This is a genomic window from Legionella hackeliae, assembly GCF_000953655.1.
Lineage (GTDB): Bacteria > Pseudomonadota > Gammaproteobacteria > Legionellales > Legionellaceae > Tatlockia > Tatlockia hackeliae.
Genome location: NZ_LN681225.1, coordinates 3,388,872 through 3,440,975, shown reverse-complemented (window position 1 = coordinate 3,440,975; position 52,104 = coordinate 3,388,872). Strand labels below are relative to the sequence as shown.

Genomic DNA, 52,104 nt, shown 5'->3' with positions numbered 1-52,104 from the left:
TCTACAGTAAGGTCTTAAATATTTCATTACCTGGAATTAAATCTGGCAATTGTCAGTTATTTCCATTTTCCCAGTCTTTTCTTCCGGTTTATCCGGAGAGTTACTAAAAAAAGAATTTCCATTACCACAAACCTTTGTCCATTCTCTCTGCTCATTTGAGGAAACCGATGAACCAGGGTGTAACTCTTTGGCGGCCCATTTTGCTTTTTCCATACTGCTTTTTCCATTCTGTAAAATAGGCATTAATTCAAAAAGTAATTGAATTGTCATTTTAGCGTTTTTCACTTCCTTGTAGTCATTTTGTTGGTAGATGTGATTTTGATTGTCAATGAGCGGATTACCGTGTTCTAAATAATTACGGTATTCTCTCCAATGTGGATAATCTTTTACAATCAACGGACAAGACGCAAACTCAGGATAAGTATGCAAGGTTTCTAAATGCTGCAATGCTTGGCCTAAATTATATTCAATGGCATCGTTTAATTGTGGATCGGCAACGAAACGGCTCGACAACGTTCCTCTACCTTTCTGCACATGGTATTTATCCCAATCGTTCAGTGTTTTAAACGGTAGAGAGGGAATTAGGTATCCTACTTCAATTAAAAATTGTTCAATGTTTTGTAATGCCTCAATGGCTGCTTCCACGCGTTTCAAAGGATTTAATAAATGCTCTTTTTTAACAGGTTCTTGTAAATATTTTGCCAGTTTCCTGAAACCTTGAAGTCCTTTGAATTTAGCTTCCTTTTCAGCTTCCTTGCTCTCGCTAGCAGCTTTTTCATCCAACCGTTTCTTTTCTCGATCAGCCAAAGTCAGCGCGGGTTTCTCAGTAGCTTTATCCAGGGTGGTAATTAATTCTTTATAACTTTTATCACCCATAACTTTTTTGGGGAAACATTTTAAAATTTCTCCTCTCTCTTTTTTGGAGATTGTTTGAATATATCCTTGAAAGATTTTAGTGCACATATCGACAATTGCAGGAGGCGCATTATACAAAATTAATGTATCTATAAAATCTTTTTCTTCCCGTGACAATTTCTGTTCTATTGGCTTAACCACTTCTTGTTTCGAGTTGTTATTATTTTCCTGCGCCGGATGGGTGAGGTCGTGCTTTAAAATTTGTTGCCAGTAAGCGTTAACATCATAAGGATATGATCCAATACATTGTTGTCTTAAGGTTAATAAAACTATCAGTCTTTCTGATAATTCAATCATGTCTTTATCGAATATCTGTTGCAACCACTCCTTATCTTGCAAAAACTGACTAAGTCTGTGTTTTAAATCTTTTTCATCTTGATGAGTAATTGAGTCTCGAATAGTAATAAATGCACGCCAGTCGGTAGTTGGGTCCAAATCCATTAAAAGTTTGGAGAAATGTTTACCCGTCATCAACTCGCCTAGCATCTGCAATCGACGCAACCCAGCATGAAGAGGCATGTTTTTGGAAATAGTGAACATCACAGGTTGAAATAATTTTACTTTAAGCGCACCAGATTCTGTTGTAATCGGTAACTTAATTCGGGCATGACTGCTGTTAACCAGATTAATCAATTTAATAAGACTTAAAAGATCATTACAATAACTGACAAGGAACTTGGTGACAGGTAACTTTACATGAGGTAAATCCTCTGGCTTTCCTGGCTTAATTTGAGTCAATAGCACTTCTTTGAAAAAATCTCTTAACGCAGGCAAGTCCCTTTCGATAATACTTTGAGCCGCAAGAGCGATTATTTCCTGTGTATCACTGACCTCACCTAGAAATTGAAGGATACCTGAAAAGAAAGGAGCTAATTTTTCCCGAGAAATAAGTGAGAAAGGTATCCGAGCTTCTTTATGTTCCGATGGCTCAATCATCAACCCGCCTAAATGTTCGAAAGTAAGCCAACTAAATCCAGGTGTATCGAATGATTTGGCAAATTTTATTCTTAGTTCAGGTGACAAATTTTGTATTAGCTCACACATTTTTGTTAATAGAATACGATTTTGTTCATCTCGTTTATCGAGTATTAATTGACGAGCTAAACTTGATAATTTTTTAGTTTTTGTAAGTCTGGAGTCAAAAGTCTGATGATTGATGAGAAAGTCAATCACTTTGAGAATAAAGGATATTCTTTGGATATCATTTTGTAATTCCCCTTGGTTCTTTCTTATGAGCGCTTGATAGGTCTCTAAAAACTCAGGATGGTAATCATTTTCAAAAGTTCGCACTGTTTTGTTATTTTTTAGTGCCATGTCATACATGGCTTTTTCATCAACAAAACCAGAGGCAACAAGAAGGCAATACAAATTAATGTTGGATTTATCAACTGCAACTCTTAACAAACTGACTGGATATAATCCTGTATTGATACCAAGTCCTTCAACCCAAAGAAGTAATATTTTAATCAGCTTTAAGGTTTCATGGGACTCAAGATCACACTCGCAACAGGCTCGATAAAGCGCCTTAGAAAAATCATGATTTTTTAGCAAAGACAAAATATCTTGACCGCATTTTATCTTGTCGAATGATACTTTCTTTATTTCTGAAAAAAAATCTTCATACATGGGGTTCTACCTTTTAAATAAAATAAAAAAAAGGTGGTAGCTTATAGAGCAAACATTAAGGGGATATTAATTAAGACTGTCTTTAAAGGATGTACATAATCACAGTGGACTACAAACATTTACTTTTGTAATTGGGTCTAAGTCGATAATTTGTGGAAAACCCTGAATTTAAAGATGAAAAAACAGGAGATAAAAAAAAATTTATTCTTATTGGTTAAACTTATTCAAGCGATATTCTTAGGCAATTAACGGGAAATGCCACAGGATAAAACACAATTAACAAAATGAAAAATAATGATTTTTTAAATATATCCACAGTATTTCCGGCTCTAATAATAAAAAACAAATTTTTAAACTTTGTTTTATAATTATTACGCGCGCAGTTTTATCAAGGCGACTTGGCTCCTCAACGTTTGACAGCCGGTGTAAAGTTTTCTATCATTGCCAACCTTAAAAATTTAATTAACAACAGGTTCATCATGAAACGCACATTCCAACCCAGTAATTTAAAACGCAAACGCGATCATGGTTTTCGTCAACGTATGTCAACTCGCGGTGGCCGATTAGTGTTAAAACGTCGTCGTGCTAAAGGACGCAAACGTTTATCTGCTTAAGTGAGTTGTTTTGATAGAACACGGCGATTACTTAAAAAAAGTGATTACGATTACGTGTTTGCTCAAGCAAAGAAAGTGGTAACCTCAGAGTTCATTATTTTATATCGGAACAATTCTCTGGGGTATGCCAGGCTGGGGTTAGCATTATCAAAAAAAATGATCCCAAAAGCGCATGATCGAAATCGCTTAAAACGCTTGTTGCGTGAAACGTTCCGTGTGAAACAATTGCCCGCTATTGATGTGGTTGTTTTAGCAAGACCAGGCGTAGCAAAAGTGGAAAATACAACAGTAAATACCAAATTAGGTAAAACATGGGACAAATTAATCGCTTTATCCGCAACTTGATTTGCTTGCCTATAGTGTTGTATCAAGTATTGTTGCGTCCTGTCATGAAACCTTGTTGTCGATATTACCCTAGTTGCTCCCAGTATGCCCTTATCGCTATTAAGCATTTTGGTATTTTGAAAGGAGGATGGTTGACTTGTCGTCGATTATTACGCTGTCATCCTTGGGCTGCTGGAGGTTATGACCCTGTACTACCTAACGAAGAGAAACCCTGATGGATATACGACGTGTAGTTCTGTATGCAGCCCTGGCGCTGGTTGTTTACTCCCTGTGGATGAATTGGCAAAAAGATTATCCACCTGCCCCAACTAAAATTTCCACCGACGCAACTCCGGTACCTACGAAGAGTGATAGTTTACTGCCTACAATGCAAGATAACTCAGCAGCAAAACCTCAAACCTCAGCAACAAGTAGTGACGTAACCAATAAAACAACATCTGAAGCAATTCAGGTAAAAACAGATGTTTTGAACTTACGTATAGGCTTGGCACAGGGTGATATCATTACCGCTCAGCTATTGGATTACCCGGTTAGCATTGAGGAAAAAGATAAACCAATAACTATCTTGCAAGATCAAGCTAATCAACGTTATGTAGCAAACAGCAGCTTATTTGTAACAACAGGACAAGAAGTAAAAAATATTCACTTCGATTTCTCAAGTGCTCAGCAAAAATACACCCTGTCAGAAGGAGAAAATACGCTTACGGTTACTTTAGATGGTAAAACTACAGATGGTCTAAATGTAAAAAAACAATTTATATTTACCCGTGGCAGCTACCTTATTGAGGTTAAATACCTGATTGATAATCAGGGTACAACCCCTTGGCAAGGTTATATGAATACCCAATTGCTACGTACTTCTCCACAAGAAGATAAATCCAGCATATTCCATGTTGGGTCTTATACTGGCGCTTCTTATTCTAATCCGGGTCAACATCGCTACCAAAAAGTTACGTTCCCCAATATGGCAAAAAGTAATTTAGATGTGAATGCCAAAGGTGGATGGATAGCCATGCAACAACATTATTTCTTAAGTGCATGGATTCCGAATTCTGATAGTAAGAACATGTTTTATACCCGTGCTGTAAATGATGATTATACTATCGGTGCCGTAACACAACCTATTACTGTCGATGCTGGCGCTCAGAAGGAAGTCGGCTCTAAACTCTATGTGGGACCTGAGATTACGAGTCAGCTGAAAGCTATTGCTCCAGGACTGGATTTAACAGTTGATTATGGTTGGTTATGGTTCCTATCCTCGATATTGTTTTCTGTAATGAAGGCAATTTACTCGTTTGTTGGGAATTGGGGATGGTCCATTGTTTTAGTGACAGTTCTTATCAAACTGGCTTTTTATCGCTTATCTGCCAGTAGCTACAAGTCCATGGCTGGTATGCGTAAACTACAACCAAAGCTTCAGGCCCTACGTGAGCGTTATGGGGATGACAAAGCTAAAATGAGCCAGGCCACCATGGAGTTATACCGCCAGGAAAAGGTAAATCCTTTAGGTGGTTGCTTGCCAATTATTATTCAAATCCCTGTTTTCATCGCTCTTTATTGGGTATTGCTTGAAAGTGTTGAATTACGACAAGCACCCTTTATTTTCTGGATAAAAGATTTGGCTGCTGCTGATCCTTACCATGTGTTACCCATTATCATGGGAGGAACTATGCTAATTCAGCAAAAACTGAACCCTGCACCTCCAGATCCGATGCAGGCTAAACTAATGATGTTTTTGCCGATACTCTTTACGGCTTTATTCTGGAATTTCCCGGCAGGTTTGGTGCTATACTGGATAGTGAATAATACCTTGTCGATTCTTCAACAATGGTATATCACTCGTAAATACAGTGATGATAAACCTAAACAAACTTTTATACCTGCAAAATAAATGCATAGTGATACTATCGTAGCGATCGCTACTCCATCGGGACGAGGTGGAGTTGGGATCGCTCGTCTTTCTGGGCCGCTTTCTTATTCTATCGCTTTAATTCTAAGCGGTAATAAATCAATAACACCCCGTGTAGCCAATTATTGTACCTTTAAAAATCATAATGATGAGATCATCGATTCAGGTTTACTAATTTATTTCAAAGCGCCACATTCGTTCACTGGTGAAGATGTGGTTGAGTTTCAGGTTCACGGTTCACCGTTAGTATTGGACAACCTGCTTAGAGAATGTGTAATTGCTGGGGCCAGACTAGCTCGTCCTGGAGAATTTTCGGAGCGTGCTTTTTTAAATGATAAAATGGATTTAACACAAGCAGAGGCTATTGCCGATTTGATTCAGGCAAGTTCTCAAACCGCTGCCCGCTTGGCGATTCGTTCGTTGCAAGGTGATTTCTCTAATAAAATTCATGCATTAAATGAGCAAATTATTCATTTACGGCTATTCGTTGAAGCGGCAATAGATTTTCCAGAAGAGGAGATAGATTTTCTGAATGATGGCAAAGTGGCAACTATGCTGTCGTCAATTTTAGAAAACCTGGCGGCAATTCGTGCGAGTGCGTCTCAAGGTGCTATTCTTCGAGAAGGATTGGCTATTGTCATTGCCGGTCGACCTAATGCCGGAAAATCTACTCTCATTAATTGTTTGGCAGGAAGGGATGTTGCCATCGTTACCGATATTGCCGGGACAACTCGAGATGTTATGCGGGAAAATATTTTACTCGAAGATATTCCTCTCCACCTCGTTGATACGGCAGGTCTTAGAGAAAGTGATGATCTGGTTGAGCGTGAAGGGATTAAACGCGCATGGCAAGAGGTTAGTCGTGCTGATTGTGTTGTCATGGTGATTGATATTAAGCAAAAGGAAGCAAGCCTGGATTTAAGCGATGAGATTCGCCAGGCATTACCAGAAGGTGTCCCCGTGATTCAGGTAATTAACAAAATTGATTCCCTTGGGCAATCTCCCAAAAAGGATGCACATACCATTTATTTATCGGCAAAAACTGGCGAGGGGGTTGAGCTACTCAAAGAAAAAATCAAAGAAGTCGTTGGCTATCAACCTACCGAAGGACAATTCTTGGCAAGACGTCGCCATCTACAAGCGCTTGATAATGCAAAAGAATTATTACTCGCTGGACAAAATCAATTATCCAGTCATAGAGCCGGTGAACTGTTAGCTGAGGATTTAAGGTTAGCTCATCAGGTACTTTGTGAAATTACTGGTGAATTCACCTCGGATGATCTGTTAGGTAGAATTTTTTCCAGCTTTTGTATTGGTAAATAAGACGTGATTACCCTAAACGCCAGTGTGTCGTGGCTTATTCATGGCTTTTATGGCCCCGTGGACGTAGACTTTAAGATGACATGGCAAGTCGATTTTAAAATAAAATGTTAACACCCTGTTCCAAAAGGCGTGGTGGTTTTAGTCTCTTCTTTATATTCCTGTTCGGATTGCAAGTCTGAGTTGGGCAATTCCTGGGGAGTCTCTTCTACGTTAACAAACTCATCAGCAACGTCATCTGCATTTCGTGTTAATTCACCTTTTTTGGGTGGTGTCACCATAGAAACTCCTTTTGCCTTAAACAAGCGTACTACATTGCTATCACTCAGTATTTTCTCATTAGCAAATTCATCCACTTCATCCTGTACAGTAGTAGGCTTAACAGAGGAAGATGCTTTTGCTGTAGCATTATCTTTTGTATCCGAATTAAACGTTTCTTTAATAGCTTGAAAAGTTGTTATTGGCGACGTTATTGTACGTAACGCTAAATAAGCCCCCTTGAATAAACCTTGCATTCCATTAGCCAGAAGCATTAATCCGCTGCGAAGATATTGAGTGAATAAATTAGTAGGAGCCCAATTTATAAGGCTGTTTTTTAAAAAATTAGCAGTTTCTGAGAGCGCATTGAAGGTAAACTCAACAGGACGTCTTAGCAGATTAATCAGGGGTTGGACAATAAATCGCAGACTTACGAAATAAATTATTTTCTGAGAAGTTTTTCCTTCCGCGGGCCAACCAAGAAAATAATGTTGAAATTTTAGCGCCTTTCTCTGCGCGTCGCTTTGAAGCGGCATCACTGTATCTTGCCAGGCTTTTTTTATAAAACTGGTGAAACTACTATTCACCTTGTCAGGAGAAATAGCGATAAGACGTTGTGCGGCTTCATTCACAGGATTTTTTGTCTTATTGAGTAGACTGTTTCGAGTAATAGGGTTGCCTTCTTCAATTAATTTTTTACAGGCAAGTATATTTGCCACATTATGGTAGCCACAGGATACCCCATCAAAAAAAGATTGTGTGCCCAAAGCATGATGAAAAGCCTTCGCTCCTGCTAGCGGAAGCGTTGTTTTAGGAAAGGGGTTTAATGCGCGTAACAATCCTAAAACTAATGTCCAAGGTCCTCCTTTTCCAGAAAAAAAACGTTGGGCATTACTTGCTTTAGGGTCATAAAGGTTAATTGTTTGGTGATCGGCACTAACATGCGCAGTGATAATATGTTGTTCAGTAGCTCCCTGTCCCGTTAAGCCAAGCAGTAACTGTTTTCCTGGAAAATGATTTTTTAAATGAGGTAATAACTCTTCAAAATTATTGGCAGCAAGAGGAGAGGTTATAATAATTAAATCAGTCTCGGGATGAGTATGGAATTTAAAGGGGTTGCTCGGTACACCCTCACCAAACTGATTAGAGGTAACGATATTAATTCCGTCCAAATATTGAGCAAACAAATCCTCCGTTTCATAATTATTAAGAACCTTATACCCAGGCATGGGATACTCCACATAACACTTATAGTTTTATTGTAATGGTTGCAGATTAACAAAAGATTAATTTGTACAAAATTTAATAAAAAAATTGAAGCAAGCTAACGAGGCAAGAAAGCAGTGATTATTTTAATAATTGTTCTGAACAAAGCAAAGTGCAAGAAATAAATACAAAAAACTCTTGTTTGCCTAGGTGGAGAGTGGTAAGTTTACATTTTTATCGCTCTGCGCAATTTTTTTTGATGGATTAAATTATGGCTGAATCGGCTTACAAAAAGCATTATGAGGTGTTTTTAACAGATAAATATGAAAAACTAGCTTTATTTGCACCCAAAGCCGAAAATGGATCTCCTCTAGCGCAAATCCCCCCCCAAAAAAAGCAAGAATTACTTGAATTAGCTGAGCAAGAAGCAAAGAAACATGATTATGGATTTTTAGCCACCAATAAGCTGTTAATTGAGCAAGAGTTTAGTCAGCAATTTGCAACGCTTAAACACCGTGGACTGGATAGTAATGAGTTTCATTTTTATTGTTACTACTGTTGCACGATGTTAAAACTCTATTATGAAATTTATGAACAAGAAGCCAAAGTAAAGGATTATAACGAATTACTCGCTGAGCTGAATACATTCTGTTTGGACGGAAAAATTCCTAAAGCAGCAATTAATTTAGATGGATTTTTCACAAAAATAGGTAAACAAATTGCGGCGGATTTGACTGAATTAATTAATACTCCTAAAAAGCTGTCAAAAATAAGAGATAAGGTAGCCCTCTCTAATTTAAATCGAATTTATTGGTATTTTTGCCGGACAACGATTAAAAATACATTAATCCTTGCCAGAGATCTAAAATGGCTGGAAAAATTAGGCAATGTGTTAGGCAAAGAAGTCAATGTTGATGATATTGTTCATACGCTGGAAACTCCCAACGGTGTTTTACGCTTTTTAAGTGTAGGTTTTTTTGCTGTGCGTTTTATAATGAATGCAGGAATGTTGCTAAAACATGTCTTAAAGCCTTCCCCAAAAGAAAAGCAATTGGATTGGACCAAGCGTTTTACCAATGAAATGTATAAGCGTCATGCCACATTTTTAAATGATATTGTTTGGGGTACTGTGAATTGCTTAACAAATTACAATGAAGCTTTTGGCATTTCTGCACCCGTTGCTGGTTGGGTTGTTGCTGGGTTTATGTTTTTTGACGTTTGTCTGATTTTATGGCGGCGTCACTTGGAGGAAAAGGAGTACCTTACTAAACGATCCCAATATGTGAATGAGTTGGAAGATCTAACTAGCCGGTTACTAGGGGAACTTAGCTTAGATGAACGGAAAAAACTAGACCTCCATTATATTGTCACTAAAGAACAGTTAGATCGGCTTGAATTAAGCTGGAAAGCGACCAGTGCTACTTATTTATTTAATGCAACGGCGGCCTTTCTCTTGATGGCTGGTTTTTCTGCATCCATGTTGTTTACACCGGCTGTTGCTGTTCTTGGTTGTTATATGCTTTGTACCTTTGCAGTGGCCATGTATTTATCAGATGGCGCCTATAAAGAATATAAAGAAAAAAGTCTTTGGCTTGAGCATGCACAACTTCTCAATAAAGGTGAAATGGCAGCGTATAAAGAATATAAAACAGCACGAGTTGATTTTATTTTAACCCTGGCTAAAAATGCCATTATGCCAACCTTGTTTATTACAACCCTTGCAATTTGCTGGCAGGCTGCACTGGTGTTAGCTATAGCTTATGTGGGCACTGAGATTTATCGTTCTTATAGCAAACATACCGAGGAGCAAAAGAAGGTTGCGGAACAAGAATATCCAGCTCTGACTCCTTGCTAAATTTTTGTAGCGAAATATTGTTACACAGTAAATTACTTTAATTTGCTGTGTAGGCCGAGTATGCTATACCACTATAATCCATCACCAAGATCATGATGAATAGTGATGTCGATGCAATTGTTATTGGCGGGGGACCTGCCGGAGCAACTACCGCCTTATTATTGGCCCGTTTTGGTTGGTCAGTAGCTCTTATCGAGAAAAAAAGTTTTCCGCGTACCAAAGTATGTGGAGAATTCATTTCTGCAACCAGCTTTCCCTTATTATCTGAATTGGGTCTTAGTGAATTCTATCTTCAGCATGCAGGTCCCTCTGTTACACGAGTTGGCTGGTTTGGTGCCGAAAAAATGTTAATGACAACCATGCCACCGGTTGAACATTCAGACAGTAAATGGGGTAGAGCGCTAGGTCGAGAACAATTGGACACAGCTCTCCTTCTTCAAGCTATTAAGGCTGGAGTGCATGTTTGGCAACCTTGGACAGCACAGACAATCATTGATAAAAAAGACTCTTTTACTTGCATACTCGAAACAAAAGAAAAATGTACGGAGCTCTCTGCGCGTACAGTAATTATTGCACAAGGATCGTGGGAAAAACCTGTTATAAGAATGCGGGAAACAGCCCATAAAAATTCCGATTTATTGGCATTTAAAACACATTTTCAGGCAACTACCCTAGACCAGGATTTAATGTCACTCCTTTCTTTTCCGGGAGGTTATGGTGGTTTAGTGCATAGCGATAGCAATCGGGTATCACTTTCTTGCTGCATTCGTCGTGATGTGTTGCAGAAACTTCGCTTGGAGAAGCCAGGGCTACAAGCAAGTGATGTTGTCTTGAATCATATTCTTTCAACGTGTAAAGGCGCTCAAAATGTATTAGGGACGGCAAGGCGGGAAGAGTCTTGGTTATCCGTGGGACCATTGCACCCCGGGATTCGACGATGTTATGACAATGGTCTGTTTTTTGTGGGCAATATTGCGGGTGAAGCACATCCTATTATCGCTGAGGGAATTAGTATGGCAATGCAATCAGGTTGGTTATTGGCCACGTCCTTAATCAACGGTCCGACCTTAACTCGAGATGATTTGATTCAAGTGGGTTATCGTTACAGTAAAAAATGGCATAAACAATTTGCAAGTCGAATCTATGCCGCAGCATTTTTTGCTCATCTTACGTCTCGCAGAGCTGGGATGAAGGTTTTACTCCCTTTAGTCGCGCGCTTCCCAGGATTATTGACATTTGGGGCTACATTAAGTGGAAAGAACAAAACTCTGCCATCATTTCCTTAAAATAAGTTGCCAACGAAAAGGCCAACACCACTTAAGGTGATAATTAGCAATATTGGCTTTTGCCAATAGCGTCTTCCATTCGGCACGAGTGAAACCACGTTTTATAGAAATTAATCCATCATGAGTGATTAATCGATTACGAAATAACCATGGACTAATGAAGGCATAAAGCCAATAAGCAAGCCAATGACGATGCAAATCATTAATAATCACGACTTGCTTTGCGTGGTTATACGATTGCTGTAGAAAAAGAACCAATTCTTCATCGCTTAAATGATGACAAAGTAAGGTAGCAAGCAAAATATCAAAATTATTATTGCTTATGCTGTATTCAAAATGTTCTGTCTGAAACGATAAATGCGAGGAAGGATTTTTAGTTTGCCATTCCTTAAGCGCCTTTTGTGCATCAACAATGGCTTCTTCGTTAATATCAATGCCAAGCATTCGCATTTCAGGAAAATGTTGACTTAAATTTAATAAAAATAATCCGCCACCACAGCCAATATCAAGTAAAGTTGCTTGTTTCGGGTGACGTTTAAGCAATTTTCTAGTGCTACGAAAAATTCCCAACACTTTGTTAACTTGAAATAACTTTTTTAGGCAATCTTTATACTCGGCCTGATTATAAAAATCAGGCCCAAGATCGATAAGTTCCTTTTCCTGTGAGCGCTTGATCATATTTATTGAGTGTCATTATCTAACAATAATTTGTCCTCGCATCCCCAAACCAAACAAGGTGTGATGAGTGCAGATATAGCTATAATTACCCGATTTTGTAAATCGATAACTAAAGCTAGCACCAGGTGCTATATCTCCTGAGTAAAATCCACCTGCTTTACTCTTAACGGTATGGATATCTTTTCCCTTATTAAGCCAAATGACCTGCGTTCCAACAGGAACGGTAAGCGTTTTTGGAGAAAAGAAATCTTCTTTCATGACAACTCTTGATATAGGCTCTTTGGCCTTAGAAGCTGAAACCGTAAGCATTAAAAAAATGGCGAGTAAGGGTAAAAAATAAGATTGTGCTTTCATAGAAACTTCCCTGTTTATCAGTCGTGATTATATACCACAAAGTAATTTATTAACTGATGAAATTGCTTTGCTCACTGTAAAAAATTAAGCCTCAGGATACATGGCATTAATCGCCGCAATATCTTTTTCACTCAGATGATTACGCTGACCAATTTCAACACCATCTACTAAAGGAATAATAGTTTTTTGACCATTCTTGGTGAATGAATAAGGACCATAATGCATAATGGATTGGTAGTCATACTCACCAAAATCTTTGCCATCACTAAGATGTTGATCAAAATTATATTTGTGATCGTCTTCAATATTTTCCCACACAATACGAATGAAATTAGCGCGATCGGCTCTTGATTGTTCGTGCCATAACCCCAGTGCATGGCCAATTTCATGAACTGTATTCATTGTGGTACATCGAGGAGACAAGTTAATCGCTTGTCGTCCGCCCTCTTTCCCTACATAAGAGGAGCAGGTAGTACCTTCAGCCGGTACAAAAGAAATATAATCAGGGTATTGGGAGCGATTTTTACTCGTTAATTCAATGAATTCGACATTTGTTTTTTCTTGCCAATGATGAATAGCTTGCATCACTGCAAGTTTGTTTCTAAAAGGTAAGTCTTCATCAATTTCAAAAGGAACAACACCGTTGGGCCATCTGCTTCCGCCCATTTTTAAGGTAATAATGGCCGTTTTATGAGATAAATCGGCAAGAATGATATCTCCTTCACTGACAGCAAAGCCATTCTGCTCCTCATAAATAACAGGCCTAACACCAAAAACAGGATCATTAATCATTAATTTTCCAAAGGTGGTCCCCAGACAGTTAGTAAACGACAGGGTTAAAAACGAAAAACAAAGGACTCGATTCATGCTCTACCCCTTCTTATAGTGATAAAACGATTTTAAAATCATTCTATCTGAATAAAATTTACTTTTAAAAGAGGGCTAAGAGTTTATTTTAAAATAAAGCCAATACTAGGGATAACATATTCGACTTACATCTAAGCCCATTTTTTTTATTTTCTGAATTAATATTGGCAGTGCTTTTACTGTTGTTGAACGGTTTTCGGATTCACTAGTTCCATCATGCATGGTAATTTCACTTTGTGGTGCAATAAGGCTGAGCGTAGTATTGACAATACTATTGGCATCCGTGTGTTTCCAATCCGTAGAATCTATTTCCACTTTTATAATTACCATACCCTGCTCTTCAATATATTTTTGTACTGTGGGTGTAATTTTATTAAATGCAGGTCGATAACAAATTGGCGATTTACCAATAATTTTCTCGATAATTTTTTTACAGCCAAGAACCTCTGATTCAACTTGTTCTTTGGTTGCTGTTGTAAGATCAAGATGGTTTACCCCATGACAGGCAATTGCATTACCCTCTTTATAGGCCTTAAGGACTAATTCGGGATATCGTTCAGCATTTTTACCCAAGACAAAAAAGGTTGCATAGACATCATTTTGTTGCAATATACTAAGAATTTCAGAGGTATAAGGAGGAGTTGGGCCATCATCGAAGGATAGTGCTACTGAATTAGGATTAACTTTATAAGGATTGTGGGTATTGTCTTTCCAAATAAAATGCATTGCTATAGCCCATAGAATGAGAATAATAAATACAAGCCATAACATCCGATCTACCATTTTTACTCCTACAATTATTCCTTTTTAGTTCCCCATTTTCTTCTTCCCAGGAAATAAGAAAAATAGCCATGAATTGCGGCAGGAACCATAATAAATGGCTGATAGAGGAATAGAAAAATTACATAACCTAGCATATTTCTTCTAACTGACAGTTTCCTTTTAACAAATTCTTTTCTATTTCTCCAAAAAAATACAAAGTTATTAAGTAATATTAGCGGAACTACACTGACTGTCATTGGTCCAGCAATAAAATAATAACCAAAACATGCAGCAACAACGCCTGGCAAAAATATAAAACCATAACCTAAATCTACAATTGGAATCAGTAAATTCCACCAAATGAAGAGAGTCGAAAACTCTTTCCGAAGCAATAGTCCGGGATGAGAAGAAAGAGCCTCCAACATCCCCTGTGACCAACGGCTTCTTTGTAAAAATAGTTTTTTATAATTTGAGGGAACAAAGGTAAATGAAAACGCCGACTCACAAAATCCTGTTCGATAACCTTTTTTGAGAATTGCCCACGTCAGAACAATGTCCTCACCTACGCTCTTTGGCCATCCCCCCGCTTCAATCACCGCACTTTTACGATAAACAGAGAAGGCTCCCTGGGCAACTAAAGTGGATTGAAATAAACTCTGTATTCTTTTTTGTGATATAAATTCGTTAAAATAATTCCATTCTTGAACTTTAGTCAGGATATTAGTACGAGAATTTCTCACACAAACACTGCCCGCAACCGCAGCAGTATCCGGCAAACTAGATAACAAATGCGCTACAATGCTTTTTATCGCGTCAGGTAAGAGATATGTATCAGCATCAATTGTGACAAGTAACTCATTTTTGGCTTTATTTAAACCTGCATTCAAGGCCGCTGCTTTTCCTTGATGAGGCACTTCTAAAACAACCAGATTTGGCAGTTTAATGGCTTTTAAACGTGCCATAGTATTATCGGTAGAGCCGTCATCAATGATGATAATCTCAACCTCACCCGGGTATTCTTGTTTTGTCAAAGAGAATACTGTATCAACAATGCAGTCTTCTTCGTTGTATGCTGCTACTAAAACAGATACCCCAGGATATTCCGTGATCGTTTTTGATTCTGGACGTGTATCAATAAGAAATCCCACTAGAGTAAAGGCGTACCAAAAACTGGGAATAATCGCGATAACCGTAATGGCAATTGCAGCAAATATCAGGGTGACATGATCTGATAATTGGATAATCCATGGCACATTAATTAACGTTACAACAAAAAGCCAACAGACTCCAAAAAAACATGTCAGGATAAATTTTTGTTTGACTGTTAAAAGCCTTCTTTTTCTTTGTGGTTCTTGCTCTGGCATATTGTTGAATTCCTGCATGTTCTTCACCTTAATCAAAAGAGAATGTCAGTGAAGCTAAAAGCTCGTGGAATCGATAGTCTTCTGAATCAACAAAAGCAGATGCTTGCTGATAATTACCATATTGAATATCAAAAAATATACATCTATTAATTGGCCCTCTTAATCCAAGTCGATAGAACCAGGACGGAGCAGTTCCTGTAGCTGCCTCTGAATTAGGTTTAATGGATTGTGTCCCATACCCTCCTTCTGCAAAAGCTCGCCACGTTATACCAAGCTGGTGACTTATTCCTAAGATGTAAAGCTTATTCTTATACTCATCGGGGCTAAAATAGAAGGGTGACTGAAATTTGCTTGAATAATCTCTTATTCGATATCCTGCATAAACACCCATCGTTGGTAAAAAAGTAACAGCACCATTGAAATAATAACCATCGCGAGTATTTTGATCACTAAAACTCAACCGATAGCGATTAGCCACTATATTGACATAAGGTAAGGGTTGTAACACAGCACCAAGGGTATACGAATGTAAGAAAATATGATTACTAAGCGCAGTAAACCCTTCAATTAATTCCTCTCGTATCGTTGTATTGACGGTCAGAATATCATCAGGAATAAAAGTACCGGTAAAACCCCATAAAACTGGATCCCAATGATTAAGTGTAGTCGGTGTAACTTCTCCCTCAAAAGCCAAGTAACGTGAAGGATTCCATGTTTGATTAAAAAGTAGTGATCTCCCATCAATCTTTGCACCACTTTGGGCATATTTTATATAAGTAAGTGCCACATTGGATTGCCAAGATTGAGACCAATATCGCCTGGCACGTAAGGTTTCACGTTGAATAGTAAAATCCTCTGAATCTTTAAATGAATAGATCTCCGGCTTCAGTTGATAGGGTGCGGTTTGTAGACATAATAACCATTCGATGTTTTTTAGATCGCGATATAAATGAGTCCCTGGTTTAATTTCATTAAGAATAGGTCGATATTTAGCATATAACTGTTTTGCAATATCTCCTTGTCCCGTCCAAAGTGTCGTTTGTAATGCAACGATTATCATATGGGGAGATGTAAATTGGATATTCCATGGAATTTCGTCAAGCGCTGTGTATATCCTTCCACGATAAGCCAGACTTTTTATCAGGCCCGCTTTTGCCAGTTCATAATCCTCTAGGTTTAAAGGATAGGTTAATAAAAGTCGATAAGTTATCGTTGCACGTACATATTGATCTAACCACATTTGCATGCTGCCAACGCCCGTTAAAGCTTCGCGTTGATCCTCGCGATTGTTACTTACTAATGCTACCTGATAGGCATATTTATAAAAATTTAATGCTTGATAAGGGTGGTTCATTGCAATCATGCTTTTTGCTGCAAGTATGTAATACATCGGCTGATTGAATTGCTTAATAAGAGGCAGTATTAATTGATATGCCTTCAATCCTTCTCCACTACCAATGTAACCATAGATTGTCTGTAATAATTTTTCATGAGCTATCTGCTTCTTTAGCGCATAGGCTTTTTTAATTCCTTTTTGGGCAAGTAATCTATCGTTTGCTGTTAATTTCAAATGCAAAATTTGGGAGTAAGTTTTGATTGCCTTTTCTGGTTGCCGTAATACTAACTGCATGCGAGCAATTCCAAACAAGGCAAACTTTTGAATTACCTCAATATTCTCTTTTTTTGCCAAAGAATAGGCCTGCTGATAATAACTTAATGCAGAATCAGGCTGCTCAATTAGGGCTTTGGCATGTGCTGTCAGAAGATAAACGATAGCCGTTTTGTGAGTAGCCAATAGTGGTGTTAGCAACTTTAAGGCTTTTTGCCCCGCTTCTTTATCAATAAGCGCTTGAATCTTTGATATTTCTTGATCAGGAACTGCTTCAAAATAAGTAAGCTTAGTACGTTTTAATCCTTCCTCGGCAACTTTTCGATCCGCTTCACTTAAATTCATTGAAAGTAGTTGCTTGTAAATTTTTTCTGCTTCTTTCATGTCGCGTAGCGCCAGGCGCATCCGCGCAATGGCAAATAAGGCAATTCGTTGGTAGGTAATATTGTTTTCCAATTTTGCATATTGAATAGTTTGTTGATAGTAATCAATGGCATTTTGCGGTTGCTGCAAATTTGCTTGTATATCACCTGCAAGCAAATAGACTGTTGATAAATGGTATTTTAATAAGGGCTGAATAAGTTGCGAAGCCTCCCTGCTCTTTTTTTGAAGTAAAAGATCGCGAATTTCTTGCAGTTTTAATTCAATTTGTAAGAGATTGATTTGTTGTGTGCCTTTAAAAAAAAGTTGTTGTTCAGCCGAATTAAGTGGCATAGTCAGCAGCTGATCATAAGTCTCTTTGGCCTCATCAATCTTTTTTAAAGCCAGTTGCATTCTGGCAATGGCAAATAATGCAATCCTTTCATGGGTGCTATTTTTTTCTGCTTGAGCCAACTGGAGTGCTTGCTGATAATATTGTAGCGCTTGCTCAGGCTTTTCTAATAACGCTAAGCTATTCCCAGCTATCAGATACACAATTGATAGTTTCTGATTTAAAAGTGGTTTGATAAGTTGATACGCTTGTTCACCCTTTCCAAGGGTAATGTATTTCTCCGCTTTTTGGATTTGTTCATTAAATTCTTGTTTTTTTAGTAATTCGCTACTTCTCTTTAGGCCAACTTCAAGAGTCTTTCGGTCCCTGGGCGATAAATTATATTTTAATAATTCTTGATAGTAATCATATGCGGCTCGCGCATTTTTCAAGGCAAGCGCTGTTCTTGCAAGTCCAAACAAAACCCGCTTGTTGTAGGCCATAGGCCCTATTTCTTTGGAAAGAGCATAGGCTTTTTCATAGTAATAAAATGCAAATTCTGGTTTTTGTTGGGCAGAATAGGATTCTGCGATAAGGATATAGACATTAAAATTAGGCTGTTCACTTGATAAGTGAAGAAGGATATCTACGGCTTGTTGATGCTTTTGGTGCTGGATTAAGTCTTGAGCTTTTTGATATTGCTGCCAATAGGAGGTCTCAGGCTGTTGTGAGTAAGCCTGAAACATGGATAGTGTTCCCAGTATAAAGGCAGATATAATTGCAAATAATTTGACTTCTTGTCGGTTGTTCATCCTGGAAGCGAACTTAAAATAGTGTTAAATAATATTGATATCTATTAGGCTACCACATCTAATTCTCTTTAAAACCATTCTTCTTTTAATTTAATGACAGTTCGATTGTTTTTTATCGATTGAGACATAACAAAATTGTTTAATTATCAACTCAATTTCCTTGTGATTGGTTGGTGGCTTTCCTCCAACCAGCCATAGATTGATATGAATTGGAAGAGATTTTTGCGGAATGCGTTTATTATAATCAGGGGGAGCAAATAGCCAATTAAATATTGGGTACCGGTAGTCTTGATGATGTCCAAAACCACTTTGATAAAAAATCTTATTTCTTTCCCAAGTAAAGCCGTGAGTTGAGTAATCGCCATCCAGGTTTATCGAAAATGATAGGACAGTTTTATTAGGGGCAAGTATTGCAGGCCAAACAGTATAGGATATATTTGAAGCTGTTGGTTCAGTCGCGGCCCATTTTGAGAATTCAATATCAATTTCATTGGTACCATCCGGTCCACCATCTTTAGTTGGGTAATTAAATAATCCAAAAACAACATTGGGGTCCAAATTATCTACTTTACCAATGGTATAAAACCAGTATTGTCCAAAACCAAGTTTCGTTGTAGTAAAAATTTCAGCGCAATACCACTTACCATTGATGTTAGTTATTTTTAAATGCAACCACCCGTTGGAATCAACCCATACATTGTTACTCGCCCAATTATTTGCACCCACACCGCCAAAACCTTCCCGTGTCTCCCAGGTTAAATTTGAAAACTCTATCGTTTTTGCATAGCTATGGAAGCATCCCAACAATAAAGTTAAATAAACAAAGGATGCAGCAATGCGTTTTGTCATTATCAAATTCCTTGGCAGAGGCATTATGCGGATTTTGATGGCTAATCTAAACCATCATTCTTCACCCAAAATTTCATTGAGCAGAGCAATGTAGTTTTCATCATATCGCTGTTTTTTTCCCAGGTAGGATTCAACAAATAAGAATAGTGCTGCTTTTTTTGTCTCCGGAGGCTTTCCTTTCTGAAGTTCAAGCCCTAAAGTCAATGCCGCATTTAACGCTGCCATATGCTCAATAACTTCCTTAATTTGCAGGCTTTGCTCATCGAGTGTACGCGTTTTCATCTGCTCGATTTTACCTGCTAAATTTTCGATACTCTCTTTGAACAGCGATTTATAGTGAAAGTCTTGCGGTATTTCATTAAACAACTGCCAAAGATAGGTGATAACAATTTCATCCACATTAAATTTATGGATATCTCTTAATGTTTGCATCCACAAGGTAAAATGAGTTCCTTCCCAATTCTCACAAACAATGCAATCCCGCAGCAAACGAGGTAAGGAAGAGAAGCTTTCTATCGTGCCATTTCCAGCTAAAATATCAATGCAATGATGAATGTTTTCCACCGAACGCTTGGCGGTAAAATATTTATTTAAATTAGCCAAAGTTCTTAATAAAAGTTGCTGCTCTTTCGCTTGCTCTGCCGGGGGAACTCTATCAAGCTCATCCTGGCGATAAACCATATTAAAAATACTAGCTAGCATCGCGGTATTTTCTGCCTTGATGTGTGCCAACGTTTCTTTTACCAATGGGTAATCAATAATCGCATGTTGGAACGCTTGTCGGTTATCAGCATAATAATAAGCAATTTGATAGGCTCGCCTTGCCATGCCAAGCACCGAAAAAGCATTAAATACTCGTGATAAGTGCAAAACATTTTCCATGACCAGATGAATTCCTTTATTCATCTCTCCCATTGGGTAAGCGAGGGCACCGTCAAAATCAATTTCACCGGTTGCCAAAGACCGAGTTCCAATTTTTTGCTTTAACCGTCGCAACTTGTAATTATTTTGTTCTCCATTTGCCAAGCGACTGGGAACTAAAAACAATCCTAATCCCTTGGTTCCAGATATTTGACTATCATAACGTGCGGTTAATAAAATCAAATCGGCATTGGCATTTGAACAAAACCATTTTTCTCCAACAATCCGCCATTGCTGGTACTCATCCTGATAAGCATGTGTGGCATTTAAGCCTACATCAGAGCCACCCTGAATTTCAGTTAAAAATTGGGCGCCGGTATAATTATTAGTAAAAGAAGGTTCCGTCAATTTCTTAAGATAAAACGGTGTTTCTTTTAACTGAGAATAATTATTTAAAATACGTATAATCCCTGCCGAACAAGCAATAGGACAGTTATGCCCTGCTTCGCCCGTATGGGAAGACAGTAAGAATAAACTTAAAGTTTTACGCATTTGCCCGGGCTTAAGCAGATAATGCATTAAACCGGAGCCATAAATAATATCGCCAGCCGCAATGTAAGAAGGATGATGAAGCACCTTGTCACGCCGCCGCCCAATTGCATCATAGTGTTCAACTCTGGGCAAATTAGCATCAAGGTTATTTTCCATGACAACCGGTTCTAATTCATTGACGACTTTTTTGGAAAAATTGCTGAGTTCCTGTAAAAATTCGGGCTCTGCAGAGAAGTAGCTTTGGTAGGTATGCATCAAACAAGAGTTCGATAATAAGATGTTTTCCTGCAGCTGACTTTGCCATTTGGCAAAATAGTCTCTGGTGTGTTGGTAGGAATCTAACTCTCGCATCCTTGTCTCCGGTATTCGCTTTTGTCCTTTTGTTTTCATCATACCTAATAGTGCTTAAAAAGACACTTAAATGCTGGCTTCATTTTGTTGTCTATAAATAATAACCCGTTTATCCATTACTGCATGCCATAGCGGAGGAATGAGGGCGAGAATAATCATGCCAAGATATCCTGAAGGTAGTTGAGGGCTTTCTTCGTGATGTTTGAGCAGTTGATAAGGACGAGCTCCATGCGCATGATGGTCGGAATGTCTTTGTAGATGGTAAAGTAAGGCATTACTTAACCAATGGTTAGCATTCCATGAATGGCGATAAGAAACGCGCTCATAATGTCCATTCGGCAGTTTTTTTCGCTCAAGACCATAATGTTCAACATAATTGACAATTTCTAAAACAACAAAGGCAACAACGGCTTGGCCTAAGAAAAAGAATAGCGCAGTCCATCCACCATAGAGAAAACACGCTGTTGCAATGGCAACAGGAGCTCCGATAATCCACCAGAATTGATTGTGATAACTGAAGAGAGAATAGTCTTTTTGAGCCAACCGTTTTTTTTCTAGATGGAGTGCTGATTTAAAGGAGCCAATGATAGTGCGCGGTAAAAATTGATAAAGATTTTCTCCGAAACGAGCAGAGGCTGAATCTTCGGGTGTTGCGACCTTCACATGATGGCCTCTAACGTGCTCGATAAAAAAATGGCCATAACAGACAGTGGATAATAAAATTTTACTCATGATTTGCTGAAATGCGTTATTTTTATGCATTAACTCGTGCGCAAGATTAATACCCCCTCCACCTGTAATTAAACCGACAGATAAAGTAAAACCAAGCCATTCATACCAATGCAATGGATAGTGACTAACGATAATAATGCTTGTCAATAATAGAATTATCTGTAAAGGGACATAGAATAAAACCGCGTTAATAAAGAAACGATCTTGTAGCAAGAGAGATTCCTGAGAGGTGGTCGGATTGTTAGGGTCAGTTATAAAATAATCAATAAGAGGAATGACGGCAAAGAGAATGGCAACTGTTATAAAGTTATAAATACCCCCCACCCAAAAACCCAAAAGTGGTAGAGGAATAAATAAATATAACAATAAAAAACGTAACTTCTTTGACCACGACATAAAGCCCTCTCCTCTATAACTAACTATAGTTAATTTTTTAGGATAATGCGTTAAAATGTATTAACTCAAGCCCCCCTCTAATCAATTACGTAAGGATACAGCATGAAGATAATTTGTTCATAAAGGCTATTTATTTGTTTTATCACCATTTTTTTATTCTCTGCCGCCTATGCCAAAAAGCCCGTATGGATTTTTTCTCCTCAAAGCCCAACGTCTGTATCAGTTACAGCGAATAGTACTGCAAGTATTCGGTATAAGGTAACCAATCTGTCCACGACAACACATACCTTGGTAATGGCTCCGATAACTGGAATTCAGCAAATTACCTCCAAAGGTTACTGTCAAAAACAATTTAGGTTGGCTCATAATGAGTCGTGTATTCTTAATCTGCGAGTTATCGGACGCGCTATGTCAAGAAACATAGTGAGAGGGCCTAATGTTTGCAATCAGCTAAGTCCCTTAGAGTGTTATGAGCCAGGTGTTGACGATATTCTCAAAATTACTCTTGTCGTAGAGCAACTTTCAAGCATTGTTTCAACATTGGCATTAAAAACCAGGGGGATCACGCGCATTATTACTATTTATAATAGAAACTGCAACCAATGTAACTTATCGCATATCGTCGGCCTTACCAGTAGGAACTACAATTACGCCGGCGAGTTGCGGCGATATTTTACCCGGTAGAAGTTGTGTTTTAAGGATTAAACCGGGAGCATCACCAAGTGCAGCACCTGGGAATGTGAATCCAACTCCGATTACTTTGACTATCCAGGGTGATGATACCAATACTATCCAGCCAACCATAAATATTTTGACGTATGGCAGTGTTTATCAATCAGGGTAAGTATTTGCCATTGATGATACGACTCCCAATACACGTAGCATCAGTGGAAAAGTGGCCGCCTTGCAAAATCAGGCGACTTTTTTAGTGGATGGACGTTATTGGAGTGCGAATAATAGTGGTAATCCGGTTTTTGATGCTATACCCGGAATCCATCAAGATTCATTTCGTCCACCAAGTGTTTGTAATGGTGCTACCGAGGGCGCCTGCAATACTAACGTAATTGTGTCTTACTATTCACCACCGCAAACTAATCCGGCGGTTAATTTAACATTTTATGGCGCTGGGCTTTGTAAGGCGACTATTGGCGGCTATTCAGATTGGTATTTACCAGCCATTTGCGAAATGGGTTACGATAATGCTGCTCAAAACACCGGTTGCGGTATCCCGCCAGCACCACCCACACTTCAAAATATGCAAACGAATCTGGTTGACAATGGGAATATTGGAGGACTTTCTGGTCCTTATTGGAGTTCTACAGAGAGCTCTCGAGGAATAACTCAAAATACCGATGCCTGGGATCAGTTTTTTGATGTTGGAGGGAATAGCTTCCAGGATGATGATAAGGATGGACCAATTTCAATCCGTTGTGTTCGAGTAATTACGAATTAAACATCCTTTATAACAACGCTGATATTGCAAAAATTAATGCTCTGACAGGAGCATTAATTTTTATCTTGCAATTCCAATGCTAACTTATAAAGCTCATTCTTGTTTCCTTTAGTCAGCAAGGCAGCTAATTTTACCGCTTGTTTCAGAGGTAATTCTTTTAGCAAAATAGTTAGGATTTCCTCTTCTTGTGTGTTTGTTGTCTCTTGTAATTTAGGGGGTAATAAAAGAACAAACTCTCCTTTACAGTGAGCGCTATCTTCTTGTAGCCAGGATTTTATCGTATTTCCCGAACCCTGGATAAAACGTTCGAAAGTTTTGGTTAATTCCTTCGCGAGGACAAACTCATAATCAGCGCCATAACTATCGATAATGTCGTTAATACAGTCATTTATGCGGTGTGTTGACTCATAGAAAATCAAAGTATATTCACTGTGGGAAAGTTCAGTCAGTTTATTTTTTCTAGCGGTTGATTTGGCGGGTAAAAAACCTATAAAAGTAAAGCTGTCGCAAGGAATTCCGGCTGCACATAATGCAGTGATAAGCGCACAAGGGCCGGGAATAGGTACAACGGGAATGTTTTTCTCGCGAGCAAGTTTGACTAAGGGATAGCCTGGATCGCTAATTAAAGGCGTTCCCGCGTCACTAATTAAAGCAAACGATTGCCCTTGCTCCAAAGCTTCAATAATGTGCTGGCTTTTTTCAGCTTCATTGTGGGCGTGAAGCGAAGACAATGGCTTTTGAATTCCGAGTGAAGTCAGTAATTGCAAAGAGTGTCGAGTATCTTCGGCAAGAATATTATCAACCCCTTTCAGGGTATTAAGTGCTCTTATACTGATATCATCACGGTTGCCAATGGGTGTAGCAACGATATAAAGAGTGCCTGGAGTAGTTGCTGAAGTTTTTACCATAGTTTATTCTATTGCGTTCCTGCGATTAGGATATTCTTCATGTTAGCAAAGTCACTTCTAAAAATAATCTCATTGCTGGCTACAGCGATATTACTTTCACAATGTACAAAGGTTGCTGAAAATCAAGCACAGACGCCTCGTATAAATCAGAAAGCTACCACACCTTATAGTATGCCTGCTTCGGCTTATCTCGCCCTGGCTAAAAATCAGGGTGGAGAGGAAAAACAGAACCTGTTGATCATGGCCGCCGGACGTCAAATTTATGATGGGCAATGGCAAGATGGGCTTAGTACTTTAGCTCAAACGGGTGATTATCTTTCACCAGTGCTAATATCAGAAAAAAGCATTTTACTTGCAAAAACCGATATACTGCGTCAGCAACCGAAGGCGGCAATTGCCAAACTGTCGGGGGTGCGTGACATTAACAGCTTACCCGAATTTTATCAAGTTCAATACCATGAAATTTTAGCGGGCGCCTATGAGTCCGTTGGTAATGCAAACGAGGCAGTTACTGAGCGTATAAAATTAGAGCGATTATTACCTGATGATACTGCTCGTGCTAATAATAGTCGCATTTTATGGCTTACCTTAACCAAATTACCTTTAGCTGAATTAAATACTCTTGCTGTTGAAGCGAAGGAAGGTTCTGATGTGCAGGGATGGATGAAATTAGCATTAATTGCACGGCAAAACTCAGGTAATAATTCAGAAGTCTTATCACAGGTTGAGGCTTGGCAAGCTCAATATCCTTCTCATCCAGCCAACAGTATTTTACCTGCTTCACTTTCTGCCATTAAGCCTTATTTAAATCGTACCCCACGGCGCATGGCATTATTACTCCCTTTAAGCGGTCCCTTAGCCGGTCCTGGTGGGGCTATTCGTGACGGATTCATGGCTGCTGCCAATACGTCAGGAAATAATGCAGATATTCGTCTTTATGACACGGCAAAAGGTGATGTTTCTTCGTTATACCTTCAGGCTCTGGATGAAGGGGCTGAGTACGTGGTAGGGCCTTTAAGCAAAGCGGAGGTTTCTCGTGTAGCAACGATGGAGCACCCAGTACCTACCTTACTTCTCAATGATATGGAAACTGATTTAGATACCAATGCTTATCGCTTTGGGCTATCCCCTAGTAATGAAGCAACTCAAGTGGCGATAAAAGCGAGTCTAACTGGACATAAGCGAGCGTTAATTATTTCACCCGCAGGTGGCTGGGGAGATGAAATTGTTGATGCATTTACTTCACAGTGGCGTAATTCAGGCGGTATTGTTGCCGATAAACTTAGCTATGCAAACAATAGTGATCTCAATGTTGCTATCCGAGGGTTGTTACGAGTAACTGACAGTCAAAGTCGGGAAAAGCAAATTAAGCAGTTATTAGGACAAAACATTCAAGTCGTGCCTAGTCGTCGTCAGGATTTTGATATGATATTTTTGCTCGCTTATCCTTCAAAAGCTCGACAGATTATGCCCCTGCTTAAGTATTATTTCGCCGGAAATGTCCCTGTGTACGCAACCTCAACTGTATACAGCGGTAGTACAAACGCAATGAAGGACAAAGATTTAGATGGCATTATCTTTTGTGATATGCCTTGGGTATTTACCCATCAAATGGGAAGTAGAAACTGGCCTGAGCAACTCAATAGTTACAATAGACTTTATGCCCTGGGTATGGATAGCTTCGCATTGGGTAGTCAGTTAAATCAATTATTGCTTTTCCCTGCAATGGGTATTCATGATAAAAGTGGCGTTCTTTATTTAAATCGCTCGCAACAAGTTGCCCGTGTACCTGCCTGGGGACAATTTAAAGGGGGGGTTGCTGTAGCGATGACAGCAACCTCCTAGCTAATCTCTCCCTTATAATAGGGAGGGCTCATGAAACCTCGCACTTAAGGAAAAAAATGTCTACAAGACAGCAAGGATTGGCAATTGAACGACAGGCTCAGACTTATCTTGTAGCCCAGGGATTAAAATGGATAAGAAGCAATTACCAATGTCGTCTTGGCGAAATTGATTTAATTATGCAAGATGGAATTTATCTAGTATTCGTTGAAGTGCGTGCGCGTACTTCTGCTGCATTTGGTGGAGCGGCTGCCAGCGTGACGTATAGGAAGCGGCAAAAAATTATCAAAGCGGCGTCCTATTATTTGATGGTTAATAATTTAACAGACAAACAACCCTCGCGCTTTGATGTGTTAAGTTTTGAAGGTGAAATACGACAAGTCAATTGGATAAAAAATGCTTTTGGACTTGATTTTTAATTAGGTTGAAAAAATGATACAGATGGAAGATAGAGTAAGACAGCTTTTTGGTATTAGTATCGAGGCACAGATTGCTGTGGCTGATGGTTTATCTGCATTAATCGCCAAAGCAGGCTCAAAATTGGTCAATTGTTTACTGAATGATGGCAAGATTCTTCTATGTGGTAACGGAGGTTCTGCGGCCAATTGTTTACACTTTTCAGCAGCAATGATTAACCACTATGAGGTGGAGCGGCCATCGTTGCCTGTAATTGCTCTAACGACAGACATTTCTTGTTTAACATCAGTTGCTAATGACAGTTACGACCAGGTTTTTGCTCGTCAAATCCATGCCTTAGGCCAGGAAGGGGACCTATTGTTGGTGCTATCAACCAGCGGTAATGCTGATAATATTTTGCAAGCGGTTAATGCCGCTAATGATAGGGGTATGGATACTATTGCACTTAGCGGTCGAGATGGAGGTTTGCTAGCCAACCATTTAGGACCTGAAGACATAGAACTAAGAGTGCAAGGAGATAATGCGGCTCGTATACGAGAAACACATTTATTCATCTTGCATTGTTTTTGTGATTTAATCGATCAATCTTTATTTGGTCAAATGTTGGGGTAATCATGAAAATTCGTGCGTTTATTTTTTTGCTTATCAGTGCTTTATTGACCAGTTGTGTCGCTGTAGTTGTTGCAGGTGCGGCTGCAGGTCTTGTCGTTTATGACAGACGTAGTATTTCCTCTATTGAAAGTGACGCGCGAATATTTCATGTGATTCATAAGGAAATAGTCACAACTCCTGGTTTTCAGGATTCTCGCGTTCTGGTTAGCAGTTTTAACCAAGTCGTCTTATTGGTTGGACAAGTTCCGACAGCCTCTTTACGTGGTGAGGCAGAAAAAATTGCTCAGAATACGCCTCATGTGCGTCGCGTTTATAATGAAGTCACTGTTGATTTCCCCATTCCACTGTCTCAACGAACGAAAGATACATGGATAACAAGCCAGGTAAGAAGTCTGATGTTAACAAAAAAAGGATTGGAATCTGGCTCAATTCGTATTGTCACAGAAAATGGTGTGGTTTATTTGATGGGTATCGTAACTCATGAGCAGTCAGATTTGGCTGTTAGTGTGGCTAGACAAATTAATGGCGTACAAAAGGTAGTCAAAGTATTTCAATACATCGTTTAAATGATCTAAGGCAGTATGAAAAAGCAAGGGAAGGTGTGTTTTATTTTATTGCTAAGTAACCTGTTAACAGGATGTCTTTCTAATGCATGGACTGGTGCCATGCTCGTTTATGACAGACATAATGTTTATAAAAAGGTAAGTGACTATCAACTTTCAGCGAATGTACACCATGAATTATATGCTGCTGATAGGTTGCTTGAGCAAAAAGGATGTGTAATTGATATTGCAGTTTTCAATGGAGATATTTTGTTAGCAGGTCATGTTCCTTCTCTGGAGTTAAGAGACGCAGCCATTGCGCGGGTGTCAAAGGTCTCAGGGTATCGCCGTTTATTTAATCAGCTGGATATTGATAGCCATCGTAGTAGAACAGTTCAAGATAGCTGGATCACGGCAAAAATAAGGAGTCGTATTTTTGCTGATTCTGCAATCGATCCCAATGTATTTAAAGTGGTGACGTCAGATAGCATCGTTTATCTGATGGGGGATGTCACTCCTGAGCAGGCAGCACGTGTTATCAGTATTGCTCGTAATACACACGGTGTGATTCGAGTAGTCAAACTGTTAAAATATTATCATCTTACAGATAAAGCGTAATCTGTTGCGGCTGGGTAAATTGGCAAATATACCTATTGTTGGCAATGTCATAGTGCAGAGCGCCAACTGTAGGGCGCTCTGGTCCGACAATGCATAAGTTAAACTAATTTGCTTACCACATCTTTTTGCAATTCTTGAACATTTGGTTCTGATGCTGTTGAAAAAAAAGAGTGATAGCTACATATTTTTTAACCCAATACCTAAATCGTCTCTGGTCTTTTTAATGAGATCGTCTCTAAAGCTTGCTTTTGAAAAGTTTAATACGTCTTTATCATGATCATCTTTAGCGGCCAAGATAATTGGCAAATGTATATCTGAAGGCGCGAATTCAGTGGAATTTGTATCATAACCTTGGCGTCTAATGTTGTATACATAAGCGAATAGAGACAGCTCATGTAACTGTTTCAAGCATTCAGGAAAGTTGGAGATTAGTAATTTTATAGTTGATGTATCAAATACACATTGACTAGTCTCTTTAAATCCCTTCATTTGCTCAACTTTACAAAATTGGGCGACAAAAGGATTGTTATTATCACTCGGAAATTTATTAAACCCAGTCGTTAATAAGTTAAGCATTTCCTTGTAGGTTAAAACAAAAGGTTGTTTATATTCGCACGCAGCCAAAAAAAGAGGGGCTCCCGTTTCATTAAGACCAAGAAAAGTTACATTCCAGCCCTGAGCAGCTTCGTATGGGTGTTTTTCTAAGTAATCACTATGCCCTTTAATATAAAAACGTGTGCCTGCAAATCTCTCCGGAGAGGTTTGCAAGTCCTCCAGAGAAATCGTTTGTCCACTTGATTTCATAAAAAAATAAAGTGGACAAAAATCATACCAGCTTCCAGTCCAGACACTATTCATTGTCCCAATACGTAATCGATTTAAATTATGTTTATCCTCGGATTTAGGGCCAAATAAAATATTAAATTTTTGTTCACCTGTTTGGTTTCCATGGATTAATTTAAGAAAATCTAGCAAAGTTAAGTAATTTGCGATTTGTAGAGCTGCGGAACACTCCAAAGCAGTTCGAGAAAATAATAATTCTGTAAGAGTTTTTGATACGTTATGACAATTGTCCTTAATGACGTAGCAAGTACCTACATGGAGTCGCTCGGATATCGATGTGTCGTCCGGTTGAATGCCGTAGTAATCGATGCCTTCTAAATCAGATATCGTCGTAATTGTTTCAGTATGTTCATCAACAGGTAGGGCCCTGTTTACAAAGTGATAAGTATCCGTTCTATAAAAAGCACTTCCACGAAAATAGGCCTCGCAAGCTTTGTACGTATTTATAGCATTTCTAAGCCTTAGCCATTCTTCAACCAGCGTTTCATTAATTTCAGTGGTCTGTTTAAAATCTTTAACAATTTTTTTTCCTAAAGTGTACAGATCATTCTTTATAATTCGTATTAGCGCTTTTACAGTACCTTGATAATGACGATTTTTACTTACCATTAGACAAAAAGATCAATAAATAAAGTAATTGATCCATAATAGTCCGGTTTGCTTGAGCATCCTATGGGTAAATTTACCTAGAGGGACAGCACCCACCTAGAAAGTTATAGCCGTTATTGCAAAAATTATACTTGAAGCTAATAATCTCTATGGCTCACTTCATTTAGTATAAATTTAAACAAGATGTGTTTTTTTCGACGCGCCAATCCCGGTGTTAATCAATGTTGATAAGGTGTAGATGGGGTTTTTTAGCGTAAGTTGTGGTCTGAGAAATCGTCTCAGACCACCGCGTGCTGCTCCAACCCAGGAAGTGGCTAACCTGGAGGATTACATTACTTTATCAATGGACGCGACCTTTATCCAGTCGTTTACGCATTTTTCTTAATTTAAAAGCACGAATAAGGCCCGTTGAGGTGTTTTCACTCTCTTCGTCTCCCTGCAAATGTCCATTCAATTGAGCCGGATGTGATCGGTAGTGTTTTCTGTAGGAGTGGTGATTTTTATTATGCTTATGATGAAAGCCATCGCCATAGCGATTTAGCATTTTTTCCCGCATACTTGCAGCGGTGCGTTGTTGCTTTTCAGACATAATGACCTTCCTTAGGTACAAGGTTAAGACAAGGGATATATATACCCTATGATCAAAATATATACAATCGTAAATTAATATTCCAGAAATACGATAGGAAAGTTCAGAATGACAATGTCACATTATGGATAAAGGTGAGTGATATCTTAGGCTTATGAATTTATTAAGGTTGCACATTCGCAGCCTTGATACAATTATGATAAAATTCGTCCAAATAATTAAGACAGACTGGTTAAAGATAAGTAAATGTATTCGTTTGCTTATCTCAAGAAAAAATTTATTAAGTAGAATCATTTGATTAGGTAATAAAATGAAATATGTAGTTGCCGCGTTTTACAAATTTACTCCTTTTCCTGATTATGAATTAATGAAAGAGCCTCTTTTGGCGTTAATGAAAGAAAAGGAAATTAAAGGAACCATTATTATTGCGTCTGAAGGGATTAATGGCACCATTTGTGGTGAATCAGACAACCTGTCGTTTTTTATTAAACATCTCCAACAGTATGCAGGTTTAAGTGATTTAACCTTTAAAATTAGTTATAGTGATTACAATCCTTTTGACAAATCCAAGGTTAAACTGCGTAAAGAAATCGTGACCATGGGGGTTCCTGATATCGATCCTCATGCAATTGATGGCACTCATATCGAACCTCAGGAATGGAATGCACTCATTTCCGATCCTAATGTTCTGGTTATCGACACCAGAAATGACTACGAAGTTAAACTGGGGACATTCAAAGGCGCTATTAATCCTGAAACGGAAAATTTTCGTGATTTTCCAGAATATGTTGAGAAGAATTTAAGCCAGCATAAAGATAAAAAAATTGCCATGTTTTGTACGGGGGGTATTCGTTGTGAAAAATCGACGGCTTACCTGAAGAAAATAGGCTTTGAGCAAGTTTTTCAACTTAATGGTGGTATTTTGAATTATTTAGAAAAAATGCCTCAAAATGAATCTTTGTGGGAAGGTACCTGCTTTGTATTTGACAATCGTGTTGCAGTGGATGCTAACCTGGACGGCTTGGAAGTTGGTACGATTGATGTTGAGTGGAAGAATAAAAATAAAAAAAGCAATCAAGCTCGTTCAGAAGAAAAATAAACATTTAGAGGCATTTGAGCGTAACCGCGTTAATTCTCAAAATCAATGAGTAGAAGACAAGAGTTACGCTCGTCATTTCAATAATTCGCAATTCAATTTTCATCTTAGGTTCTTCATAATATCCACAGAGTTCGTTAACTCCCTTGACCTAACACGGCATATTTAAAAATTCAACCCCTCGATACGGGGGGCGTTGATTTTGTTAAAAATTTTAATAATGTCTTCGTCTTAACGACATAGCAAGTCCAAAGGCTGTAACGGTGTTATAGCTAAAATACACAAGGAGAGAAAAATGGAAAATAACTGTGAACGCGTTTTTGCTTATACCTCAGCAAAAGTAATTGAGCATGAGGACTTAGATAAAGTATCTGGTGGTTCTACTCAAGGGCTTACTCATAGTAAAACATTTCACCCAACCGGTAGTAGTCGCAGGGACTGCGATGGAGTAATTGACGGTAGCCTTGACTGGTAAAAGCATAAAATAGCAAGTCCAAAATCGCAATCAAAAATTTGAGGATAAAAATGGAAACTAAAAATGAACGCATCTTTGCTTATACAATGGCAAAAATACTTGATCGGAGTGATTTAAATAAAGTCTCTGGCGGTACTGCGCAAGCAACGTATCTACAAACGTGTAGGGCAACGGGAAGCAATGCTTCGGATATGGATACCCTGTACGATGTTACGCCTCACTAAATAACATCGGCTAAGACTCTTTGAAAGAGTCTTAGCCGCGAAATTCCATACTTTATTATTGATTGAGATAAAATGAAAGTATTAATTCCTACAGAGCCTGATGATGGTCATGCAGTCTTGGTAAAAATTGCTTTAGAAAAAATGGGACATCAGGTTCGATTACTTTTTACAGCAGATCAACCTACAAAACAAAAAAACTCAGTATTCATTACTGGTGAAAATTATCAATGGAAAAATGCCGATAATTACCAACTCATTATGGATAATGACTACGATGTCGTCTGGTGGCGACGAGCAAGAAAACCTTATTTGCCAAAAGATTTTATCCATCCTAAAGATTATAAATTTGCAGTAAGAGAGAATATCTTATTTTATGAATCACTGACTTATAATATGGCTCCCGATGCATGGTGGATTAATACCAAAGATGCCTCAATTCGAGTAAATTCCAAATTACTGCAATTAAAAATTGCTGCAGAATGCGGAATGAATATTCCGATAACTCTTTGTTCGAATAATCCTAAAGATATTCGACAATTCCTCTTAAAATATGATACGGGAGGAGTGATTTATAAACCGTTATGCGCTAATTTTTGGTTTGAAGAAGAGCAAATCAGAATGTCTTATACTACCAAAATAAAGTTCTTAGATTTGCCTGGCAATAAATCATTACAACTGGTTCCTGGGATTTTTCAAAAAGAAGTCAGAAAAAAATATGAATTAAGAATTACCTGTTTCGGTGATTATATTGTTGCCGCAAAATTGAACTCGCAGATTCATCCCGATGGACAAGTCGATTGGCGAGCAATTCCCGATGGAGAAATGGCCATTGAGCCCTACAGTTTGCCTTCTGAACTGGAACAAAAAATTCGCTTATTCATGCAAAAACTGGGGATTGTTTTTGGTTCATTCGATTTTATCGTTACTCCAGAAAATGAATACATCTTTCTTGAGGTGAATGAACAAGGACAATTTTTGTGGATAGAGGAGTATAACTCTGAATTTAAGATGCTCGATATATTTGTTAATTTTCTAATTAATAAATCGCAAAAATTTGTATGGGATTCTGCAAATTCACAACATACTACTGAGCGCTATCGCAACCAAATGGCGAATTTGATGGCGCAAAACAGGAATCGTCATGTGGATTTAAATTGTGCTAAAGCATATAACGAGTAAGGATAAGCATGATGAAATTTTTAGTATTCATCGCAAGTTTAGTATTGTCATTTCATCTAATGGCAGGAAAGGTGACAGATTTATATGGTGATGAATCAGATAAAGGTCAAGAGATTATTAGAAAATATGCAAAAAAAATTAGTGAGTTTGATAGCTTTCTTGAGGCTTACCTTAAACATCCTAATTCTTTTGACGAAGAAAAACTAACGGAACGAAGAAATAAGTTAATTGAAGACATTAAAAAAGACGGCGATTATTTATACGTCAAACTTAGCACAACTTTGTATCCACAAAATAAGAATAAATACATAACTATTGATGTCATCAGAAAAGATCAGCCTGAGAGGCTTCGCTTTGCTAGTCTAACACCTACAAAAGCCTTTAAATCCAAACAAGACCTAATCAATGAGATGATAATTTTTGAAGATACTGCAATGACAATTATGTTCAATACCTCTTCCACAGATGATCCTTGTCCGGTTTATCATTGCATTCATAATTTCCAACACCCTAAGTTAAAACCTTATCTTGCCAAATTTAATAACGGCGCTGTTAAGCAAAGACAATTAATAATTGATACTTTAAATAGCGATCCCGATCCCCAGCGTCGCGCTGCAGCTGCATTTTTAATAGGGCATTTTAAAAACCCTAAAGAAATTGTAGCGCTTTTAAAACCTCATGTTCACGATAAAGACAGTGGTGTACGCAATGATTGCATACGCGTTATTGCAGGCACTATGGCTACGGCAAAAATAACGAACATCGATGTTAAACCATTTTTGGAGCTATTGGATTCTCCAGAAACCACCGATCGAAATAAAGCATTGGTAGTATTGCTGTACGCTGCGGAATCTGAAAATGCAAAACAAATTATTAAACAACAAGGAGGTAAAAATCTTTTAGCAATTTTAAAATTAAAACAACCTAATAATCATGATGTTGCTTATCGAATTTTGCAAAAGATAAGTGGCAAAAATTATGGTGAAACTGATTATGCTGCATGGAAAGTATGGCTAGATACCACTGCAGCTTAAATAATTGGTTTAACTGATTTAGAAGCAATAAATGCTGGTCATGCAATGGAATTTTTTTATCAGCGAATAGGAAATTAATATGGAAAATAAAGAGCGAGTCCTGGCTTATGGGTTAGCAACAGAAATTATCGAGCAAGACATGCAGGATGTTTCTGGTGGTAGCAGTAATCTGACACATTATGGAACAAGATATTACACCAATAAAAAGGCTGGTGGTGATGTCGAACATGATGATGCTTGGGATTAGCCAATAGGATGTTTTTTTGATTCTGAGTTTCCCCCTCAGAATCAAAAAAAAGCAAGGATGAGTTAAATCAATATGAATATTTTAATAGTAACAGAACCCGATGATTTACATGCTCAACTGGTAAAATTAGCATTGGATGAGAACCTGAAATTGTCTTATACAAAAAGCGTTCCTCTAAAGCTGCTCCCCTCTGATTCGACATTAAAGGATTATGAATTAAGGACCTTTGAAAATATTAAAAAAAATAGAGACTATCATGTTTGTCATATTCTGATTAAAAAAGCCTGAAGCGGTGACGTAAGTCAAATTATGCCTTCCCTTTTTAATGGAAAATAAGGATCTGATTCTGTTCATGAAAGAAAAAACATTTTTTCGAGCTGAAGCAATGCAACACCGAAAAGAACCTCTTTATGGTTCAATCTGCATTAATACTCCGCCACAATATAAGCTATTACTGGTAGGATTTTCACTACTGATTCTATTAATAATTTTTTTCTTAATCTTTGCCGAATTTTCGGAAAAATTTATTGTTTCTGGATATGTAAATTCTACCAAAGCGCTCATTCGCGTGTATCCAAAAATGAACGGCATTGTTTCTGAAAGCTATATTCATCAAGGAGAAAGAATTAAAAAAGGCGGGAATTTATTCCTCGTTGATAGTTCTTTTAAAAGCAATGAACCGGAATTAGCAAACCAATTACAACAAAGAAAAAAATTCGTTGAAAAAGAAATTATTTATAAAAGTAAACATCTTGCTGCCATGCGACCGTTGTTAGACAAAAAATACCTGTCACTGGCAGAGTACAATCAGAAAGAAGAAGAATTATACGAACTTAAAAATAAAAAAAGCCTTATAGAGATGGATTTGATTCGTTATAACCAGAGCCGCTCTTTTCTTGTACGCTCGCCTATCGAAGGAGTTGTGTCTAGCGTGCTCTACAAGGAGGGACAATATATTAATAGTTCGAAATATCTATTAACAATAATTCCTGCCAACTCTGAATTCACCGCCGAATTATTTATCCCTGCAAAAAAAGCAGGCTTTCTTAATAAAAATACTCAGGTTTTAATTCGCTATGATGCCTATCCCTATCAACGTTTTGGCACCTATCAAGCAACAATCAAAGAAATTAGTCAAAATATTACGACGGATGATGAGGAGGAAAAGCCCATCCGGATTGGAGAACCTTATTATAAAGTTGTGGCCATTCTTGATAGACAAAATGTAATGGTTTATGGGGAGCAGAAAAGAATTCAGCATGGCATGACGCTATCAGCTGTTGTCGTTGGTTCAAAAAGGAAATTATGGCAATGGATTTTAGATCCTTTATATAGTTATTACGGGAAGTTATTTACATGAGTTATGCGGCAGTTCTTCAATTTAAAAAATCCAGTAAATTACCGATCATTTTACAGGATGAAGTGGCTGAATGTGGTCATGCTTGTGTGGCCATGATCAGTAATTTTTGGGGACATGAACTTGATTTACCAGCCTTAAGACGAATAAGTCAATCTTCACAACGAGGTGTCACGTTATTAACTGTTAAAGAAATGTTTGAAAGTCTGGGATTTACGACTAGAGCATTGAGAGTGTCATTAGAGGAACTACAACAGGTTAAAACACCGGCTGTTATTCATTGGAATATGAATCATTTTGTTGTCTTAAAAAAAGTGAACAGAAATTCTGTGATAATCCACGATCCAGCAATAGGGCTGAAACAATGCCGCATGGAGGAAGTATCTAAAGCATTTACTGGTATAGTGTTGGAAATTGAAAAGTCTGATAATTTTCAGAAAATTAGAGATTATACCAAATTAAGTTTATATGATTTGGTTAAATCTGCTCATGGAATTAATCAGTCCATCGTTTTATTAGTTTTGCTTTCCTTTGCCATTGAAGTTTTCAATTTGTTAAATCCATTGTTCATACAATACGTTACTGATGATGTCATTGGTTCAAGTGATATGAACAATTTATATGTCATAGCATCAGCGTTCATTATCTTAACGTGTATTCAAGTGTTTACGGAGTATATTCGTGGTCATTTGATAATCTATTTAACGAATAATTTGACGGAGAAATTTTCTGCAAATGTGGTTAACCATATTTTAAAACTTCCCTTGGATTTTTTTGAAAAAAGACATAAAGGCGATATTCAATCTAAATTTCATTCTATTGATCAAATTCAAAAGAAAATTAGCACAGATTTTGTGAATGCAGTGCTTGACGGTTTTATGTTGATTATCAATTTCTTGGTGATATTGCTTTATAGCTATATTTTGACCTCGGTGGTCTTATTGTCCTTATCAATTTGCCTGTTAACTCGCTATCTATTTTTTTATTCCTTGCGCAAGGAAACAGAGTCTTCTATTGTGCAACACGCGAAATCAGCCTCCATATTTTTAGAGACCCTGCAAGGGATAATACCCATTAAGTCGTTTTCTAAAGAGCGAGTACGATTTCATACTTGGCGAAATAGCTATGTTAATTCACTGAATGCGGACATTAAAATTGCCAGAATTAATGTGATTTATCAGGGAATGAATCAATTATTGTTTCATTTGGAGCCTATCGTTGTTATCTGTGTGGGCTCGGCGTTGGTGTTAAACAATAAATTTTCCGCAGGAATGTTGATTGCTTTCCTCGCATATCGTCAATCTTTAGTTAATAAAGCAACTTCGCTAATGCAAAATTTAATTGACTATAAATTAATTTCAATTCAACTAAACCGATTAGGTGATATTTTGTTTCAAGAGCCGGAGACAATTAGTTCCGGGATTGGTAATGCAGATGAGATGAAGGGCGCGTTGAGTTTAAGAAAAGTTAATTTTAAATACGATGCTAATGGCAAAATGATCCTGAATAATATTAGTCTTGATATTAAGGCTGGTGAAAAGGTAGCCCTGGTCGGGCCTTCCGGTTGTGGTAAGTCAACGCTATTAAAAATTATGATGGGCTTACTTAATAAAACAACAGGTGATATTTATATAGATAGTATCTCTCTCAATGATTTCGGTTTAAAAAATTATCGAGAGTTAACGGCCTCAGTCATGCAGGAAGATTCGCTACTCACGGGCTCAATCATTGATAACATTACCTTTTTCAGTGAAGCAATTAATCTTGATGACGTTTGCCGTGCTGCAAAATTAGCTTGTATTCATGAGGAAATTTGCAAATTACCTATGGGCTATGAAACCCTGGTTGGCGATATGGGGTCTACGCTGTCTGGTGGACAAAAACAACGAATTTTATTAGCCAGAGCCTTGTATAAAAAACCGAAGATACTATTTATGGACGAAGCAACGAGTCATCTGGATATTGTCAACGAAAGAAACATCAATCAAACATTGCAAACGTTAGCAATTACCCAAGTTGTTATTGCCCATCGCATAGAAACCATTCAAATGGCTGATCGCGTCATCGATTTAAATAAAATTAATCAGTTTGAGGTCTAAATGTGTCACCACTAGTCCAATGGCGTGTCGAATAATCAAAGTATTCTTTCGTCAAATGAATAACTTAGCAATATTTTTAAAGGATTTTTGAAAAAAGAGATGCATTTTTATGCCCAAGAATTAACGCAATTTTGAACACTGCCGTTGCTTATCCAGCTTGATTACTTTATAATCCGCGCGTTGAAAGATGGGTGAATTTTGTGAAAGATAAGCGTGGCATCAGCGGTGTTAAGCGTCTATTAGCAGCTCAGCTAATCATTTGCTTAGTAATAGCATTGGCTTTGTTGCTGGTTTGGGGTGAGAAAGAATCATTGTCAGCGCTCTTAGGCGGATTAGTAGCCATAATCCCTTCAGCGCTTTTTGCAAGAAAACTTTTTCGCTATCAGGGAGCCAGAGCTGCGAGACAAATCGTTAAAGGATTTTATCTAGGTGAAGCTTTAAAGATTGTCGCGACCATTGCCTTGTTTACATTCGTGTTTATGTCGTTCAAAATAGCCCCTCTTGTATTTTTTTTCACCTACATTGTGGTGTTAATGAGTCATTGGCTCGCACCCTTGTTTTTTGCTAACAAACTGAATAGGCCTGAAAAGTGACAGAAATGATATCAAGCACAGACTATATCAAGCATCACCTGACCTACCTAACTTTCGATCTCAAAACAATGAGCTTTGGAACAGGTGGATTTTGGACTCTAAACCTGGATACACTTTTTTTCTCTGTGGTTTCCGGCATTATCGTTTTAGCGCTTTTATATTTTGGCGCTCGCAGAGTAACGACTGGAGTCCCTGGAAAATTACAGAATTTTGCCGAAATTATGCTGGAATTTGCAGATAATCAGGTAAAAGATTGCTTCCATGGAAAGAATAAACTGATTGGCCCATTAGCTTTGACTATTTTCGTCTGGGTCTTTTTCATGAATTTTATGGATATTGTGCCTGTCGATGTTCTTCCACTGGCTGCTAAATCATTAGGCGTTCACTATCTTAAAGTGGTGCCAACCAATGATTTAAATATGACATTCGCATTGTCTCTCACAGTCTTCATGCTAATTCTTTTCTATAGCATCAAAATCAAAGGAATCAAAGGCTTCGCCAAAGAGCTAACGCTACAACCATTTAATCATTGGGCATTTATACCATTTAACTTATTGCTTGAGCTTGTAGGCTTGATTGCAAAGCCAATTTCTCTCGCACTTCGTCTATTTGGAAACCTTTATGCTGGCGAATTAATTTTTATTCTGATAGCCTTGCTAACCTTAAATGCAACAGCAACTTCAGTGGCAAGTACTGCCACTTTGGGTGCTGCGCAATTTGTGTTGGCACTAGCATGGTCTATATTCCATATTTTGGTGATCACGCTACAAGCATTTATTTTTATGGTTCTGACTATTGTATATCTCAGTCTAGCCCATGAAGACCATTAATTTTTATTTTAATTTAAACATTGTCCATTAAGGGGATTTATATGCAAGCTGCAAATTTAATAGCACAAGTTCAAGGTATGACTGTTATCGCAGTCGCATTATTGATCGGCTTGGGTGCATTAGGTACTGCAATCGGTTTCGGTTTGTTGGGTGGTAAATTTCTTGAAGGTTCTGCACGTCAACCAGAAATGGTTCCTATGCTTCAAGTAAAAATGTTTATCGTTGCTGGTCTTCTTGACGCTGTGACCATGATCGGTGTGGGTATTGCACTGTTCTTTACATTTGCTAACCCCTTCCTGAGCAATTTGGGTTCTTGATAACACCTAATGGGGCGCATAACGCCCCCTAATGTTACAGGAGAGATTACCTTGGATATTAATTTAACGTTAGTTGTACAAATGCTTGTGTTTGCTGCATTTGTCTGGTTCACCATGAAATTTGTTTGGCCTCCTTTGGCTAAAGCAATGGAAGAGCGCCAGGATAAAATTGCCGATGGTTTGGCATCCGCAGAGCGTGGCCGAAAAGAATTGGAATTGGCTCAGCATCGTGTCAAAGACGAACTGAAACAAGCAAAAGCCCAGGCTTCCGATATTATTGAAAAAGCAACTCGTCGTGCAGCTCAGTTAGTTGAAGACGCAAAAGAAGACGCTAAGCTTGAAGCACAAAAGCAAGCTAAAATTGCTCAAGAGCAATTGCAGCAAGAATTTAATCGTGCACGTGATAGCTTGCGTAAAGAAGTTGCTCATCTAGCAGTTGCTGGTGCAGAAAAGATTCTTATGCGGGAAATCGATGAGAAGGCAAACAGTGCATTACTGGATAGTCTAATTAAAGAGATTTGATATGCCAGATACAACAACCATCGCCAGACCTTATGCAAAAGCTATATTTGAATATGCTCTGGCTGTTAATAAGCTTAGTCAATGGTCTGAGATTTTACAGACCTTAGCCGTATCAGTTATGAACGAGGCAGCAGCTCAGTTCATTGTCAATCCTGAGACGACGGAAGCACAGCAACAAGAGTTGTTAATGACTCCCTTTGCCAAATCAGGCAATGATGAATTAAAAGCCATTGCAAACCTGGTTTCTTTATTGACTGGCAACAAGAGGCTCATGCTTCTGCCTGATATTAAAGTGCAATTTGAAGCGTTGCGTGCTGAACAAGAAAAAACGCTCGTTGTAAAAGTTCGAAGTTTCTCCGAATTAACTGGAGCGCAAACAGAGCAACTTAAAAAATCATTAAGCCAGCGTCTAAAGCGTGAGGTAACACTTAAAGTGAGTATCGATAAATCACTGCTGGGCGGTGCGGTTATACAGGCTGGCGATTTGGTAATTGATGGTTCGGTGCTAGAGCAGTTAAAGAGACTGGGCATCGGGTTAGCCGCATAATAGAGAGGATAGATTTCATGTCAGAACAAATAGCATTAAACCCATCTGAAATCAGTGAATTAATCAGAAAAAAAATCGAACAGTTTAACGTCGTTTCTGAAGCTAAAAACGAAGGAACAATTGTCAGTCTTAAAGATGGTATTGCTCGTATCCATGGTTTAGCGGATGCCATGCAAGGGGAAATGATTGAGTTCCCAGGCGGTATTTACGGCTTGGCTTTGAACTTGGAGCGCGATTCAGTCGGTGCTGTAATTCTTGGAGATTACTCAGGTCTTTCTGAAGGTCAAAAAGGTAAATGCACTGGACGTATTCTTGAAGTGCCTGTTGGAAGAAATCTTTTAGGTCGTGTCGTAGATGGCTTAGGTAATCCTATTGATGGTAAGGGTCCTATCGACGCTGAAAGAATGTCTCCAATCGAAAAAGTGGCACCTGGCGTTATTGCTCGTCAATCGGTTGATCAACCAGTACAAACTGGATTGAAAGCAATTGACGCGATGATTCCTGTCGGTCGTGGTCAGCGTGAGTTGATCATCGGTGACCGTCAAACAGGTAAAACAGCCATTGCAATTGATGCCATCATCAATCAAAAAGGTACTGGTGTTAAATGTATCTATGTTGCTATAGGGCAAAAAGCATCTTCTGTTGCTGCAATCGTGCGCAAATTAGAAGAACACGGTGCTATGGAGCATACGATTGTGGTGGTTGCTGGGGCTTCTGACTCTGCTGCTTTACAATTTATTGCACCCTACTCAGGTTGTGCAATGGGTGAGTACTTCATGGAGCGCGGTGAAGATGCATTAATCGTTTATGATGATTTAACTAAGCAAGCTTGGGCTTATCGTCAAATTTCATTGTTGCTACGTCGTCCACCTGGACGTGAAGCTTATCCTGGGGATATCTTCTATTTGCATTCTCGTTTACTAGAGCGGGCAGCTAGAATTAATGCCAAAGAAGTTGAAAAACTAACGAATGGCGAAGTGACTGGTAAAACCGGATCATTAACTGCACTACCGATTATTGAAACGCAAGCTGGTGACGTATCTGCGTTCGTACCTACCAACGTAATTTCTATCACCGACGGTCAGATATTCCTGGATGTTGATTTGTTCAACTCAGGTGTTCGACCTGCAATTAACTCGGGTCTGTCAGTATCCCGTGTGGGTGGTGCTGCTCAAACCAAGATTATGAAAAAATTGGGCGGTGGTACTCGTCTAGCACTTGCACAATATCGTGAATTGGAAGCGTTTTCGCAATTTGCGTCTGATTTGGACGATGCAACACGGAAGCAATTAGAGCGTGGCCAACGCATCACCGAACTAATGAAGCAAAAGCAATATTCCCCACTTTCCGTGGCGGATATGGCTATTTCTCTTTTCATAGTAGAGAAGGGTTATCTGGATGATATTCCTGTTTCAGAAGTAGGTCCGTTTGAAGCAGCGTTACATGGTTACATGCGCTCTTCTCATGCTTCCTTGTTAAAGAAAATCAATGAAGCAGGTGCTTACGACAATGACATCGAGGCACAAATAAAGAGTGCGGTTGAAGACTTTAAACGCACTGGTAGTTGGTAATAAATAAAGCCGCCTTTAAAGAGGCGGCAAATAATTTATATAGATTGCAACCCAGCAATCTGTTTAATTAAAGGCGAAGCAAGATATGGCTGGAGCGAAAGAGATCCGTTCAAAAATTGCGAGTATTAAAAACACGCAAAAAATTACTCGAGCAATGGAAATGGTTGCCGCAAGTAAAATGCGCAAAACGCAAGATAGAATGCGTGCATCCAAACCTTATGCAACAAAAATTTATAATGTAGTAAAACACATAGCTCGAGCAACCTCAGAATATCATCATCCCTTTATGACCCAACGAGAAATTAAAAGGGTTGGGGTGATTGTTGTGACTTCCGACCGCGGATTGTGTGGTGGCTTAAATGCCAACCTATTGCGAGAAACAGTTCGCGTTATGCGTCAATGGCAACATGAGAGCAAGGAAGTTGACCTTTGCGTAATTGGTCGTAAAGGACAAGCTTTTTTTAGACGTGTTGGCGGTCGAGTAGTTGCTTCTGTTGACCAGCTTGGTGATAAGCCTGGGATTAAGGATTTGATTGGCGTTGTAAAAGTGATGATTGATGCCTTTTACAATGGAACAATTGATGCCTTGCATATTGTGTACAATGAATTTGTTAACACCATGACACAAAAACCAACAGTTAAGCAATTGTTACCACTGCCCATCTCTGAAGAGGATAGCAAAGATCTTGGCCATCATTGGGATTATATCTACGAACCCGATGCCAAAGAATTGCTGGATGGACTGCTGGAACGGTACATTGAACTGCAAACCTATCAGGGCGTTGTCGAAAACATTGCTTGTGAACAAGCTGCGAAAATGATTGCAATGAAAAGTGCTACTGATAATGCAGGTGAATTAATTAAAGAATTTCAATTGGCTTATAACAAAGCCCGACAAGCTGCTATTACGCAAGAGTTGGCAGAAATTGTCGGTGGTGCAGCCGCTTTATAAGAGGGTATATAATGAGTCTAGGAACAGTTGTTGAAGTTATTGGTGCGGTTGTAGACGTTGAGTTTCCCCGCGAAAATGTTCCCAAAGTTAATGATGCACTTAAGCTCATTGAAGGGGACTTGGTATTTGAAGTACAGCAACAGCTAGGTGATGGCGTTGTACGTACAATTGCAATGGGTACAACTGACGGTTTGAAACGTGGTGTCAAAGCTGAAAACACTGGTAAGCCTATCCAAGTACCTGTCGGCAAGAAAACCTTAGGTCGTATTATGGACGTTCTAGGTCGTCCTGTTGATGAGGCCGGTCCGATAGATGCTGATGAGCATTGGGCTATTCATCGCCAAGCTCCAAGCTACGAAGAGCAGGCAGGTAGCCAAGAGTTGTTGGAAACTGGTATTAAGGTTATTGACTTACTCTGCCCCTTTGCGAAGGGAGGTAAAGTTGGTCTTTTCGGTGGCGCCGGCGTAGGTAAAACCGTAAACATGATGGAATTGATTCGTAACATCGCTATTGAGCACAGTGGTTACTCTGTGTTCGCAGGAGTTGGTGAGCGTACTCGTGAGGGTAATGACTTTTATCATGAAATGAAAGACTCTAACGTACTTGATAAAGTGTCGCTGGTTTACGGACAAATGAATGAGCCACCAGGAAACCGTTTACGTGTAGCACTAACTGGTCTGACAATGGCGGAAAAATTCCGTGATGAAGGCCGTGATGTATTGTTATTCATTGATAATATCTATCGCTACACTCTGGCTGGGGTGGAAGTATCTGCATTGCTAGGTCGTATGCCTTCTGCGGTAGGTTATCAACCAACCTTGGCTGAAGAAATGGGTATGCTACAAGAGCGTATCACGTCAACCAAGACGGGTTCTATTACTTCTATTCAAGCAGTATATGTTCCTGCGGATGACTTGACTGACCCATCACCAGCAACTACTTTCGCTCACTTGGACGCAACTGTAGTTCTTTCTCGTCAAATTGCCGAGTTAGGTATTTATCCTGCGGTGGATCCATTGGATTCAACATCGCGCCAATTAGACCCACTTATCGTTGGTCAAGAGCACTATGATACTGCGCGTCGTGTGCAGCAAACACTGCAACGTTATAAAGAATTGAAAGATATTATTGCAATTCTTGGTATGGACGAATTGTCTGAAGAAGATAAGCGTGTGGTCTCTCGTGCTCGTAAGATTCAACGTTTTCTTTCTCAACCATTCTTCGTTGCTGAGGTATTCACAGGCTCACCCGGTAAATACGTTTCATTGAAAGATACTATCAAAGGATTCCAAGGAATTCTTGCTGGTGAATATGATGACTTACCTGAGCAAGCGTTTTATATGGTTGGTAGCATCGAGGAAGCTGTTGCTAAAGCTAAAACCTTATGAGGCAGACAGACATGGCAATAACAACGCACTTAGATATCGTCAGTGCTGAACAGGAAATTTTCTCCGGTGTCGTCGAAATGGTCGTCGCCACCGGTGAGCTTGGGGAAGTTGGAATTGTACCTGGACATGCTCCTTTGTTAACACTTTTAAAGCCTGGTGAAGTCCGTGTAACTTTACAAGGTGGTGCGCAAGAAGTTTATTATGTTTCAGGTGGAATGCTTGAAGTACAACCCCACTATGTCACTGTTTTAGCGGATGCAATTGAGCGAGCTGATGAAATTGATGAAGCTGCAGCACTCGCAGCTAAGGCTCGCGCTGAAGAAGCAATAGCAAGTAAAGGTGCCGAAATGGATTATTCCAAAGCGGCTGCCGAACTAGCCAGAGCTGTTGCGCAAATTCGCGCAATTCAAAAAATTCGCAAGCATATCAAATAAATCAATAACTAGCTGCCTCACTGGAGCAGACAGCTAGTTATCCATCACGTTGTAACAATTTACCTTTTAGCAAACCAGCATTTAATGTATCGCTGCATCTATTTGGAAACTATAATCATCAATAAGTTTGACCCCAGATTAGTAGTAAGTAATCAGGAATATCTCCAAAAGAATATGATTTAATTTAACGCCAATCCGCAGGGGAGCTTAATTTGTACAGTCTGTGAATAACTTTATGATTAAGTTCACAAAAAAATTAAATATCGCCTAACTCATTGATTATTATGAAAAATTTCTACCGATAAAAAGTGAGAATTTATGAAAGATGTGGATAACTTTGTGAATTTTATGGGAAAATACAGTGAGCAAATTGTCAGTTATTCGCATCTTTACCTCCTTTATGCTAGATTATTCACATCGGCCATAGTCCGATTAGCATTTCGCAATAGCGTAATACTTTTGCCTTATTAACCAGATTTGCTCTGCAAATCCAGCATGAATCACAAAACTTATGAACGATCTAATCGAGCGTAAACCACTAACTGAATTTACTGAGAAAGCCTATCTTGATTACTCCATGTACGTCATCCTTGATAGAGCGCTGCCACATATCGCTGATGGCTTAAAACCAGTACAACGGCGCATTGTGTATGCAATGTCTGAGCTTGGACTAAAAGCAACAGCTAAGCACAAAAAATCAGCAAGAACAGTTGGGGATGTACTGGGAAAATTCCACCCTCATGGTGATTCAGCTTGTTATGAGGCTATGGTGCTCATGGCGCAGCCGTTTTCTTATCGTTATCCCTTTGTGGATGGACAAGGAAACTGGGGTTCTCCTGATGATCCAAAATCCTTTGCGGCAATGCGATATACCGAGGCAAGATTATCTGCCTATGCTGATTTACTATTATCGGAATTACAGCAAGGTACAGTTGATTGGGTTGATAATTTTGATGGTACTCTGCAAGAACCAGCATTATTGCCCGCACGTTTACCCAATGTGCTATTAAATGGTGCCACAGGCATTGCAGTCGGAATGGCTTCTGACATACTTCCGCACAATCTAACAGAAGTAGCCGATGCATGTATTCATTTACTAGATAATCCAAATGCTAATTTAGATGAAATTTGTGCTTATGTGAAAGGCCCTGATTTTCCTACAGAAGCAGAAATTATAACTCCCAGTAACGCCATTCGCAGTATGTACGAAACTGGAAATGGTTCGGTAAAAATGCGTGCGGTTTATCGCCAGGAAAAGCATGATATTGTAATCACCGCTCTTCCTTATCAGGTTTCCGGTGCAAAAATTATTGAACAAATTGCATTACAGATGCAACAGAAAAAATTACCCATGATAGAAGACTTGCGGGATGAGTCTGACCATGAACATCCAACGCGCCTAGTCATTGTACCTAAGTCAAATCGAGTGGATGTTGAAGGAGTAATGTCACATTTATTTGCTACAACTGATTTGGAACGAAGCTATCGTGTAAATTTCAATATGATAGGTTTGGATGGTAAGCCTCGAGTAAAAGGCTTAGCAACGATACTAAAGGAATGGTTAAGTTATCGCCTACTCACTGTCAAAAGACGAATAGAACATCGCTTGGAAAAGATTCTTGATCGGATTCACGTTTTAGACGGGTTAATCATCGCTTTTCTTAATATTGATGAAGTAATTGCTATTATTCGTGAACATGAGAATCCTAAAATTGGATTAATGGAACGCTTTAAATTGAGCGAACGACAGGCTGAAGCGATTCTCGAATTAAAACTCCGCCATTTAGCCAAGCTTGAAGAAATTCGTTTGCGAGCTGAATTGGATGAGTTGAGCGAAGAGCGTGATTCTTTGCAAGCAATTTTAGCAAGTGAAAAGCGATTAAGGACACTAGTAAAGAACGAAATTATTGCTGATAAGAAGCAATTTGGAGATGTCAGACGTTCACCGTTGGTTGAGCGTCAAGATTCGCAAGCACTGAAAGAAGAAGATATCCTGCCCAATGAGCCTATTACCGTGGTTATCTCCCAGAAAGGCTGGGTACGCGCGGCAAAGGGATACGATATAGACGGCCGGGAGTTAAGCTATAAAGCCGGTGACGAATTCAAAGCGCAAACCAATGCCAGAAGCAATCAGCAAGTACTATTTTTTGATAGTGAAGGTAAAGTGTATACCTTGCCAGGCTATACCCTGCCCTCCGCACGTGGCCAGGGTGAGCCCTTGACAGGTAAATTAAATCCCTCTGACGGAATGTTATTTGAAGCACTTATCGGTGGCGACGCAGAAGATTGGGTTCTATTGGCAAGTGATGCAGGCTATGGTTTTATTACCCAACTGAAAGAGCTATATGTTAAAAATCGCAATGGTAAAGCGTGTATCAAATTACCAGAAAATAGTCGTGTTTTACCGCCACGTCTGATAGCTGATAAAGAATTACAATATATTGCTTGCGTTACCAATGCTGGTCGTCTTCTTATTTTTAGTGCGAATGAATTACCACAACTCACTCGTGGTAAAGGCAACAAGCTCATTAGCATCCCTGCTGCAAAAGCTGCTCAACGTGAAGAATTTATCGTTGATCTGCAATTACTCTTCCTTGAAGACGCATTAACTGTCCATGCGGGCAAGCGCCATTTCACATTGAAAGCGGCTGACCTTGAACATTATCAAGGAGAGCGCGGTCGTCGTGGTAATCGTCTCCCTCGCGGTTTACAAAATGTCACCGCATTACAAGTTACTGCTACTTCTGCTGAAAAATAGTATGAAATTATCTGCAAGGGCACTGCGCTTTATCTTAAACTGCTACCCTCCATTTTGGGGGGCTGGCATCAAAGTAGAAACACTTAGCAACGATTTCTCCTTTGCCAAGGTTTCCATGGCATTTCGATGGTATAACAAAAACTACATGCGCACACAGTTTGGTGGCAGTTTGTATTCGATGACAGATCCATTTTTTGCATTAATGTTAATTCATCGATTAGGCCCAGAGTTTATAGTTTGGGATAAGCAAGGTGAAATTGACTATATCCAGCCAGGCAAAAGTCGAGTTTACGCTGATTTTGTTCTTACGGATGAGCAAGTGGCGATTATAAAAGATACGGCAAGTGAAAATGGCAAACATCTTCCCGTTTTCCATACAGAAATTTATGACCAGGATAAACAAACCATTGCAACAGTTAAAAAGACTCTCTACGTCAAACGAGTTGGTAAATCCCATAAATCTGCAAAATAGTTTCCCGTGAAACAATGGAAAATTGGATTGTTCACTGCGTTCGCAATGGCGATCCTGAACATGAATAAAACTCTATCTCCTAAATTCACGTCCTAACTGGATGCCTCGGACAAGCCGAGGCACGTAGGAAAGAGCTATCCTAGAGGAGCAATCTCTCCGTGCCTCCACTTGTGTACAGCAAAGGGAGATAGTTAATAATTGTAAAAGAGATAGGTAACACTCAGGCTATCAAAATCAAAACTGCGACGGATCTGCATGCTTTTGATGTGCCTCGGCTTTTTACAGCAAGGGGAGATAGTTATAGTTGTAAAGGGAGATAGGTAACACTCAGGCTATCAAAATCAAAACTGCGACGGATCTGCATTCTTTTGACGTGCCTCGGCTTTTTACAGCAAGGGGAGATAGTTATAGTTGTAAAGGGAGACAGGTAACACTCAGGCTATCAAAATCAAACTGCGGATCTGCATTCTTTTGACGTGCCTCGGCTTGTCCGAGGCATCCAAAAAGATGGTGGGTTGAGCACATTGGGTCAAGCGCAAAAATCTAAGCCTTAATTACACCTATCGTCATTCCAATGTAGTAAAAACATTCCCGAGGTCAATTAGTCTAAGCAGTTTTTTCAAGTAATTGATGTAGGATTAATTTTTTCTCATCGTCCAGGTTTGTTAAAGACAAGGTCACTAGGGCTGCGGCACGATATAATTCATTAAATTTAGAGTCTTGTAGAGCCGCTAAATGCTTTGTGATAGTTTGGTAGTCTCCTCGTACTAACGGTCCCGTAAGTGCTTTAGCAGGTAAATTGGTTTGCTCAAGATTAGTAAGGCTACTATGCATAAGGCGAAGATAAATTTCTTGGGCAATGGCAGAGGGGATACCTGTTTCAGTAAATAATTCGGTGGCAACAGAAGCTAAAGTAACCAGATAATTAGAAGAAAAAACCGTTGCTGCGTGATATAGGGTTTTTTTGTTGGCGTCGATAGGCACCAGAAGAGTTTTTAAGGGCTTAAAAGTATGAGACAGTAAATCTAATGCTTCTGTGTCGCCTTCAACAATACAGATACAGTTTGTAAACAGCTGGCTATCAAGAAGCCCATGTCTGAACGCTTTTGGAGGATGGACACTAGCAACAAAACAGCCTTGCTCTTTTAACAGGTTGAGTACTTCAGAGCTTAAAGAACCGCTACAATGCACAACAACACTGCCTGGCGTTACAATTTTTTCTTCTGCTAACTGTTGCGCCACCTGATAAATGAGATCATCAGGTGTAGTAATAAACGTTAAATCAACTGCAGGTAAGGCGTGAAGTTCTCCAATTGCTGTCCCAGCCCCAATTTGCTGAACAGCTAATTCGGCACTTTGAATACTACTATTACAAATTGCAATTAAATGCCCAATTTGATGCTCTACTAAAGTCAAAGCGAGGTTTTTACCTAAACGACCTGCACCAATGATATTAAAACGCATTCTATGTATAACCAGGTTAGAGAGAATTAACAAATAAAGGAATATTCGTGATAAGCACTAAATTTACGAATCAATGATATAATTGCCATTTTATCAGTTTTTGTTAAGAACCCCTAGTTACGGCAATTACATGAAGAAACGAGCTTTATTTCTTGTTTTGGCATTAGTCTTTTTTGAATGGTTGGATTTTAGTTTATATCTTTATCTAGCTGGCGCTGTTTTTGCAAAAGAATTTTTTCCAGCATCAAATTACAGCCTGATGTTGTCGTTCGCTTTGTTTGCTGCTGCTTATTTTGCACGTCCGATAGGAGGCTGGTTATTTGGACGTGAAGCAGATTTAAACGGACGTCGTCATCCAATGCTACTTTCTGCAGCATTAATGGGAGTAGCAATGCTTGGAATATGCCTATTGCCTGGCTATGAGCAGATTGGACTATGGGCCACCTGGGGGTTGTTATTATTGCGTATTACACAAGCGTTGGCTTTAGGGGGGGAAATTAATACTTCAGCCATGTTTTTGGTAGAGCATTCCCCAGGCAAACCTTTAATCGCGGGAGGATTGGTAGCTGCGAGTGCTGCACTAGGTATGTTTATGGGGGGCGCTCTAGCCAGTCTCTTGCAATGGTTCTCTTTAAATCATGCGTGGCGAGTAGTTTTTGCAGTAGTTGGTGGATTATCTTTGTGGGTATGTTGTTTACGAAAACAATTAACCGAGTCCCCAGAATTTCAAAAAAATCAATCTAAGGCAATTCATCCTTGGCAGCACCATTGGCGAGGGCTTGTAAACATTGCAGCCATGGGTATTTTTGTTAGCGTCATGGTTTATATTTGTAATGTTTTTTGGGTTTCATTTGCAGTGGATAAGCAGTTCATGACAAAATTGCAATGTGCATGGATGGGGTCATTTGCCCAACTAATTTCTGCTTTGCTAGCGTTACCAATTGCTTATTTTAGTCGTCCTCAACACGTTTACCGTTTAATTCAGGGGAGCATGGTTATTCTTATGATAGTGGCTCCAATGCTTTTTCATTTCACAGCTTCACATCAGACCATCGCCGTATTATTTTCCTTGTCAGGTTATGCACTATCGAATAGTTTGCTCTGCGCGGCACTCTATTATTTTCTCTATTTGCAACTACCTCCCAAGTACCGCTGTCGTGGAGTGTCCACGGTATGGGCGCTTGCTGCCAGCGTTGGGGCAATTAGTCTACCTTTGGCCGAGCAAGCAAAATTGGTGGGTGCTTTATGGCTACCCGGATTGTTTGTAAGCACAGTCGCTTTAATCTGCCTTATACTTCTTCATTTCTCTGCTTTCTCTGGTAAAAAGAGGACTAATAGTCTCCCTACAGCTCTTCCCATCATCGATTAGTAGTACTCAATTTGGTCGCTTAATATACAATGTATTTTATGCTAATGCATTATTGCTTTTAAAAATACTATTGAACTGAAGAACATTTTCTGCTTAATATGAATATTCTATGAGGGATGCAAAATAAGGAATGAGCCATGCCACTGCCAGTCAAGGCGTTACGTTATGGCCAGTTAAGAAAGAAAACCGCTGGATCGGCGGTGCCGACATCAGGACATCAAGTATACAAAGTTGAGTATACAGATACTGATGGTCAAACGAAAACTGGATTTTATAAAGAATTAATCCCTGATGGGACTGGGGATGGAAGTTATCCTGATATATTAGGGAGATACTCTGTTGCTGCAAGTATATTAATTCGACTTGCATTAGGAGAGCGTGCTGCTGAAGATAGGCTGGTTTTAGATGATCAGGGAAGAATTAAAGGGACTGTTTCAGTTAATCTGCCAAATTATAAACCTCTCGCTGTCTCCGGCCAAACTTTGCCTATCGATCTACAAGAAAGAGAATTAGTCTGTCCATCCACTGAAA

51 protein-coding genes (1 of these 51 cut by a window edge) are annotated in these 52,104 nt (G+C 38.9%); 35 read left to right on the top strand and 16 right to left on the bottom strand.

The features are described 5' to 3' along the window. Positions 1–36 precede the first annotated feature (36 nt). Positions 37–2,541: a hypothetical protein gene (locus tag LHA_RS15185; protein ID WP_045107296.1), complete on the bottom strand. Its 2,505-nt coding sequence runs from the start codon at positions 2,539–2,541 to the stop codon at positions 37–39. Positions 2,542–3,020: 479 nt separating this feature from the next. Here LHA_RS15185 and rpmH point away from each other — a divergent pair, with 479 nt between their 5' ends. The 5 genes from rpmH to mnmE are packed head-to-tail and all read left to right on the top strand — an operon-like array spanning position 3,021 to position 6,732. Then, entirely contained in the window at positions 3,021–3,155 is a 135-nt protein-coding gene (rpmH, locus tag LHA_RS15180) for a 50S ribosomal protein L34 (RefSeq protein WP_028372496.1), read from the top strand. Next, positions 3,156–3,500, top strand: a complete 345-nt coding sequence (gene rnpA / locus LHA_RS15175) for a ribonuclease P protein component (RefSeq protein WP_045107295.1) — start codon at positions 3,156–3,158, stop codon at positions 3,498–3,500. After that, positions 3,467–3,715, top strand: a complete 249-nt coding sequence (gene yidD, locus LHA_RS16700) for a membrane protein insertion efficiency factor YidD (RefSeq protein ID WP_082060377.1) — start codon at positions 3,467–3,469, stop codon at positions 3,713–3,715. Before rnpA ends, yidD begins: the two co-directional genes overlap by 34 nt. After that, on the top strand, positions 3,715–5,391 hold the full coding sequence (yidC, locus tag LHA_RS15170; RefSeq protein ID WP_045107294.1) for a membrane protein insertase YidC: 1,677 nt from the start codon (positions 3,715–3,717) through the stop codon (positions 5,389–5,391). Before yidD ends, yidC begins: the two co-directional genes overlap by 1 nt. Then, entirely contained in the window at positions 5,392–6,732 is a 1,341-nt protein-coding gene (gene mnmE, locus LHA_RS15165) for a tRNA uridine-5-carboxymethylaminomethyl(34) synthesis GTPase MnmE (RefSeq protein ID WP_045107293.1), read from the top strand. A gap of 107 nt (positions 6,733–6,839) precedes the next feature. Here mnmE and LHA_RS15160 read toward each other — a convergent pair whose 3' ends face one another. Beyond that, entirely contained in the window at positions 6,840–8,216 is a 1,377-nt protein-coding gene (locus LHA_RS15160; protein WP_045107292.1) for a hypothetical protein, read from the bottom strand. Positions 8,217–8,464: 248 nt separating this feature from the next. Between LHA_RS15160 and LHA_RS15155 the strand changes: the two genes are divergently transcribed. Together LHA_RS15155 and LHA_RS15150 are read left to right on the top strand one after the other, a co-directional pair. Then, positions 8,465–10,048, top strand: a complete 1,584-nt coding sequence (locus LHA_RS15155; RefSeq protein WP_052673746.1) for a hypothetical protein — start codon at positions 8,465–8,467, stop codon at positions 10,046–10,048. A gap of 92 nt (positions 10,049–10,140) precedes the next feature. Beyond that, positions 10,141–11,334, top strand: a complete 1,194-nt coding sequence (locus tag LHA_RS15150) for an NAD(P)/FAD-dependent oxidoreductase (protein WP_231861947.1) — start codon at positions 10,141–10,143, stop codon at positions 11,332–11,334. On the opposite strand, the gene LHA_RS15145 is transcribed toward LHA_RS15150, so the two are convergent. The 10 genes from LHA_RS15145 to LHA_RS16265 all read right to left on the bottom strand — a co-directional run bounded on the left by LHA_RS15145 (position 11,323) and on the right by LHA_RS16265 (position 23,016). Further along, positions 11,323–12,012, bottom strand: a complete 690-nt coding sequence (locus LHA_RS15145; protein ID WP_045107290.1) for a methyltransferase — start codon at positions 12,010–12,012, stop codon at positions 11,323–11,325. The two genes, LHA_RS15150 and LHA_RS15145, sit on opposite strands and share 12 nt — an antisense overlap. 15 nt (positions 12,013–12,027) lie before the next feature. Then, a complete protein-coding gene (locus LHA_RS15140; protein ID WP_052673745.1) occupies positions 12,028–12,366 on the bottom strand; it encodes a cupredoxin domain-containing protein in 339 nt (112 codons plus the stop codon). Positions 12,367–12,450: 84 nt separating this feature from the next. Then, entirely contained in the window at positions 12,451–13,233 is a 783-nt protein-coding gene (gene legP / locus LHA_RS15135) for a Dot/Icm T4SS effector Zinc-dependent metalloprotease LegP (protein WP_045107289.1), read from the bottom strand. Positions 13,234–13,338: 105 nt separating this feature from the next. After that, the gene (locus LHA_RS15130) at positions 13,339–14,016 is read right to left on the bottom strand and encodes a polysaccharide deacetylase family protein (RefSeq protein ID WP_045107288.1); all 678 of its coding nucleotides are present in this window, start codon (positions 14,014–14,016) and stop codon (positions 13,339–13,341) included. Between the two features lie 14 nt (positions 14,017–14,030). Further along, the gene (locus LHA_RS15125; RefSeq protein ID WP_052673744.1) at positions 14,031–15,377 is read right to left on the bottom strand and encodes a glycosyltransferase; all 1,347 of its coding nucleotides are present in this window, start codon (positions 15,375–15,377) and stop codon (positions 14,031–14,033) included. Between the two features lie 10 nt (positions 15,378–15,387). Then, complete coding sequence (locus tag LHA_RS15120; protein WP_082060376.1) at positions 15,388–18,471, bottom strand: tetratricopeptide repeat protein; 3,084 nt, start codon at positions 18,469–18,471, stop codon at positions 15,388–15,390. A 90-nt stretch (positions 18,472–18,561) separates the two neighbouring features. Beyond that, positions 18,562–19,320: a glycoside hydrolase family 16 protein gene (locus tag LHA_RS15115; protein ID WP_045107286.1), complete on the bottom strand. Its 759-nt coding sequence runs from the start codon at positions 19,318–19,320 to the stop codon at positions 18,562–18,564. A gap of 54 nt (positions 19,321–19,374) precedes the next feature. Beyond that, a complete protein-coding gene (locus tag LHA_RS15110; protein ID WP_231861946.1) occupies positions 19,375–21,126 on the bottom strand; it encodes an acyl-CoA dehydrogenase family protein in 1,752 nt (583 codons plus the stop codon). 24 nt (positions 21,127–21,150) lie between these two features. Beyond that, positions 21,151–22,212, bottom strand: a complete 1,062-nt coding sequence (locus tag LHA_RS15105) for an alkane 1-monooxygenase (protein WP_045107284.1) — start codon at positions 22,210–22,212, stop codon at positions 21,151–21,153. A 609-nt stretch (positions 22,213–22,821) separates the two neighbouring features. Beyond that, on the bottom strand, positions 22,822–23,016 hold the full coding sequence (locus LHA_RS16265) for a hypothetical protein (protein WP_052673743.1): 195 nt from the start codon (positions 23,014–23,016) through the stop codon (positions 22,822–22,824). Between the two features lie 91 nt (positions 23,017–23,107). Between LHA_RS16265 and LHA_RS16260 the strand changes: the two genes are divergently transcribed. Further along, positions 23,108–23,665 (top strand): DUF1566 domain-containing protein, encoded by a 558-nt coding sequence (locus tag LHA_RS16260; protein ID WP_052673742.1) that lies wholly within the window; start codon positions 23,108–23,110, stop codon positions 23,663–23,665. Between the two features lie 53 nt (positions 23,666–23,718). Here LHA_RS16260 and rsmI read toward each other — a convergent pair whose 3' ends face one another. Next, on the bottom strand, positions 23,719–24,573 hold the full coding sequence (gene rsmI / locus LHA_RS15095) for a 16S rRNA (cytidine(1402)-2'-O)-methyltransferase (RefSeq protein ID WP_045107283.1): 855 nt from the start codon (positions 24,571–24,573) through the stop codon (positions 23,719–23,721). 39 nt (positions 24,574–24,612) lie between these two features. On the opposite strand from rsmI, the gene LHA_RS15090 reads away from it, so the two are divergent. From LHA_RS15090 to LHA_RS15070, 5 genes are read left to right on the top strand one after another with little or no spacing between them, the layout of a single operon-like run. Continuing rightward, positions 24,613–26,418, top strand: coding sequence for a penicillin-binding protein activator (locus tag LHA_RS15090; RefSeq protein ID WP_045107282.1), 1,806 nt, complete (start codon positions 24,613–24,615; stop codon positions 26,416–26,418). 56 nt (positions 26,419–26,474) lie between these two features. Beyond that, positions 26,475–26,834: a YraN family protein gene (locus LHA_RS15085; RefSeq protein ID WP_045107281.1), complete on the top strand. Its 360-nt coding sequence runs from the start codon at positions 26,475–26,477 to the stop codon at positions 26,832–26,834. Between the two features lie 13 nt (positions 26,835–26,847). After that, positions 26,848–27,444, top strand: a complete 597-nt coding sequence (locus LHA_RS15080; protein WP_045107280.1) for a D-sedoheptulose-7-phosphate isomerase — start codon at positions 26,848–26,850, stop codon at positions 27,442–27,444. 2 nt (positions 27,445–27,446) lie between these two features. Beyond that, a complete protein-coding gene (locus LHA_RS15075; protein WP_045107279.1) occupies positions 27,447–28,010 on the top strand; it encodes a BON domain-containing protein in 564 nt (187 codons plus the stop codon). A gap of 15 nt (positions 28,011–28,025) precedes the next feature. Next, positions 28,026–28,604, top strand: a complete 579-nt coding sequence (locus tag LHA_RS15070) for a BON domain-containing protein (RefSeq protein WP_045107278.1) — start codon at positions 28,026–28,028, stop codon at positions 28,602–28,604. Between the two features lie 177 nt (positions 28,605–28,781). Here the strand turns inward: LHA_RS15070 and LHA_RS15065 are convergent, their stop codons facing one another. Together LHA_RS15065 and LHA_RS15060 are read right to left on the bottom strand one after the other, a co-directional pair. Beyond that, positions 28,782–30,056, bottom strand: coding sequence for a hypothetical protein (locus tag LHA_RS15065; protein ID WP_045107277.1), 1,275 nt, complete (start codon positions 30,054–30,056; stop codon positions 28,782–28,784). A gap of 340 nt (positions 30,057–30,396) precedes the next feature. After that, positions 30,397–30,645: a hypothetical protein gene (locus LHA_RS15060; protein WP_045107276.1), complete on the bottom strand. Its 249-nt coding sequence runs from the start codon at positions 30,643–30,645 to the stop codon at positions 30,397–30,399. 310 nt (positions 30,646–30,955) lie between these two features. Here LHA_RS15060 and trhO point away from each other — a divergent pair, with 310 nt between their 5' ends. From trhO to LHA_RS14970, 20 genes are all read left to right on the top strand, one after another. Further along, positions 30,956–31,744, top strand: coding sequence for an oxygen-dependent tRNA uridine(34) hydroxylase TrhO (trhO, locus tag LHA_RS15055; protein WP_045107275.1), 789 nt, complete (start codon positions 30,956–30,958; stop codon positions 31,742–31,744). A gap of 292 nt (positions 31,745–32,036) precedes the next feature. Then, positions 32,037–32,216, top strand: a complete 180-nt coding sequence (locus LHA_RS15050) for a hypothetical protein (RefSeq protein WP_045107274.1) — start codon at positions 32,037–32,039, stop codon at positions 32,214–32,216. 50 nt (positions 32,217–32,266) lie between these two features. Next, on the top strand, positions 32,267–32,440 hold the full coding sequence (locus tag LHA_RS17030; RefSeq protein WP_156413553.1) for a hypothetical protein: 174 nt from the start codon (positions 32,267–32,269) through the stop codon (positions 32,438–32,440). Between the two features lie 72 nt (positions 32,441–32,512). After that, complete coding sequence (locus tag LHA_RS16255) at positions 32,513–33,619, top strand: hypothetical protein (protein WP_052673741.1); 1,107 nt, start codon at positions 32,513–32,515, stop codon at positions 33,617–33,619. Positions 33,620–33,627: 8 nt separating this feature from the next. Beyond that, on the top strand, positions 33,628–34,653 hold the full coding sequence (locus LHA_RS15040; RefSeq protein WP_147292373.1) for a HEAT repeat domain-containing protein: 1,026 nt from the start codon (positions 33,628–33,630) through the stop codon (positions 34,651–34,653). Between the two features lie 79 nt (positions 34,654–34,732). Beyond that, positions 34,733–34,900: a hypothetical protein gene (locus tag LHA_RS17025; RefSeq protein WP_156413552.1), complete on the top strand. Its 168-nt coding sequence runs from the start codon at positions 34,733–34,735 to the stop codon at positions 34,898–34,900. A gap of 72 nt (positions 34,901–34,972) precedes the next feature. Next, positions 34,973–35,188, top strand: a complete 216-nt coding sequence (locus LHA_RS15035) for a hypothetical protein (RefSeq protein ID WP_045107272.1) — start codon at positions 34,973–34,975, stop codon at positions 35,186–35,188. 64 nt (positions 35,189–35,252) lie between these two features. Continuing rightward, the gene (locus tag LHA_RS15030) at positions 35,253–36,260 is read left to right on the top strand and encodes an HlyD family secretion protein (protein ID WP_045107271.1); all 1,008 of its coding nucleotides are present in this window, start codon (positions 35,253–35,255) and stop codon (positions 36,258–36,260) included. Beyond that, positions 36,257–38,356 (top strand): peptidase domain-containing ABC transporter, encoded by a 2,100-nt coding sequence (locus LHA_RS15025; protein WP_045107270.1) that lies wholly within the window; start codon positions 36,257–36,259, stop codon positions 38,354–38,356. Before LHA_RS15030 ends, LHA_RS15025 begins: the two co-directional genes overlap by 4 nt. A 200-nt stretch (positions 38,357–38,556) precedes the next feature. Next, a complete protein-coding gene (locus tag LHA_RS15020; protein ID WP_231861945.1) occupies positions 38,557–38,949 on the top strand; it encodes an ATP synthase subunit I in 393 nt (130 codons plus the stop codon). A 5-nt stretch (positions 38,950–38,954) separates the two neighbouring features. Beyond that, on the top strand, positions 38,955–39,779 hold the full coding sequence (gene atpB / locus LHA_RS15015) for a F0F1 ATP synthase subunit A (protein WP_082060416.1): 825 nt from the start codon (positions 38,955–38,957) through the stop codon (positions 39,777–39,779). Positions 39,780–39,820: 41 nt separating this feature from the next. Next, positions 39,821–40,096: a F0F1 ATP synthase subunit C gene (gene atpE, locus LHA_RS15010; protein WP_028385819.1), complete on the top strand. Its 276-nt coding sequence runs from the start codon at positions 39,821–39,823 to the stop codon at positions 40,094–40,096. A 51-nt stretch (positions 40,097–40,147) separates the two neighbouring features. After that, positions 40,148–40,618 carry a F0F1 ATP synthase subunit B gene (locus LHA_RS15005; protein WP_045107631.1) on the top strand — a complete coding sequence of 157 codons (471 nt, stop codon included), beginning with the start codon at positions 40,148–40,150 and terminating at the stop codon, positions 40,616–40,618. A gap of 1 nt (position 40,619) precedes the next feature. After that, entirely contained in the window at positions 40,620–41,165 is a 546-nt protein-coding gene (locus LHA_RS15000) for a F0F1 ATP synthase subunit delta (protein WP_045107268.1), read from the top strand. A 17-nt stretch (positions 41,166–41,182) separates the two neighbouring features. Further along, positions 41,183–42,736 carry a F0F1 ATP synthase subunit alpha gene (atpA, locus tag LHA_RS14995; RefSeq protein ID WP_045107267.1) on the top strand — a complete coding sequence of 518 codons (1,554 nt, stop codon included), beginning with the start codon at positions 41,183–41,185 and terminating at the stop codon, positions 42,734–42,736. 85 nt (positions 42,737–42,821) lie between these two features. Further along, on the top strand, positions 42,822–43,688 hold the full coding sequence (gene atpG / locus LHA_RS14990; protein WP_045107266.1) for a F0F1 ATP synthase subunit gamma: 867 nt from the start codon (positions 42,822–42,824) through the stop codon (positions 43,686–43,688). Positions 43,689–43,699: 11 nt separating this feature from the next. After that, positions 43,700–45,076 (top strand): F0F1 ATP synthase subunit beta, encoded by a 1,377-nt coding sequence (gene atpD / locus LHA_RS14985; RefSeq protein WP_045107265.1) that lies wholly within the window; start codon positions 43,700–43,702, stop codon positions 45,074–45,076. Between the two features lie 11 nt (positions 45,077–45,087). Continuing rightward, the gene (locus tag LHA_RS14980) at positions 45,088–45,510 is read left to right on the top strand and encodes a F0F1 ATP synthase subunit epsilon (RefSeq protein ID WP_045107630.1); all 423 of its coding nucleotides are present in this window, start codon (positions 45,088–45,090) and stop codon (positions 45,508–45,510) included. A gap of 511 nt (positions 45,511–46,021) precedes the next feature. Beyond that, positions 46,022–48,268 (top strand): DNA topoisomerase IV subunit A, encoded by a 2,247-nt coding sequence (parC, locus tag LHA_RS14975; RefSeq protein ID WP_045107264.1) that lies wholly within the window; start codon positions 46,022–46,024, stop codon positions 48,266–48,268. Position 48,269: 1 nt separating this feature from the next. Continuing rightward, a complete protein-coding gene (locus LHA_RS14970) occupies positions 48,270–48,740 on the top strand; it encodes a DUF4442 domain-containing protein (protein ID WP_045107263.1) in 471 nt (156 codons plus the stop codon). A 606-nt stretch (positions 48,741–49,346) separates the two neighbouring features. Here LHA_RS14970 and LHA_RS14965 read toward each other — a convergent pair. Continuing rightward, entirely contained in the window at positions 49,347–50,237 is an 891-nt protein-coding gene (locus LHA_RS14965) for a Rossmann-like and DUF2520 domain-containing protein (RefSeq protein ID WP_407927330.1), read from the bottom strand. Positions 50,238–50,334: 97 nt separating this feature from the next. Between LHA_RS14965 and LHA_RS14960 the strand changes: the two genes are divergently transcribed. Continuing rightward, on the top strand, positions 50,335–51,573 hold the full coding sequence (locus tag LHA_RS14960) for an MFS transporter (protein ID WP_045107261.1): 1,239 nt from the start codon (positions 50,335–50,337) through the stop codon (positions 51,571–51,573). Between the two features lie 137 nt (positions 51,574–51,710). Next, on the top strand, positions 51,711–52,104 hold the 5' end (the start) of the coding sequence (locus tag LHA_RS14955; RefSeq protein ID WP_045107260.1) for a hypothetical protein. It continues 2,477 nt past the right edge of the window; the window shows 394 of its 2,871 coding nt (coding positions 1–394); the start codon lies at positions 51,711–51,713; its stop codon lies beyond the right edge, outside the window.

Bases quoted from the DNA above. Each gene is read 5' to 3' on its own strand.
- LHA_RS15185 (WP_045107296.1), bottom strand. From the start codon at position 2,541: ATGTATGAAGATTTTTTTTCAGAAATAAAGAAAGTATCATTCGACAAG.
- rpmH (WP_028372496.1), top strand. From the start codon at position 3,021: ATGAAACGCACATTCCAACCCAGTAATTTAAAACGCAAACGCGATCAT.
- yidD (WP_082060377.1), top strand. From the start codon at position 3,467: ATGGGACAAATTAATCGCTTTATCCGCAACTTGATTTGCTTGCCTATA.
- yidC (WP_045107294.1), top strand. From the start codon at position 3,715: ATGGATATACGACGTGTAGTTCTGTATGCAGCCCTGGCGCTGGTTGTT.
- mnmE (WP_045107293.1), top strand. From the start codon at position 5,392: ATGCATAGTGATACTATCGTAGCGATCGCTACTCCATCGGGACGAGGT.
- LHA_RS15160 (WP_045107292.1), bottom strand. From the start codon at position 8,216: ATGCCTGGGTATAAGGTTCTTAATAATTATGAAACGGAGGATTTGTTT.
- LHA_RS15155 (WP_052673746.1), top strand. From the start codon at position 8,465: ATGGCTGAATCGGCTTACAAAAAGCATTATGAGGTGTTTTTAACAGAT.
- LHA_RS15150 (WP_231861947.1), top strand. From the start codon at position 10,141: ATGATGAATAGTGATGTCGATGCAATTGTTATTGGCGGGGGACCTGCC.
- LHA_RS15145 (WP_045107290.1), bottom strand. From the start codon at position 12,012: ATGATCAAGCGCTCACAGGAAAAGGAACTTATCGATCTTGGGCCTGAT.
- LHA_RS15140 (WP_052673745.1), bottom strand. From the start codon at position 12,366: ATGAAAGCACAATCTTATTTTTTACCCTTACTCGCCATTTTTTTAATG.
- legP (WP_045107289.1), bottom strand. From the start codon at position 13,233: ATGAATCGAGTCCTTTGTTTTTCGTTTTTAACCCTGTCGTTTACTAAC.
- LHA_RS15130 (WP_045107288.1), bottom strand. From the start codon at position 14,016: ATGGTAGATCGGATGTTATGGCTTGTATTTATTATTCTCATTCTATGG.
- LHA_RS15125 (WP_052673744.1), bottom strand. From the start codon at position 15,377: ATGCAGGAATTCAACAATATGCCAGAGCAAGAACCACAAAGAAAAAGA.
- LHA_RS15120 (WP_082060376.1), bottom strand. From the start codon at position 18,471: ATGAACAACCGACAAGAAGTCAAATTATTTGCAATTATATCTGCCTTT.
- LHA_RS15115 (WP_045107286.1), bottom strand. From the start codon at position 19,320: ATGACAAAACGCATTGCTGCATCCTTTGTTTATTTAACTTTATTGTTG.
- LHA_RS15110 (WP_231861946.1), bottom strand. From the start codon at position 21,126: ATGATGAAAACAAAAGGACAAAAGCGAATACCGGAGACAAGGATGCGA.
- LHA_RS15105 (WP_045107284.1), bottom strand. From the start codon at position 22,212: ATGTCGTGGTCAAAGAAGTTACGTTTTTTATTGTTATATTTATTTATT.
- LHA_RS16265 (WP_052673743.1), bottom strand. From the start codon at position 23,016: ATGGTTGGCTGGATAGTATTGGTATCATCACCCTGGATAGTCAAAGTA.
- rsmI (WP_045107283.1), bottom strand. From the start codon at position 24,573: ATGGTAAAAACTTCAGCAACTACTCCAGGCACTCTTTATATCGTTGCT.
- LHA_RS15090 (WP_045107282.1), top strand. From the start codon at position 24,613: ATGTTAGCAAAGTCACTTCTAAAAATAATCTCATTGCTGGCTACAGCG.
- LHA_RS15085 (WP_045107281.1), top strand. From the start codon at position 26,475: ATGTCTACAAGACAGCAAGGATTGGCAATTGAACGACAGGCTCAGACT.
- LHA_RS15080 (WP_045107280.1), top strand. From the start codon at position 26,848: ATGATACAGATGGAAGATAGAGTAAGACAGCTTTTTGGTATTAGTATC.
- LHA_RS15075 (WP_045107279.1), top strand. From the start codon at position 27,447: ATGAAAATTCGTGCGTTTATTTTTTTGCTTATCAGTGCTTTATTGACC.
- LHA_RS15070 (WP_045107278.1), top strand. From the start codon at position 28,026: ATGAAAAAGCAAGGGAAGGTGTGTTTTATTTTATTGCTAAGTAACCTG.
- LHA_RS15065 (WP_045107277.1), bottom strand. From the start codon at position 30,056: ATGGTAAGTAAAAATCGTCATTATCAAGGTACTGTAAAAGCGCTAATA.
- LHA_RS15060 (WP_045107276.1), bottom strand. From the start codon at position 30,645: ATGTCTGAAAAGCAACAACGCACCGCTGCAAGTATGCGGGAAAAAATG.
- trhO (WP_045107275.1), top strand. From the start codon at position 30,956: ATGAAATATGTAGTTGCCGCGTTTTACAAATTTACTCCTTTTCCTGAT.
- LHA_RS15050 (WP_045107274.1), top strand. From the start codon at position 32,037: ATGGAAAATAACTGTGAACGCGTTTTTGCTTATACCTCAGCAAAAGTA.
- LHA_RS17030 (WP_156413553.1), top strand. From the start codon at position 32,267: ATGGAAACTAAAAATGAACGCATCTTTGCTTATACAATGGCAAAAATA.
- LHA_RS16255 (WP_052673741.1), top strand. From the start codon at position 32,513: ATGAAAGTATTAATTCCTACAGAGCCTGATGATGGTCATGCAGTCTTG.
- LHA_RS15040 (WP_147292373.1), top strand. From the start codon at position 33,628: ATGATGAAATTTTTAGTATTCATCGCAAGTTTAGTATTGTCATTTCAT.
- LHA_RS17025 (WP_156413552.1), top strand. From the start codon at position 34,733: ATGGAAAATAAAGAGCGAGTCCTGGCTTATGGGTTAGCAACAGAAATT.
- LHA_RS15035 (WP_045107272.1), top strand. From the start codon at position 34,973: ATGAATATTTTAATAGTAACAGAACCCGATGATTTACATGCTCAACTG.
- LHA_RS15030 (WP_045107271.1), top strand. From the start codon at position 35,253: ATGAAAGAAAAAACATTTTTTCGAGCTGAAGCAATGCAACACCGAAAA.
- LHA_RS15025 (WP_045107270.1), top strand. From the start codon at position 36,257: ATGAGTTATGCGGCAGTTCTTCAATTTAAAAAATCCAGTAAATTACCG.
- atpB (WP_082060416.1), top strand. From the start codon at position 38,955: ATGATATCAAGCACAGACTATATCAAGCATCACCTGACCTACCTAACT.
- atpE (WP_028385819.1), top strand. From the start codon at position 39,821: ATGCAAGCTGCAAATTTAATAGCACAAGTTCAAGGTATGACTGTTATC.
- LHA_RS15000 (WP_045107268.1), top strand. From the start codon at position 40,620: ATGCCAGATACAACAACCATCGCCAGACCTTATGCAAAAGCTATATTT.
- atpA (WP_045107267.1), top strand. From the start codon at position 41,183: ATGTCAGAACAAATAGCATTAAACCCATCTGAAATCAGTGAATTAATC.
- atpG (WP_045107266.1), top strand. From the start codon at position 42,822: ATGGCTGGAGCGAAAGAGATCCGTTCAAAAATTGCGAGTATTAAAAAC.
- atpD (WP_045107265.1), top strand. From the start codon at position 43,700: ATGAGTCTAGGAACAGTTGTTGAAGTTATTGGTGCGGTTGTAGACGTT.
- LHA_RS14980 (WP_045107630.1), top strand. From the start codon at position 45,088: ATGGCAATAACAACGCACTTAGATATCGTCAGTGCTGAACAGGAAATT.
- parC (WP_045107264.1), top strand. From the start codon at position 46,022: ATGAACGATCTAATCGAGCGTAAACCACTAACTGAATTTACTGAGAAA.
- LHA_RS14970 (WP_045107263.1), top strand. From the start codon at position 48,270: ATGAAATTATCTGCAAGGGCACTGCGCTTTATCTTAAACTGCTACCCT.
- LHA_RS14960 (WP_045107261.1), top strand. From the start codon at position 50,335: ATGAAGAAACGAGCTTTATTTCTTGTTTTGGCATTAGTCTTTTTTGAA.